Here is a 57671-nt window from a genome sequence, read left to right as displayed (position 1 = left end):
TGCCAACCACAAAATTTTTTTTATGATTTTTTTAACAATTCAAAATGTTTTGACTATGCCGTTGCAGAATTGGTAATTTCGCTAAGATTAAGAATTTTGTCTGCTCTTTGTGCACTAGACTCTCTATGCGTGATGATTATGGAGGTTGCGTTATTGATTTTGGTATCAATATTTTCAAGGATATTCTGTTCGGTTTCTGTATCTAATGCAGATAATGAATCGTCGAAAATAATGATATTTGGATCTTTAATTAATGCCCTTGCAATGCAGATTCTTTGTTTCTGACCTCCCGAAAGCATCACTCCGCGCTCTCCAACCATTGTTTTGTATTGTTCTTTAAACTCAACAATGTTTTTGTGAACATCAGCAATTTTAGAATATTCAACTACTTTTTCATGGGTAGGATTGTCGATTGAAAACCCTATATTATTCTCAATAGAATCTGAAAAAAGATAGCTTTCCTGTGGAATATATCCAATGAAACTTCTGTAATTTTCCAGATTATGATCTTTTAAATTTTTACCGTCAATCAGAATTTCGCCTTCAGTGGGATCAATTAATCTGCATAGAAGTAAAGCAATGGTAGATTTTCCGCTGCCGGTTTTTCCCATAATGGCTAAAGATTTTCCGGCTTCTATTTTAAAACTTAAGTTATCTAAAGCTTTAATTCCTGTATTGGGATAAACGTAAGACACATTTTTAAATTCAATATCACCTTTAATCGGATAATTTTCAAAATTTTTGTTGTAAATCTCAGACTGTTTTTCCAAAAACTCATTAATTCGCTGCATAGAAGCTTCTGCTCTCTGATTGATTGAAGTTACCCAACCTACCATTGAAAACGGCCAGATCAAAATATTAATGTACATAAAGAAATCGGCTATTTTACCTACAGTAAGTTCGCCTGCAATATATTTTTGCCCGCCAATTAGAATCACCGCCACATTCAATAAGCCAATTACAAATAAAATAATGGTAAAGAAATATGCTTCAGTTTTCGCTAAATCTAAAGCTTTATCCTGGTAATCGCTAACTTTAATGCCATAATTTTTTTGGATATATTTTTCCTTTGCAAAGTATTTTACAACCCGTATTCCGGAAAAGCTATCCTGTACAAAAGTGGAAATTGCAGACTGGCTTTTCTGCATCACTTTAGATTTTTTATTGATAATCGAGCTTACTTTAAATATGATATAAGACAAAACCGGAAGCGGCAACAACGTCCAAACCGTCATTGAAACATCCGTTTTAATCATATAAAAACTGGTGATCAATAATAAAACGAGAAGATTTACAACGTACATTACACCGGGTCCCAAATACATTCTTACCGCAACAATGTCTTCACTCAACCTGTTCATCAAGTCCCCGATTGTTGTCTGTTTATAATCTGTAAGTGATAAATCCTGATAATGTCTGTAGATTTTATTTTTCAGCTCATATTCAATCCTTCTTGAAGCAACAATAATGGTTTGTCGCATCATAAAAGTGAAAAATCCGGTAAGAAGTGAGCAGCCAACAATAATGGCAACATAAATTAAAACTTGCTTGTTGAAGCCCAGATTTCCATGTTTTGTAAGCTCGTCAACCGATTTTCCGACAAACTGTACTTTATAGATGTTAAAAAAATTACTGGCGATGATGAAGAGTAACCCCCAAAACAATAATATTTTGTGCTTCCAAAAATAAGGGTTCAGAGTTTTCAGTGCTTTCATAAAGTTTCACAAAATTACAAAAATTGATGCAGACTGAGAATTTCATAAATTTTAAATTTTGTATCTTTGCCGCCATAAAAAGCTCTTTGAATGTTAGGAAGAAGACAAATCCGTGAAAAAGTAGTAGAATCGGTGTATTCGTACTACCAAAATCCGATAAAATTTGATGTGTTAGAAAAAAATATGTTTTCGGGAATAGAGAAAATCTATAATCTCTATATTTTTCAGTTGAATTTTTTGGTAGGTCTTAAAGATCTTGCAGAAAACCAAATGGAAATTGGTAAGAACAAGTATTTTAAAACTGATTCAGATGTCAATCCCAATCAAAAATTTATCAATAATCAGGTTTTAAAAAAGCTTGAAGAAAACCCTGAAAGATTATTTTTTTCTGGTCAGCATAAAGATTTGAAATGGGACTTGCACGATGATATGCTGGTGAAAACTTTTCAGCGTATGACTGCCGGAAAACGTTATCAGGATTTTATGAAGGAAGATGGTTATTCTTTTGAAGACGATCAGAAATTTATCGGAAAATTATTTTTAAGATATGTTGCCGAAAATGATGATTTCCATGATTACATCAGCGACAGAGAGCTTACTTGGGCAGATGATATTCATATTGCCAACTCGATGGTTCAGAAAACGATCGGTTTTATGAAAGAAGATGAAGAGAGCCGTACTTTAATTAAAATGATTAAAGATGAGGAAGACAAAACTTTCGCAAGCAAACTTCTTAGAGATACATTAAATAACTGGGAAGCCAACGAGAAAAAACTTTCTGAGCGCCTTGAAAACTGGGATCTGGAAAGAGTGGCATTGATGGATAAAGTTATTTTAACGACAGCCATTTCAGAACTGGACAATTTTGCCTTTACCCCTTCAAGAGTTATTATTAATGAATATATCGAGATTGCAAAAGTATTTGCTACAGATCGTTCAAATATATTCATCAACGGTATTTTAGATAAATATTGTAAAGATTTAAATAGAATATAAATTAAAATTAATTTAATATGAAAAAGACATTATCAATTATTGCTTTGTCTGTAATCGGATTAGGATTGGTTTCTTGTAAAAAAGAAGAAAATAAAGAAGTGCAAAATGCAGAAGTAATCGGAGTAGATACTACGAATGCGCCTGTTACAGATTCTACAACCACACCTGTAACTCCTACAGTTGCCGGAACTGAAGCTGCAGCTCCTGTAAAATCTAACCAGCCTACCACAACAATCGCATTGTCTGAAAGCAATTTCGATTTTGGAAATATTAAAAAAGGAGCAAAAGTAAATCATGTTTACGAAGTAACCAACACCGGTACAAACCCATTAATCATCTCTGAAGTAAAGCCTGGATGCGGATGTACTGCTCCTGATTTTACAAAAGAACCGATTATGCCTGGTAAAAAAGGGAAAATTACTTTAAGTTTTGATTCTGCAAACTTTGACGGCGCTGTACAAAAATATGCTGATGTTTTTGCTAACGTAGAAAATGCTCCTGTAAAGTTGACATTCAATGCCAATATTCAACCTTAATACTAAGAATATGTTAACATTGTTTTTACAAGCACCTGCACAGGGAAATTCTACCACCATGCTGATGATGATGGGAGTAATGGTTATCGGATTTTATTTTCTGATGATCAGACCTCAGATGAAAAAGCAGAAGCAGGAGAAAAAATTTCAGGAAGAGTTGAAAGTGGGAACCAGAGTAGTACTTACTTCTGGTCTTCACGGGAGAATTGCTCAGATTCAGGAAGACGGAGTAGTGATTGAAACGCTTTCCGGAAAACTGAAATTTGAAAAAGCGGCTATTTCAAGAGAGTTTACTGAAACCCGTTTCGGTGAAAAAGCGACGAAAACTGCTGATAAAAAAGAAGTGATCGATACTGAAAAGAAATAATTTAGTTTTAAATAATATTGCAAATCGGCGCGGTGACCTTTGGTCACCGCGCCGATTTTTTTATAATGATATAACACAGCAAAGCAGAGTGAAGAATCTAACTTAATAATCTTAACCACTTAACTAAAACTTAATGGATAAAGTTTTAAAAGACTTCTCCTTCGTCGAAATGACAAACCATTTAGTCATTGTGTTTATTTGTGAAAATATTAGTGGAATTTGTGTTTAAAATTTAAAATAAAATAACTTTGCCCAATGAATCAAAACAAAACCGTTCTCATTCTCGGAGCAAATTCTGATGTCGCCAAACAGTGTATTTTACAGTATATTGAAAAAGGTTTTGTCATTATTGCTGCTTCAAGAAACACCCATTCTTTAGAAAATTTTGTTCAGCAAAATAATCTCAATTCAAAAGTTTCGGTTTTATCTTTTGATGCTACAGATTTTGATTCGCACCAAAAGTTTTATGATGAGCTTCCAACAAAACCTCATCTTGTAGTTTACGCAGCCGGATTTTTAGTTGATAATGAAAAAGCATTAAGCGATTTCAAAGGAACTCAACGAATGATGACGGTTAATTATATGGGCGCAGTTTCTATTCTAAACATTATTGCAATGGATAAAAGCAATAAAAATTTAGAAAGAATCATCGGATTGTCCTCTCTTTCCGGAGTGAGAGGAAGAAAAAGTAATTTCGTTTACGGAAGCACAAAAGCCGCTTTTACAACTTATTTGGCAGGATTGAGACAGGAATTATTTCAGAGAAATATTACGGTTAATGTTTTGGTAAGCGGATATATCAATACAAAAATCAATGCAGGTTTAGATCTCAATAAAAGTCTTCTCATGGAACCTGATTATGTTGCAAAACATATCGTAAATGCAGGAAATTCTTTTACGATTGTGCCAAACTTTAAATGGAAAATGATTTATTTTATTTTAAAAATTTTGCCTGAGAATTTGGTGGCGAAGCTGCCGTGATTAAAACTGTCTTTCTTTGCTAAGTGAAACGCCTTTGCGAACGAAAAATATTTTCAAACATTTTAAAAAAACTTTGCAGACTTTGCGTTTATAAATATTAAAGATTCTCCAACAATTCCAACGCCTTCATCATATCAATTCCCTTTCCCAAAACAGGTTTAAACAAATCTCCTTTTTCTTTTATTCGTTCCAGAGCATTTTCAATAGTGAAATCTGTTGGTTTCAATCCTTTTCTTAATTCGCCCCATTCTAAAGGCATTGAAACTGATGCGCCTTCTTTCGGTCTCACGCTGTAAACACTTGCCAAAGTTTGTCCCTGTCGGTTTTGAAGATAATCGAGGTAGATTTTTTTGTCGTCTCTTTTTTGTAAACTTCTTTCCAATGTTGTGATTTTTGGAAGCTTTTCATTCACCTGCTTCATCAGAATATGAGCAAAATCTTTCACCTGATCATAATCGTACGCTCCGCCCATCGGAATATAAATGTGAATTCCCGTACTCCCTGAAGTTTTACAATACCCTTTTACTTTAATCGAGTTTAAAACCTTATTCACCTGTAAAGCGGTTTCGATAACATCATCGAAACTGTTTTTCTTGGAAGGATCAAGATCTAAAACCAAATAATCGGGATGATCCAGATCCGGAAGAGAAGAATTCCACGGATTAAAATCAATACATCCTAAATTATTCAGGTATGCCATTGTTGCTTTATCATTACAAATGACATAATCGATGTATTTATCGGTAGATTCGGAATACACTTTTGTTGTTTTAATCCAGTCCGGAAAAGAATCTCCCGCATCTTTCTGGTAAAAGCCGGATTTGTCGATTCCGTTGGGAAAACGATTCAAAGAAAGCGGACGGTTTTTTAAGTGCGGTAAAATGTATTCTGCTACAGATTGATAATATTCTACAATCTCGCCTTTGCTGATTTTATCTTTCGGAAAGTAGATTTTATCCTGATTGGTGAGCTTTATTTTGTGACGGTTCAGGGTAATTTCGGTGTCTTTTTCAAGATCGTTTTCGGTATTTTCGGTGGATTTTTTGGTAGCCATACTTTTAGATTTAGTAGTTTTTTGAGTAATTTTTTTTACTGAATTACTGATCTCATTTGCATCTTTATCTTCCCGGAGCGCCACAAAAACAGGATGGCGGAACATTCCGTCTTTGGTAATTTCAGAATATTTTATTTCGCAGACCAGTTCAGGTTTCGTCCATGTTACCGGCATATTTGTTTTAGGAATGGTTTCGAAGGGCGATGTTTTTATGACTAGTTTTTTCAGCCTTTGATGAAGCAGATTTAATAATTCGTTATTAAAACCGGTTCCCGTATGTCCTGAATATGTCAATTTTCCATTGATATATTTTCCCAAGATCAAAGCGCCAAAACCTTTTCTGGAACCTTTTGGCTCTGTAAAACCGCAAATAATGGCTTCTTCGGTATTCGTAAATTTTATTTTCAGCCAATCGGTAGTTCTGCTGTTTTCGGTATAAATGCTGTCTGATTTTTTGGCGATCATTCCTTCCAATTTCATTTTTTTCATCTGGTTAAAAAAGGAAATTCCTTTTTCGGGAACGTGATCACAGAACTTGATCAGATCGGTTTCAACTAAAGCATCTTTTAAAAGTTCTTTTCTTTGAATTAACGGCAGTTCTTCAGTAGAATGGCCATTCAGCCAAAGCAAATCAAAAACCTGATACGTTAAAGCCAGATTCGGGTTGTCGCCAATTTGCTGCAACAATTGGAAATTGGGTTTCCCGTTTTCGTCATAAGCAACAATTTCGCCGTCAAGAATCATTTTGTGTTTCTGCTGACTAAAATCTTCGGCGATGGTATCAAATTTAGACAAAAAAGAAATCCCGTTTCGGGAATAGAAAAGCGGTTGTTTTTTGCTGAGATCTGCTACAGCACGATAACCGTCCCATTTTATTTCAAAAATCCAGTCTTCGTTATCAAAAGCTTCTTCGGAAGATTTTGCGAGCATCGGTTTAATGAATTTTTCGAGTTTTTTTTCGTCAACTAAAGAGTTGAATCGTTGAAATTTAGGTTTTGTTTCAGAAGTTATGACTTCTTTTTGCTGCTTTTTAGGCTTTTTTTTTTCTCTAAAAATTTGGTAACCTGAGAATTTTTGGCAGTATTTTCTTCGGCATCATATTTTTCTTCCGCAAATTTATCTTTATGTTTAATCAAAAGCCAGGCGTTATTTTCGGCATTTTTCATTTTTACCAAAGCAAATTCACCTTTCAGCTTTTTGCCATGAAGAATAAACTTCAGCGAACCAGCTTTCAATTCTTTCAACAGTTCTTTTTCGTCAGAAAGTTTGCTGGTTTCATCTAAAGGCTCATAAGTTCCGCTGTCCCATACTTCGACTTGTCCGGCTCCGTAATTTCCTTCAGGAATATTTCCTTCAAAATCTTTATAATCATAAGGATGATCTTCCACCATCATCGCCAAACGTTTATCTTCCGGATTTAAAGACGGCCCTTTCGGAACGGCCCAGCTTTTCAGAACGCCTTCCATTTCCAAACGGAAATCATAATGCAGTCTTGATGCAGCATGACGCTGAATCACAAAAATAAGCTTGTCTTCACTTTTTTTTGTTTTTCCTTTCGGTTCGGTGGTTTCATCGAACTTTCTTTTATTATTGTAATCTTTAAGTGGCATAATCAGGAAGCGCTTTTAGATTTTGGAGTTTGTAAACTGGCTTTCAGCTGAGCCATCAGATCAATCACCTTACCTTCTTTTGCTGGTGCAGCTTTTTTGGTTTTTACGCTCTTGCCTTTTGCTTTTTTCTTAATGATTTTCAGCAAAGATTCAGAGTACGTATCTTTATACATTTCGGGGTCGAATTCCTGGGAAAGTTGCTCTATTAAACTTACTGCCATTTTCAGTTCGGCTGGTTTCGGAGCTTTTTTAGCGGGAATTTTGAGGTCTTTATAATCCCTGATTTCTTGGGCAAATCGCAATCTGTTTAGAACTAAAACATCGTCATTATAAGGACGGATTAATCCAATTGCTTCACTGTCGCGAAGTACAAATGTTCCTACACCGACCATTTTAGTTTTAGCTAAAGCGTTTAACAATAACCGATATGCGCTTTCACCATTTTTCTGTGGCTCCAGATAATAAGGATTTTCAAAATATACTGAATCTACATCAACTTCTTTTACAAACTGATCGATTGAAAGTATCTTCGATTTTTCAGGACTTGCGGCTTCGTAATCTTCTTCTTCGAGAATGACGTATTTATCATCCATCAAATAGCCCTTTACAATATTTGCCCATTTTACTTCTTTGCCTGTTTTTTCGTTAACTCTTTTGAATTTGATATTTGAGTAATCAGATTTATCAAGCATATCCAAATCCAGTTTGCTGGTTTCGGTTGCCGAATAAATTTTTACAGGGATATTGACCAAGCCAAAGCCAATGGCGCCGTTCCAAATTGCTTTCATTGTACTTTATTTTATGTTAAATCTACAATGATTGTGCCGAGGAAAAGTTATTTTGAGTTTGTGTATTTGTTTAAGGTATTTAATAATGTGTTGTATAATGGATTTCTATTCATAATTAATTATTATGAATATATTCAAATTTATCAGTTGTAATATCTCCGATGTCGGCATCCAGATAATATTTTTTAGAAATAATAATATATCTGTTCTTTTCATAACAATGTCTAATTACTTCAATTGGAATAATTTCATTATTTTCTAAATTAATATATCCTGGAAAATGATCACATCTGTATCGCCCCTCTGTATCCTGAAAGTTTGTGAAAACATCTTTTAAATCATCTTGGCTAAAAAATATTCCGTTAATTTCTACGGAAATAATTTTGTTGTGTGCTAAAGTATTCTTGAAATCTAATTTTATTATTTGTTTTCCTCCAGAAAAGCAAAGTATGCTAAATGTAATCAAAGCTCCTGCAATATAAAAATTCTTCGAAATTTTTTCTGAAACTTCACGCTGCAAATTGGATGGATAATGAAGCATCTTTTTTGATAAAACTATAAGGAAAAATACAATTCCAATTATTGCACAAATAAATCCAAAAGCAGAAAGTATTGAAATGAATGTTTTCATAATAAAAAAGCGGAGAAAAAATTCCCCGCTCCTAATTTATGCTTTTAAATTTAATTGTAATTCCAGTTCGTCGAGCTGTTCATCAGCAATCGATGAAGGTGCGTCAATCATCACATCACGTCCCGAATTATTTTTAGGGAAAGCGATATAATCTCTGATCACCTCGTTCCCATCAAGAATCGCTACCAAACGGTCAAATCCGAAAGCCAAACCACCGTGAGGCGGCGCTCCGTATTTGAAGGCATTCATCAGGAATCCGAACTGTGCTTCTGCTTCTTCTTTTGAGAATCCTAACAAATCAAACATTTTAGATTGAAGATCTTTGTCGAAAATTCTGATCGAACCTCCACCGATTTCGTTTCCGTTCAATACCATGTCGTATGCGTTGGCTCTTGCTTTTCCGGGATCTGTCTCCAATAAATGGAAATCTTCAGGTTTTGGAGACGTGAAAGGGTGGTGCATCGCGTGGTAACGTCCGCTTTCTTCATCAAATTCCAATAATGGGAAGTCAACAACCCAAAGTGGTGCGAATACATTTCCTTTTCTTAATCCCAAACGGTTTCCAAGCTCCATTCTCAACGCAGAAAGCTGAGTTCTTACTTTGTGCTCGTTTCCGGAAAGAATCAACATTAAATCTCCTTCTTTTGCTCCGAATTTTTCGATGATTTTTGCTAAATCTTCCTCGTTGTAGAATTTATTCACCGAAGAAGTTTTTACACCGTCATTCTGGAATTTAGCCCAGACCATTCCCGAGGCTCCGATTTGTGGTCTTTTTACCCAATCAACCAACTCGTCGATTTGTTTTCTTGTATAATCTGCACATCCTTCAACATTGATTCCGACAACTAATTCCGCTTCATCAAATATTTTAAAATCTTTTCCTTTTACTAAATCATTCAGCTCCACGAATTCCATTCCGAAACGGATGTCCGGTTTATCATTTCCATATTTCTGCATCGCATCTGCGAAAGTCATTCTTGGGAAAGTTCCGAATTCCTGACCTGTAATATCTTTTATTAAAGTTTTAGTCATTCCTTCAAATACATTCATCACGTCTTCCTGTTCTACGAAAGCCATTTCGCAGTCGATTTGTGTAAATTCCGGCTGTCTGTCGGCTCTTAAATCCTCATCACGGAAACATTTTACAATTTGGAAATATTTATCCATTCCGCCAACCATCAACAATTGTTTGAAAGTTTGCGGAGATTGTGGCAATGCATAAAACTGTCCCGGATTCATTCTGCTTGGAACGACGAAGTCTCTTGCTCCTTCCGGCGTAGATTTGATTAAAACAGGAGTTTCAACCTCAATAAATCCTTCGTCTGAAAGATAATTTCTTACTTTCTGTGCCATTTTGTGACGGAAAATCAATTTATCTTTTACAGGATTTCTTCTGATATCAAGGTAACGATATTTCATTCTTAATTCTTCGCCACCATCTGTTATATCTTCAATCTTAAAAGGCGGAAGCTGAGATTCATTAAGAACCGTTAGTTTTTCAACTAAAATTTCAATTTCCCCTGTTGGAATATTTTTATTTTTATCCTTCCTTTCACCTACTTTTCCGGTAACTTGGATAACAAATTCACGATTTAATTTTTTTACTTCTTCAAACAATTCAATGGAAGAAGTTTCTTGGCTAAAATATAGCTGAGTAATTCCGTAACGATCTCGAAGATCTATCCAAATCATAAATCCTTTATCACGAATGGTTTGTACCCATCCTGAAAGTGTAACTTCTTCATTAAGATTTTTTAGAGATAATTCTCCGTTTGTGTGCGATCGAAACATTGTTTTTGATATTAGATATTAGACTTTTAAGTGTCTGATTTTTCGTTTGCAAAGATAAGATTTTTCTGTGTCTTTAAAATAAAAATCTTCCCCATTCTAGGATAAGGGAAGATTTTAAATATTTTTTTAAAATTATTTTTTGATGAATTTAGATTTCAGAATAGTTCCGTCATCATTGTGAGTTTCAAAAATGTAAATTCCGGTTGCAAGTTCTGAAATATCAAAAGAACTGTTGCTGTTTTGGCTTACCTGGATCCTTCTTCCAGCAATATTGTAAACTTTAATTTCTCTGACTGATGCTTTTCCTACAAATATCAAGTTGTTTCCTTTTACTGCAAAAGAAATTTTGTCAGTTTTTTTTGTGTCATTCACAGAAAGATTTCCCGATCCGTAGATAACATTATCAAGCTTTGTAGATGCATGGTTGTTTAATCCTACAAATTTAAACGCAATATATTGCTGAGATGAAGCCGGAACTGTATATGTGAAAGTTTGCGGCGTTGTTGTCTGTAATGTCACTGCTGCTCCAAGTGAGGTGAATGATGCCATATCTGTTGGGCTGGAAACCAAACCTGCTTCAACGGCTCCCATAAATCCTGATTGAGTAAATTTTGATGCTTCAAAACTTAATGTTTTTGTTCCGTCGGGTGCTACAATCTGCGGCGAAATAAGATAATGGGGAACATTTACCTGTGTAAATGCGTAAGCTTGTACAAATTTATTGCTTCCGTCTTCGTTGATCACCATCATGTAATTCTGAAAAGCTGTGGGAACATTCATTGTCCAGTTATTTTGTGGAAAAGACGGAGTGTCTGAAATAAAAGAATCAAAATTTTCATTAATTGAACTTAACTGAGCCGAAGCCAATGATGAAAGCCCAATGAAAGAGGCAAAGAGTAATATTTGTTTCATAAATAAAGATTTTATATTATGATAACAAAATTAATCTTAATTTTTATTTATTCTAAATAAATTGATAAATGTCATAAAATTATTATATAAAAACAAAAAAAACTCCCCGAAGGAAGCTTTTATACTGTATGTTATAAATTTTCTAAAGAAGTGCAGCAGTTTCAGGGTGCTTGTTTTCTAAGGCATAATCTTTAGCAGTTTTGCCGTTACGATCTTTTACATCCTTTTTTGCTCCTTTTTTCAAGAAAAGTTTTACTGTATCTGTATATCCGTATTTTGCAGCATACATTAGCGGAGTAGTGTCGCTGCACGATTTGTTTACATCTACGTTATTGGCAAACAGGTAATTGATTACGTTTACCCTTTCGTATCTTGCGCTTAATGACAAAAGATTGTACTGAACTTCTTTGATGTCGAAACATTTGGTAAGCTCATCTTTCTTGAAAACCTTTTTTACATCTTCTATTTTATCGGTCTGGAAAATTCTCATTTTATCACCAGAAAGCTCTTGTGCAAATAATTGATTACTAAAAACAGCAATTCCAAATAATAAAGTAGTAGTAATTATTTTTTTCATAAATTTTAATTTTATCTAAACAATATACAAAGCTAAATAATTTTTTTGATACATGTTGCTAATTATTAATCCATTTCGTTGCTTTTTCCAAAATTTTGGGCTCGTTATTTTCTTTTCTAAATGTATATTGCTTTATGTAGCTATTTTTATTAATATTTTTTTTCATTAAAATAAAAATACCGAAGCGTAAACTTCGGCATTTTTCAATATTTATAATTAGTAAAAAATTATTTTCCTCCAAAAAGACCACCGAGAATATCTCCTAAACCGCCGCCGTTTTGCTGCTTTTGTTGACTGCCACCTAAAACACTTCCTAAAATGTCGTTCAGAGGATTTCCCGAAGATTGCGATTGATTACCTCCCAAAACACTTCCAAGAATATCATTTAGAGGATTTGACTGTTGCTGTTGAGCCTGAGTTTGCGCACCGCCCAAAATTCCTCCTAAAAGGTCGCCAAGACCTCCCGATCCAACGTTGTTTTGTTGTTTTTCTTTCCCGATATAACCCATAATTAGCGGAGCAAGCATGGCTAAAATGGGACCGATTTTGTCGATAGAAATACCGGTATTTTGAGACAATTGATTTTCTACATTACCTTTTTCACTTCCGAAAATATGAGAAAGTATCGATCCGCCTTCACTTTGTCTCGCTTCAAGCTGTGAAGTATCGTCTAAAATACTTCCGTCGTGATCTTTATCCAATGCATTATTCAGTGCTTCGGCTTCTTTATTGTCCTGAGATTTATTTCGCAGATAAGAAATAACCAATGGAGTTGCCACCGCCAAAAGTGCGATGACTTGGTTCTTACTGATTCCGAATTTGTTTTCAGCCTGTTCTGCAACCTGATTTCCTGTGTTGCCTGTAAGTAAATCAATTAAACTCATAATTTATGTCTTTATATTTAATCAAAGATGATAAAATTATTTGAATTTGAAACGGAATAAATAAGATTATAATTTAATGATCTCTTCTCTATCCTGATAATTTTCTCTGATTTCAATAAATTCTAAAGACTGTTCTCTTAATTTTTCTACATTATCAGTAGTTGTTCTTTTTTCAATGGTAAATTCTAAACATCCCAAATTATTGTGCAGCCAAGGTAGCATATAATAACTTAGCCCTCCTTTGTATGCTTTTTCTTCCTGGAAACTTCTTGTTGCTGGTAATAATGAAGCTATCTTGTAAGATCCTATATAAAATAAAGGAATAAGAATAGTTATAAATTGTAAGCTTTTCAAGTTGTATTTCATACTTAGTGATTTTATTCCAAAGCCAATCATCATGATTATCATGAAATAACTTGGAATAAAAAAAACATAATTATCTGATACCGCATAAAATGTTGCAAAACCAAAAGTGAATGAAAAAGAAATGGCTATAAATGGAAACACATTTCTGTGATTTTTGAAAATTTCGCGTATTCCCAAAGGAATAAAAATCAAAAAGATGTTAAAATTGTAAACTAAAAAAAGAAAAGATTTTAGAAGATCTTTTAGTAATTCTGAAGGTCCTTGCCTGAAAGTGTCTTCTATCCAAGTTCCGGTTCCGGTGATAAAAGTATATTTTACAGGTATCTCAGCCAAATAATTAACGAGGAACATTGCACAAAAAATCAATGTAAATAAAGAAACTGAAATGAAAATGCTTCTTTTAAAATGTTTAAGCTGATAAAGAAGTACACAATAAGCAGGAATCAACATAATATTCTGGATGTGAACCCACATGCTTATTCCTAAAAAAACTCCTGTTAATAGTAAGTTTTTTAATGATGGACTTTTTAAAGATTTTATAGAAAATAGCAGAAAAAAGATTACCCAGATTGCGTTAAATGTATAAACCTCAATAGTAGAGGCACTTCGCCAAAACGTAAAACTCATCCCCAAAACTATACTGCATGTTATTGCGATCCAGTTTTCTATAATAAATTTTTTAATTAAAATGTAGAGTAGAGAAATACTTATAGCGGCAGGAACTACAGACATTAACCGCATAGTCATAACACTATCTATGTTACAAAATTTTGTAAAAAATATGGCAGTATTAAGGTAAAGGAAATGTGATAATGGGGTTACCTGGTTGGTAAATAATTCTTTTTCCACATCCAAAAGAAAGCCTATTCCGTCACCAAAAGAAACTTTTGAGAAGCTCGATAAATAGTAAACACCTAAAAATAAAAAGAAAAGAAGGAAAGGAATAAATTTTTTATTCATCTAATTAATTTTTCAAAATCGGAACATTCGAGCAAGCCTCACCAAACATCAGAGATTTTACAATTGGCTGAATTTTTTCTACCAGCTCTACGTAAGCATTTTCAGGAATTGTCTTATCTGAACAGCCTTTTACCAAAACTCTTTTTCCTTCCATGCCGGAAAAATCATAGCTTGTAATGGCGTCGTGCATTAAAATTATTTCCAGGTTTTCCAGGTTTCCGAAAACGATTTTCTTTGTAACACCGCTCAGTTTGGCCGTAATTAAAAAATAAGCCCAAAGCGGAACGATCGCATCGGCAGAATTGTAGATATAAACGTAGGTATCCTGATATTCTTCAGTATTAATTGCAGTCACTTTTTCACGGAAGTCTTTTTCTTTCAAAATCATTTCCATGAAAAGGAAGTCTTTAAGGTCGATCCCTTTTCTGATCCCTTTTGGAACCAGATCGGTAAGGTCAAAATTAATTAATCCGCTTGCAGCTACTTTATTTTTTATTTCAAATTCTTCTGACATTTTTTTATCATTATCTTTGAAGCAAATTTACTTAATTATAATTTGAAATTTGATGTTTGAAATTTGAGATTAAATGTCGTTTCAATAGACAAAATCATTCATCGCCCATCAATTATCATTTATGAAATATTACATCATCGCAGGTGAAGCTTCCGGAGATTTGCACGGAAGCAATTTAATGAAAGCTTTAAAAGCGAAAGATTCCAACGCAGAATTCAGGTTTTGGGGTGGAGATCTGATGCAGAAACAAGGCGGTACTTTAGTAAAACATTACCGAGATTTAGCTTTCATGGGATTTTTAGAAGTTGCAATGAATCTCAGAACAATTCTGAATAATATTAAAATCTGTAAAGAAGATATCAAAAATAATAAACCTGATGTTTTAATTTTAGTTGATTATCCAGGTTTTAATTTAAGGATTGCAAAATTTGCCAAGGAATTAGGAATTAAGATTGTTTATTATATTTCGCCTCAACTTTGGGCCTGGAAAGAGGGCCGTGTTGAAATCATCAAAAAATATGTTGATGAAATGATGGTGATCTTGCCTTTCGAGGAAGATTTTTATCATAAACATGGCGTAAAATCTCATTTTGTGGGGCATCCTTTGCTGGATGCAATTTCTACACTTCAGGAAATTACTGTTGAAAATTTCAAAGCTGAAAACGGCTTAAACGAAAAAGAAATCATCGCACTTTTACCGGGTTCCAGAAAACAGGAAGTTGAAAAAATGCTTGAAATGATGCTTTCCGTTCGCCCTCATTTTGAAAATTATCAGTTTGTAATTGCGGGTGCGCCAAGTCTGGATAAAGAATTTTACCAAAAATATGTGGATGAAAATGTGCATTTTGTTTCCAATAAAACCTATGATTTGCTGAGATGCTCGAAAGCTGCTTTGGTAACTTCAGGAACTGCGACTTTGGAAACTGCTTTGTTGAATGTTCCGGAAGTGGTTTGCTATCGCGGAAGCAAAATTTCTTATGCAATTGCCAAAAGACTGGTGAAAAATATCAAGTATATTTCTTTGGTAAACCTGATTATGGATCGGGAAGTAGTGAAAGAATTGATTCAAAGTGAGCTGAATACCAAAAATCTTGTGAAAGAACTGAATTTTATTATTGAAGGCGAAAAGAGAATCGAAATGCTCACTGATTTTAAATTACTCAGAGAAAAACTTGGTGGAAAAGGTGCAAGCGAAAATGCAGCGGATGTTATATTAAATCTAAAAAAATAGAAATAATTTAATCTTCGTATTCTGAAATTTTTTAACTTAGTTTGTTCAAACACAGATGATTTTGAACAGGTAGCCTCTTTTGATTCTTGTCACTTCTTTTATCCTTGGAATTTTCTTTCAGGATATATTTTCTTTTGAGCAAAATTTTATTTTCTTCATTATACTGTTTTCTATTCTGATTTCCGGATTGTTTTTCCTGAAAAATCGAATTTTATTCAAAATCAGGAATGTTCTTCTCATCATTTTGTTTTTCGGATTGGGAATTTCTTTTCACTTTTATAATAATTTGAATGAAGAAAAATTTAATTTGAAAACCAATGAGACTATCGTTTTTAAAATTTCAAAAAAATTAAATTCAAACGAAAAGTATAAGAAATATGAGGTTTTAGCTGAGGTTGAAACTCAAAGTTTTGAAACGATTGTTAATATTGAAAAAGACCAGAAAGAATTAGATTTCAATCATTATTATAAAGCGAAAGCTTATGTTGTTCAGTCCAAATCTCCTGAACATGATTTTCAGTTTGATTATTCTAAATATTTAAAGCGGAAAAATATTTTTTATCAATGTTACATCAATGGGGAAATTGTTTCTGCTTCAAGAAATGATTTGAATTTTTCAGAGAAAATCAAGCAAAAACGCCTGGAAACTTTGCAGAAAATTGATGATTCTAAAATGAGTTTCCGCAGCCGTGAATTTTTAAAAGGAATTATTCTTGCCGACCGCACAGAAATAGATTCTGAAACTGTTCAGGATTTCAACCGTTCCGGTCTGGTGCATTTTTTGGCGATTTCGGGAACGCATATTGTCGTGATTTTCGGAATGTTTTATTTCCTGATGATGAGGTTTTCGCCGGTTGGTTTTAAAAAATATGCTGTTATCATCAGTTTATTATTCATATGGATTTTTGCCTTTTTTATCGGATTCGGAAATTCTGTGGTGAGATCGTGCATTATGATTTCGGTGTATTTTATTTATGTTTTGCTCCAAAGAAAACCAGATTTATTGCATTCAATGGCGCTTTCTGCGTTTATTATTTTGATGATCGATACACAGCAGATTTTTGATGTTGGTTTTCAGTTGAGTTTTCTGGCGGTTTTTGGAATTTATTGGCTGAATCAACCTATTTTAAAATATCTTCCGAGACAGAATCATTTTTTCAAGAAACTCATTTACAATACGATTTCTATTTCGATTGCAGCGCAATTGGCAACTTTACCTTTGGTTTTGTATTATTTTCATCAGTTTTCATTGATTTCGATTCTGGCAAATTTTGTAATTGTTCCGTTTTCTGAATTGATTATTATATTTTCTTTTTTGATGACTGTATTGATTGGTTTTAACGTAGATTTTGACAGCATCAGTTTTATTTATGATTTTGTCATTCAGGGTTTATTGAAGATCATTCATTGGTTTGCAGCTTTTGATTCTGTATTTTTCGAAAATATTCCTTTAAATATAGCTGAAGCTTTTGCGCTGCTTACAATTTTTTACCTTCTCAGATTTATGCTTGAGAAATTTAATTTCAGAAATATTTCAAATGTGATTTTGGCAATAGTAATATTTTGTATTGTAAGAATTTCATTTAACCTTTATGAATGTCAAAAAGATGAGTTTTTGGTACATCATTACAAAAAAGAAGTGCTTGTTTCTGTAAAAAAAGGCAACAAGGTAATATTCTGGATGTATTCTTCAGAAAATAAGAATAAAATTAAACAATATATTATCAATCCTTATTTATCGTCTCGAAGAATAAAAGCTGTAGAAATTAAGACTCTTCCGGTTTCGGCTAAACAGGTGAAATTCAAAAACAAAATCTATTATCTTAATTAATAGCAATAATTTAAATTTTTCTTGGTTTCATTATTGGTTTAACTCTTATTTAGAAACATTACAAACTGTCTAATAGTGAGATTTCTCAGTTTCACGTATTGTTAACATTTCATAATTTTGTGGAAATTCAAATTTAAACTTAATATGGCAGGTTTAACAAGTTCTACAATTGGTAGAAAATATGCTATGGCATTGTCAGCAATGTTTTTGCTGATATTTCTGGTGATGCACCTTTCTGTAAATCTTTTGTCGGTTTTCGGGCAGGATGCTTACAATAATGCTTCGCAATTTATGGGGTATAATCCTCTCATTCAGTTTGTAATGCAGCCGGTGTTGATGTTTGCAGTGATTTTCCATTTCGTGATGGGATTTATTTTGGAAATTAAAAATAAAAAAGCACGTCCGATAGGATATGATACCAACAATGGTTCGGCAAATTCTACTTGGATGTCCAGAAATATGTTGATTTCAGGAGCTGTAATTTTAGCATTCATTTTTCTTCACATGTATGATTTCTGGCTTCACGAGATGAATTACAAGTATGTAGACGGATTGCCTGTTGAAGAAACTCGTTTTTGGGGAGACCTGCACGCAAAATTTGCTGATGTTTGGAGAGTGGTGCTTTATGTGATCTCTTTCGGATTACTTGGTCTTCACCTTGCGCACGGTTTCCAGTCTTCGTTTCAGTCTGTTGGAGCAAGACACCCGAAATACACTCCGGTTGTGAGAGCTATTGGAAACTGGTATTCAATCCTTATTCCGCTTGGCTTTATTTTTATTGCAATTTTTCATTATGTAACTCAATAATATCAATATACTAATATGAGTAAATTAGATTCAAAAATTCCTGCTGGTCCGTTAAAGGATAAATGGAAACATCATAAAGACCATATGAACCTTGTTGCACCAAACAACAGAGACAAGATTGATATTATTGTTGTAGGAACAGGTTTGGCAGGAGGTTCTGCTGCAGCTACTTTGGCTGAGCAGGGATACAATGTAAAAGCATTCTGCTATCAGGATTCTCCAAGAAGAGCGCACTCTATTGCTGCGCAAGGTGGTATCAATGCTGCTAAAAATTATCAGGGAGACGGAGATTCTACCTATAGATTGTTCTACGATACCATCAAAGGTGGTGACTACAGAGCAAGAGAAGCAAACGTTTACAGATTAGCAGAAGTTTCTGCAAATATTATTGATCAATGTGTTGCTCAGGGTGTTCCTTTCGGACGTGAGTATGGAGGYCAGTTAGATAACCGTTCTTTCGGTGGGGTTCAGGTAAAAAGGACTTTCTATGCAAAAGGACAGACTGGTCAACAGTTATTATTAGGTGCATATTCTGCAATGAGCCGTCAGATCGGTAAAGGAAGAATTAAAATGTACAACCGTCATGAAATGATGGAGCTTGTAATTGTAGACGGAAAAGCTAGAGGTATCATTGCAAGAAACTTGGTGACAGGTGAAATCGAAAGACATTCTGCTCACGCAGTTGTTATCGCTTCAGGAGGTTACGGAAACGTATATTTCCTTTCTACCAACGCAATGGGTTCAAACGTTTCTGCAGCTTGGAAAATCCACAAAAAAGGAGCGTACTTCGCAAACCCTTGCTATGTACAGATTCACCCGACTTGTATTCCGGTTCACGGAACGCAGCAGTCTAAACTGACTTTGATGTCTGAATCATTAAGAAACTCAGGAAGAATCTGGGTTCCTAAAAAGATTGAAGATTCAGTAGCGATCAGAGAAGGTAAATTAAGACCAGAAAATATCAAAGAAGAAGACAGAGATTATTATTTAGAAAGAAGATATCCTGCATTCGGAAACTTAGTACCTCGTGACGTTGCGTCAAGAGCTGGTAAAGAAAGATGTGATGCCGGTTTCGGAATCGAAAATAATGATACTAAAGAAGGTGTTTACCTGGATTTCTCTACAGAGATCATGAAAAAAGGTAAAGAAGCCGCTATCGAAAAACATATTCACAATCCTACAGATCAGCAGATCTACGATTTAGGAAAAGCTTGGGTTGAGGAAAAATATGGTAACTTATTCGTAATGTACGAAAAAATTACTGCTGACGATCCTTATAAAACTCCAATGAAGATCTATCCTGCAGTACACTACACAATGGGTGGTGTTTGGGTTGATTACAACTTGCAGTCTACAATCCCTGGATGTTTCGTAATTGGTGAGGCAAACTTCTCAGATCACGGAGCTAACCGTTTGGGAGCTTCTGCTTTGATGCAAGGTTTGGCAGACGGATATTTCGTGCTTCCTTACACGATTGCAGATTACCTTTCAGCAGACATCAGAACAGGAGCAATTCCTACAGATTCTAGCGAGTTTAATCAGGCTGAAAAAGAAATTAAAGATAAAGTAGATTTCTTCTTAAATAATAAAGGATCGCATTCTGTAGATTATTTCCACAAAAAATTAGGACACATTATGTGGAATAAAGTAGGAATGGGAAGAACACCTGAAGGTTTGAGAGAGGCTATCACTGAAATTGAACAGGTGAAAAAAGACTTCTGGAGCGATGTGAAAGTTCCCGGAGATGCAGAAGGAATGAATACCGAGCTTGAAAAAGCATTCAGAGTTGCAGATTTTATTGAGTTAGGTCAGTTGATGGCAATCGACGCATTACACAGAAATGAGTCTTGCGGTGGTCACTTCAGAGAAGATCATGCTACTCCTGAAGGTGAGGCAGAAAGAGATGATGTCAATTTCAAATATGTAGCAGCTTGGGAATATCAAGGCGATGATATCAAGAACGAAGTTCTGCATAAAGAAGATTTGATCTACGAAAACATCGAAGTTAAAGCGAGAAGTTACAAATAATCTCCAACCTAAAAATAAATAATTATGAGTGCAAAAAAAGGCCTTCATCTTACGCTGAAAATTTGGAGACAAAAAAATAATAAAACTAAAGGTCAGTTTGAGACCTACAAAATATCAGATGTATCTACAGATTCTTCATTCTTGGAGATGTTGGATATTCTTAACGAAAACCTTATCAACGAGGGTAAAGAACCGATCGCTTTCGACCACGACTGTCGTGAAGGAATCTGTGGGATGTGTTCTCTTTACATCAACGGTAGAGCACACGGTCCTGATACAGGAATTACAACCTGTCAGCTTCACATGAGAATGTTTAAAGACGGTGAAACAATCGTTATCGAACCTTGGAGAAGTGCTGCTTTCCCGGTTATTAAAGATTTGATCGTAGACAGAAGCGCATTCGACAGAGTAATGGCTGCAGGTGGTTTTATCTCGGTAAACACTTCTGGAAATACACTTGATGCAAACGCAATTCCGGTTCCTAAAGAAGATGCAGACAAAGCAATGGATGCTGCAGCATGTATCGCTTGTGGTGCTTGTGTAGCATCATGTAAAAACGGTTCTGCGATGTTATTCGTTGGTGCTAAAGTTTCTCAGTATGCTCTTTTACCTCAAGGTAGAGTAGAAGCGAAACGTAGAGTTCTGAACATGGTAAAAGCGATGGATGAAGAAGGATTCGGAAACTGTTCAAATACAGGAGCTTGTGAAGTAGAATGTCCTAAAGGGATTTCTCTTGAAAACATCGCAAGAATGAATAGAGAATATATTACTGCTTACGTAGACAGAGGATAAAATTTTATAAATTTTGTATATAAAATACCGTTTTCATAAACGGTATTTTTTGTTTTTTTAATAGAAAATAGTTTTCAAACAGATGATTTTCTGTTTTAGAGTATTTTGTTTCGTTTTTTTTGTTACTTTTATGGTTTAAAACAAAATACAAATGATCAAGATTCTCATAAGCCAAAACAGAATTAGTATTCTCGTCGGCATACTTCTTACCATAGTAATTATATTTATTTTTAATAGCCAGAACAATAATTTCAGTAATCGTTTTCAACTCATTACAGGAGTTACGCTTGCAATGTTATTTGGTTTTTCAATGCTTCCGAAAATGAAAGGTATTCTTATTCCTATCATTGCTTTAATCATCCTGACTTTTAATAGTCTTTTCTTTTAATAATAATTTTAATGAATTTGTGATAAAAATTAGACTGTAAATGATTTGTAATGAATGTGATACATTTAATAATCAATTGTATTGTTAAAACTATCACAAAAAAATAATTTTGCCTTTAAATAACGAACAGAAAAACTTATTTTTGCTACATTATTTAAAATCAAAAATGAAATCAAAGATTCAATCATTCCCAAAAAATAATTATACAAAAATGTTTAAAAAATATCTTTTGTTGTTTGTCATTGCCATATTTGCAATGTCTTGTTCAAAAAAAGTTGAAGTAAAAGGTAAAATTGCGGGCAGTTCTCCATTAGAAAGAATCGAGTTTGTAGAAGCTTCAGGTGTTGCTACTTTGCCATTGGCAAACTTTGGCATCGATAAAGACGGAAACTTTACAGGAACTTTTGAAGCTCCAAAAAACGGAATGTATGTAATCAACTATGCAGGAAAGCAAAATCTTATTTTCCTTAAAGGCGGTCAGAAACTGAACATCTCCGGTAATTCTGCTACATTCCCGAACGAATATGTAGTTACAGGAGATGCCAAAAATGATAACGATTTCTTCCAAGCTTGCCAGAAGTTTTTGACAAATTACGGGCAAACGTTGAATATTCAACAGCTAGCTTCTGGTGATGAGAATACTTATGTAAAAGCAATGCAAAAAATTGAAGCAGACGTCAATAAAAATATCGACGAAAATGTAAAGAAATTCAATCCCGGAAATGAAGTGGTTGAATGGAAAAAAACAGATGCTAAAGTTGCAATTCTTAATTTACTTGTAAATTATGAAATGACTAAAAAGCAGATGTCAGGAAACAATCCTTCTTTTAAGCTTGCAAAAGTATTTACTGATTACGAAACTAAGCTTCAGGAGAATAAAGAAAAGATGATCAAAACAAGCCCTTTCTATAGACAGTATTTATTAATGAAAATGAGTCCTGATTTCCAGACATTTGCTCAGTCAAAAACACAAGGGAAAGCTAACGCAAATATAACGACATCAGAATTATTTAACGAATTTCTGAAAGGTAAAAAAGAAGTTTCTCAGACAGAGAAAGATTATTTATTGGCTTTTGTAATGGCTCAGTCTGATGTGCATCCTCAAACTCCGCCTGCTACAACAGATAAAATCAAAAAAATTATCGAAGAAGATATTAAAGATGCAACCATTAAAGCTGATTTGAAAAAGATGCTTTTCGTAATCAACGGTTTTAAAATTGGTGACGATGCTCCGGAAGCTTCTTTGGTAAAACAAGATGGTTCAGCTTATAAATTAAGTGAGAACAAAGGAAAACCTTATATGATAGTATTCTACGCATCTTGGAATCCTTACATTGCAGAAGGTACTGTACCTGTTTTAAAAGAAGTGGTAAATTTTTATAAGTCTAAAATGAATTTCGTTTTCGTAAATTTAGACGATACAAAAGATCAGTTTATAAAAACGAGCAATGCTTTATTAAAAGGTATTCCGGGAACTAATGTTTACGGTGAAGGAGGTTTAAACTCTGATATTGCCAAAAAATACGGAGTGTACGGTTTCAAATTACCAAGCTTCGTTGTAGTTGATAAAAACGGTAAAGTTGCGAGCAGATCTTTTGTAAATCTTGGTGATCAGGATCTGGTTACGATTTTAGATAAGCAAACAGGTCTTAAAGCGCCTCAAGTAAATCCTCAAGCGCAATTACAACTTGATCCTTCAGCTTTAGAGCAACAAGCGGCTCCGCAGGTTGAGAAAGTTCCGGTAGAAGCAAAATAATTAGCTTAAACAAAATATAAAAAAACCTTGTCTTCGGATAAGGTTTTTTTTATTGTATTTTTGCAGACAAATTTGGAGCTTAAATGTTTCAAAACAATTTATTAGAAAAAATAGAAAATAGGCGGAATTCAGAATAGAAAGCTGTTTCCGTCACATAGAATTGTTATGAGAAAGAAGAAAGATGTAATTCTTGAGAATATAAAACTTTTTGCAGCAGGAGCAAAAGGTGTTGCAATAGGAAAGACAGAAGAAGGGAAAACGGTTTTAGTTTCCGGAGCGATTCCCGGAGATGTTGTGAATGCAAGAGTTAAAAAATCAAAATCTAAATATTTTGAAGCTGAAGTAAAAGAAATTGTAGAAAAATCTCCATTCAGAGTTGAACCGAAGTGCATCCATTTCGGAACTTGCGGTGGCTGCAAATGGCAGAATATGAGCTACGAAAAGCAGCTTGATTTTAAACAGGAAGAAGTTTACAACAATATCAAAAGGATCGGTGGAATTGATGATTTTGAAACCGTTCCTATTTTAGGTGCTGAAGAACAGTATTTCTACAGAAATAAAATGGAATTTTCTTTCTCGAATGCAAGATGGTTGACTCAATATGAAATCAGTTCTGAAGAAAATTTCGGAAGCAGAGATGCTTTAGGCTTTCACATTCCGGGAATGTGGAGCAAAATTTTAGATTTAAAAGAATGTTTCCTTCAGGAAGATCCTTCCAACGCAATTCGTTTGGCAGTAAAAAAATATGCTGAAAATAAAGGCTTGGATTTCTTTGATGTGAAAAGCCAGGAAGGTTTCCTTAGAACTTTGATGATGAGACAAAACTCTAAAGGAGAATGGATGGTTTTATTTCAGCTTTACAGAGAAGAAAAAGAAAACCGCACTCAGCTTTTCGATTATTTGCTGGAGCAGTTCCCGCAGATAAAAACATTGGTTTATGCCATTAATCCTAAACATAACGATTCAATTTACGATCAGGATATCAAAGTATATTTCGGTGACGGATTTTTAATGGAAGAAATGGATGGTCTGAAATTTAAAATCGGTCCGAAATCATTTTTCCAGACCAATTATAAGCAGGCTTTAGAATTATACAGAAAAACACTTGAGTTTGCCGATTTAAAAGGTGACGAAGTAGTTTACGATTTATATACAGGAACCGGAACGATCGCACAATACGTTGCCAGAAATGCAAAACATGTGATCGGAATTGAATCTGTACAGGAAGCTATTGATGCCGCAATCGAACATGCCGAACTGAACGGTTTAACCAACACTACTTTCTATTGCGGTGATATGAAAAATGTTTTCAACGATGAGTTTTTAGAAAACCATCCAAAAGCAGATGTGTTGATAACCGATCCGCCAAGAGACGGAATGCACCAGAAAGTGGTTGAGCAGATTTTGAAATTGGCTCCCGAAAAAGTGGTCTATGTAAGCTGTAATTCTGCAACGCAGGCAAGAGATCTTGCTTTGATGAAAGATCATTACACTTTGGTAAAGATTTTACCTGTCGATATGTTCCCGCAAACCCACCATGTGGAGAATATCGCGCTGCTTATCAAGAAATAATTACTTACATTTGAATATCAAAAAATCAAAAAAAATTAAATGAATATGATAAAGAACGGTAAAGCTATTTTCTTGGTGGGTGCATTATTTTTTGCCCAGCAAAATTTATTGTCTCAGGAAAAAGATTCTACTGCAACAGATAAAAAAGACACTGCTGTTGTAAAAAAAGATGATAAAAAGAAAAGCCCGATCAAGCCATTTAAAGAAATCATTACCGATAAAGCGGTTTCTGATCAGGGTGTTTTTACAGTTCATAAAGTAGACGACAAATATTATTTTGAAATTCCGGATGCGATGCTAAAAAAGGAATTTCTTTTGGTAACAAGGTTAACAAAAGCGGCCGCAGGAATGCGTTCCGGGACTYCAGGTTATGCTGGAGACCAAATCGGGCAGCAGGTAATTGCTTTTGAAAAAGGTCCGAAAGATAAAATCTTGTTGCGCTCGATTTCTCACGTAGATTATGCGAAAGATTCTACGTCACAGATGTACAATTCGGTAACGAGAAATAATGTGCAGTCTATCATTAAATCTTTTGATGTAAAAGCTTACGGAGTAAAAAATAACTCATCTGTAATTGAAGTGACAGATGTTTTGAATTCTGATAACGAACTGACTTCTTTTTCGGTCTGGTCCAAAGATTCTTACAGAGTCGGAGCTTTCCAGAAAGATATGTCATTTGTAAATTTTGTAAAGTCTTTCCCTGCAAATATTGAAATCAATACCACTAAAACCTTTGCAAGAACTTTAGGGAAATTATCTCCCGAAATGGCAAAAAATGCACCGAAAATCAGTGGAAATTATACCGTAGAAATCAATTCTTCTTTCGTGCTTCTTCCTGAAAATAAAATGCAGGCAAGATATTTTGACCCGAGAGTAGGGTATTTCACTGTAGGCTATACCGATTTCGATCTTGATCCTCAAGGTGTAAAAAGAGTTTCTCTGGTTAAAAGATGGCGTCTTGAGCCAAAACCGCAAGATTTAGCAAAATATAATAAAGGTGAATTGGTAGAACCTGCAAAACCGATTGTATTCTACATTGATCCTGCAACTCCGAAAAAATGGGTTCCGTATTTAGTTCAGGGAGTTAATGACTGGCAAAAAGCTTTTGAAAAAGCAGGATTTAAAAATGCCATTGTTGCAAAAATTCCTGATCCGAAAACCGATCCTGAATGGGGCTTAGAAGATGCAAGATTTTCTGCAATCGTTTATAAACCTTCAGATGTTCCCAATGCTTCCGGACCTTCAATCGCCGATCCAAGAACCGGAGAGATTTTAGAAAGTCACATCAACTGGTATCACAACGTCATGTTGTTGCTGAGAAACTGGTATTTTGTACAGGCTTCTCCGAATGATGAAAGGGCAAGAAAAATGGAGTTTGACGAAAAACTGATGGGTGAGCTGATTCGTTTTGTATCTTCTCACGAGGTTGGTCATACTTTAGGTTTAAGACATAATTACGGATCGAGTTCTACAGTTCCGGTTGAAAAATTAAGAGATAAAAAATGGCTTGAGAAAAACGGGCATACTCCATCAATTATGGATTATGCAAGATTTAATTATGTTGCACAGCCGGAAGACAAAATTGGTGATGCCGGAATTTTCCCGAGAATTGGTGATTATGATGATTGGGCAATCGAGTGGGGTTATAAAAGATTTAACCAGTTTAAAACGCCTGATGCGGAAAAAGAATACCTTAATAAATGGGTCATCAAAAACCTTAAAAACGAAAGACTTTGGTTTGGTACAGAAACCAATCCTTTAGACCCGAGATCTCAAAGCGAGCAGGTAGGCGACAATGCCATGATTGCAAGTACTTACGGAATCAAAAATCTGAAAAGAATTGTAGATAATCTGGATGACTGGACGAAAACTCCAAACGAAGATTATAAAAACCTTGATATGATGTATGATCAGGTAACCACACAATTCAGAAGGTATTTAGGTCACGTTTCAAAATATATCGGCGGACAAATGGAAACTCCGAAAACGACAGAACAGTCTGGTGCAGTTTATGAAGTGGTTGCCAAGAAAGATCAGAAAGAAGCAATGCAGTTTTTAAATGAAAATATTTTCACCACTCCGGAATGGCTGCTTAAAAAAGATATTTTTGAAAAAACAGGTAAAACTCCTGTTAAAACGGTTGAAGAAATTCAAAATGGTGTTTTGGGAAGAGTTTTAAGTCCGATGGTTCTTCAGAGTTTGTATCAGTCGGAAGCGGTTGACTCGAATTCTTATTCTCTGATCGAATATTTTTCAGATTTAAATAATTCAATTATTAAAAAAGACAACGCTGATATTTACGGAAGAAATCTTCAGAGAAACTATGTGGACGCTTTAATTAAATTAATCGACACCAAAAACTCTGATAAATCTGATGTTTCTGCCATCGTAAGAGGAAATTTAAATACCATTAAAAAAGATCTTTTAGCGAAAAATACGTCTAATGATCTGGTAAACAAATATCACAATGAGGATCTGGTTTTCCGTATTGAGAAAGCTTTAGATCCAAAATAAAGATTCGGTTATGAAATATTTTAAATTCATCCTATTTATTTTTGCACTGTCGTCAATAATTTCCTGCGGTAGTGATGATGATATCTGTGAAAGCGGGGAAGGAACGCCACGAATGAAAATTACATTCAAAAAAGATGGCAAAATTTCCGATGTAGCCAAAATAAAAATTGATGCAGATTATGGTTCTGGTGTCATTGCCGTTGGTACATACACAAATGTAGATTCTGTTTTCGTTCCTTTGCGCGTTGATGAATCTCAATTTACAGATATTTATGTAAAAACAATAGATACCGAAGATTCTACCAGAGTGAGGGTAAATTATACAACAAAATCTATTTATGTTTCACCGGGATGTGGTGTGAAGCGGAATTACGAAAACGTAAACTCGGTATTATCTACTCCGAACTCTCTTAAAAGTGTAGAACAAGGGCAAAATTTTATTGAAAATGAAGACAAGACTAATTTATTCTTTAATTTTTAGTGCTTTCGGTTTGCTGAATCTTTCTGCGCAGGAGAAAGAGGAAGCCGAAAAACCAAAATGGAAATACGAACCCAATTTTATAGTGGGAGTTGATGTCTTGAATGCGGGCGTTTCATTTTTCTCAGACCGACAAATGTTTCAGGGATTTATTTCATCTAAAGTAAAAGATAATCTCCACGGAATTATAGAGGCTGGTTTTGATAAAAATATTTACCAGAATAATGGTTACGATGCTAAAGCAAGCGGTCCTTTTATGAAAATCGGAGCCTTTTATATGTTGGCAAGAGACCGCGAAAATGATTTTAACGGTTTTTATGGAGGCGGAAAAATAGGCGGATCATTTTATACCCAGGAATACATGGCAATTCCTGTACGAGGTTTTGCGGGAAACAGCTCATCGGTTTCAATGCCTTCTTCTTCGCAATCGTCTTTCTGGCTGGAAGGAAATATAGGCGGAAGAGTGCAGCTTTTTGAATCTGATTTTTACATTGATGTCAGTATGCAGCCTCGTTATCTGATGGTAACTTCTAAGCAGGATGATGTTGTTCCGATGATTGTTCCCGGCTTTGGAAGAAGCTCGAGTAAATTCAACATGGGCTTTGCGTGGAATATTGCGTATAAGTTTTAAACATAAATAGTTGAAGAAATGCTCGTCTGAAATTTTAATTTATTTAAATAACTAAAAACTCCGGATATTTCTGGAGTTTTTTTCATTATTAATAATTCTAACGGTTGTGATTGCGATTTTAACAAAATAAATATAAATATGATGAATATTTATAAGATGAAAACCCTTATATTTGGCACTTAAAAATAATTCAATTATATGAAAAAGTTCATTACTGTTTTGTTTTGTAGTTTACTTGGTGGCTCTGCATTTGCGCAGTGGACGCCAACTACTCTCAAAAGAAACTCCAAATTTGAGCCTTCGCTCGTGCGAAGTTATTATAAACTAGACCTACCTCAGATTAGAGAAAAGTTGAAAAACGCTCAGGAGACTGGTAAAAATGCGAAAGCAATTGAAATTTCTTTACCAACACTTAGTGGTAAAATTGAGAGATTTGCAGTTTACAGCTTTCCTGTTGTTGTTAAAGAATTAGCAGATCAATATCAATTAGGTTCTTATGTTGGAGTAGGAATTGATGATCCTAATAAATATCTTAGATTCTCAGTTTCTCCAACTGATTTTCAATCGATGGTTATTAATAATAATGGGCAATATGAATTTATAGAGCCTCAAAATGCAGATAAAACGGTATACGGAATACATCCTAAAACTTCTAATACAGGGGGTAAAAGCTTTATTTGCAGTACTTCAGAAAGCCCAGCTGCTAAACAGCAAATTGATGAAATGCTAAAAGCGGGTTCTTCATTTACAAATCAGCCTACCGATTTCTCAAAAATGTCTGATAAGAAATACAGAACGATGAGATTGGTAATGTCTGTGACAGGAGAATACACTGCTTTTCATGGTGGTACTGTAGCGGGTGCTTTATCTGCAATTAATGCTACGATGACAAGAGTGAATGGTGTTTTTGAAAAAGATTTTGCTTTACACCTTAACTTACAAAACTATCCTAATGTAATTTATACAAATGCTGCTACAGATCCATATTCAGGTGGTTCGGCAGGTGCTAATGGAGCATGGACTTTGGAATTACAGCAAACCCTTACCAATAATGTTGGAAATAATAATTATGACATAGGTCATTTATTTGGTGCTTCAGGCGGAGGTGGAAATGCAGGCTGTATAGGATGTGTTTGTCTAAATCCAGCAAATGCTAACTCTCCGGGTAAAGGATCAGGTTATACATCGCCGGCTGATGCAATACCTCAGGGAGATAATTTCGATATCGATTATGTAGCTCATGAAATGGGGCATCAATTAGGGGCAAACCATACCTTCTCTCACGATTTAGAATCAGCTCAGGTTAATATGGAACCTGGATCAGGATCTACTATTATGGGGTATGCAGGGATTACTGGAGGTCCTGCTACTGATGTTCAGCAACATTCAAATGCTTATTTTCACAAAGCAAGTATCACTCAGGTTCAAACAAACCTTAACAGTAAAACTTGTGATGTAGAAACTTCGGTAAATAACAATCCTCCTATTATCACGGCATTACCAACGTACAATATACCGAAAGGAACTGCTTTTGTTTTAACGGCTTCTGCAACTGATCCTGAAAATGATCCTTTGACATATACTTGGGAACAGGTAGATAATGCAACTGTTACTACTAATAGTACCAATATAGGATCTACTGCTACAGGCCCTTCTTTCAGATCTTTTACACCTACAAGTAATCCTACAAGATATTTTCCAAAATTATCTTCTGTATTAGACGGAGTTTTAGATAATTCAAATAATGGATGGGAATCTGTATCAAAAGTAGCAAGAAATACTAAGTTTGCAGTAACCGTTAGAGATAATAATCCTGATCCTACACAGCAACAAACCCAGTTTGCAGAGCAGACAATTGTTGTAGGAAATGATGGACCTTTTAAAGTTACTACACAGTTTATTGCAAGTAGCGGAGCCACTACAGTAACATGGGATGTTGCGAACACAGTAGCTGCTCCTTATAATGTTGCTAATGTAAAGATTGATTATACAATTGATAATGGTACAACTTGGGTAGTGCTATCAAACTCTACACCTAATGATGGTAACGAAAGTTTTACTTTTTCGTCACTTACAAATGGTCAAACAGTTAAAATCAGAGTATCTTCTATAGGTAATGTGTTTTATGCTATTAGAGCTGCTACAGTAACTACATTTGCTCCATGTAATGGTGCTGCACCGACGCCAATTACAACATCAAATATTACGGTATCATCTGTTGATGTAAGTTGGGCTGCAATTAGTGGTGCTACTTATGTAATCCGATATAAGAAAATAGCAGATGCTACTTGGCAACAAACTACAAGTTCTGCTACAAATATTACTTTGTCTAATTTGGTTGACGGTACAGCGTATGAAGTACAAGTAGCAACTGTTTGTTCTGGTACTACAGGTACATTTTCGGTCTCTTCTAATTTTACAACGATTGGACTAACTTATTGTTCTGTTGCTTCTTCAAATGCGACTGATGATCATATTGCTGGAGTTAGTTTAAATAATATGACCAATACTTCAGGGCCGAGTACTTATACAAGCTATGTAGCTAATTCTGCCTTACAAGTAAATCTTGTTAAAAATAATACATATACAATAGCAGTTACTAAAGGTTGGTCAGGTACTACTGCGTACCCGGAAATGATTAGTGCTTGGATTGATTTTAACAGAAACGGTACTTTTGAAGATAATGAAAGAATTATGCAAACTTCAAATTCAACATCTTCTACCTCAGTTAACCCGATGACGGCAAGCTTTACTGTACCTTCGTCTACAGTTTTAAATCTGGGATTGAGAATGAGAGTAGGTTTATTGTATTATAACAGCCCTGGGTATATACATAATGCGTCATGTGGTACTATAACCGCTTATGGAGAATATGAAGATTATAATGTTGTTGTAACTGAAAATAACTTATCTACAGTTGATAATAACATTAAGAACAGCGGTATTCAGATTTATCCTAATCCTGCGACTGACTTCTTAAACGTTACTAAAGTTTCTGATAAAGCCACTTATAAAATTTACAGCGCAGCTGGTCAATTAGTAGGTAATGGAAGTATTATTAATGGAAAAATTAATGTTTCTTCATTAATAAAAGGAGCTTATGTAATATCTATTGAAGATAAAGGAAAAGAAAGCTTCAATTCTAAATTTATTAAGAAATAAAAAATTCTTTCTAATACTAATAAATCCTCAGGAAAACCCTGGGGATTTTTTTATTTTGAAATCATAAACATTATTTTGATGAAGTAATTGTAAAAAAAACAGTTTAATCTTTATTTTAATTATAGAAAATGATTAGATTTGTATTAAAATAAAATAATTCTGCCTATGATTAAATTCTTTACATTTTTTTCAAACCTACAGCTTTCTGTTAATATTGGTTTTGTAAAAGAACTGTTTTTCAAAGTGTTAAAAAGACGATCATTTCATTTGGTTTTAAACAAATACATTGAGAACTACACAGAAAAACTTATTAATAGATATAAATTACATTGGTATTCAATTTCATTTTAATATTTAATTTATGAAGAAACTTCTACTCATGTGCCAATTACTTTTTGGTGCATTTCTCATGGCTCAGGTGAACTATACGCAAGATTGGACAGCCACGGGACTTAATAACTGGACAACCAGTGATTTTATTTTCTCAAGGACTGCTACTGCTAACCAAATTTGTGGTACTACTGGAGGAACGATACGAGGGAATAGATTTGGCGGGAACGAAGGAAGTTTTACATCTCCCAATATTCCAGGCAATAATCAAGGTGTTATAACACTTTCATTCGATTATAAAGTTACCGACTGGTCTGCTGGTACAGTTGCCACTTCTGCGGCAAATCTTGGAACTATTGCAGTACAATATTCTAATAATACAGGAGGACCTTGGGTTACTGCTTACACAATTAATTCTACGAATCACGTAGTAGCAAACACTTGTGCAACGAAAACGGTAACCTTCAGCCCTACTGCGGGTAATCTATATGTGAGATTTTATGTAATATCGGCAACTTCAGGAGACAGTTATTATTATTTTGATAATGTTACAATGTCTCAAGGTGCTGCTCCTACTTGTTTGGCTCCTTCAGCTATTACTTTAGTAAATACAACAGCAACAAGCGCAAATATTTCTTGGACGGCTCCAACTACACAACCTGCAAATGGTTATGATGTATATTATAACACAACAGGTGTAGCTCCCACAGGTACGACTCCGCTAAATGCAACCAATTCTGTACAAAGTGCAACTACAAATGCAACGATTCAACCATTAACACCTATTACAACATATTATGTTTGGGTAAGATCTATCTGTAGTGCAACCGATAAAAGTACATGGACTCCGATGCAGTCTTTTATGACTTTGTGTGTACCGGTAGCTACTCTTCCTTGGACAGAAAATTTTGATGCTATGACAACTCTGGGTGCAGGGATCGTTCCAGTTTGTTGGAAGCAAGTTACAGGAACAAATCCATGGACATCTTCAAGTGCTGTTGCATCTACTACCTCTCCGGGACCAAGATCAGCACCAAATTATGTCAGAATTCAGTGGGGTAATACAAATGCAAGTCAGCTCTGGACTCCAGGATTTGCATTAACAGCTGGAACGACTTATGAATTTTCATTCTACTACCACAGCACCGATGATACAGGATTTACAGGTAATGTATTGGTAAATTCTTCACAATCTTCTACAGGAGCTACAAATTTAGGTACATTCATCACTGCAACACAAAGTACTCCCAATTATACTCAATATAAAGTATATTATACCCCAGCAACAACAGGGACATATAATTTTGCAGTAAATGTATCTGTTACTTCTGCACCTTGGTATTTAGGAGTTGATGATTTTAAATTAAGAGTTGCTCCTACCTGTATAGAACCGCTTGGAGTTGTCGCTCTTAGTGCTACGGCAAATACAGCAAATATATCTTGGACTCCACCAACAATTCAGCCTGCAAACGGATATCAAATTTTTTACAGCACTACAACCACACCTCCTGCAACACCTCAGGTTGTTGGTATTCCGGGTACAGCGGTAAGCTATACAATTCCTGGATTAAACCCAAGTACTACTTATTATATCTGGGTTAAGGCTGTATGTAGCCCAACAGATCTGAGTGATTTATCGGAACCGGTATCTATAATGACAACGCAGATTCCTGCACAGCTTCCTTATATTCAAAACTTTACCGGAGGAAACGATTTAGCATTACTAAACGGTACTCAGACAAATAAATGGGTACGCGGTACTGCAACAGGAAATACTGGTCCATCATTATATATATCTAATAATGGTGTGGTAAACGAATATTCTCACACGACAAGTACAGTACAGGCATTTAGAGACATTGCGATTCCGGCAGGAACTACAATCGCTTCTTTCTCTTTTGACTGGAAGTCTCAAGGTGAGAATAACTGGGATTATCTTAGAGTTTGGTTGTTACCATCAAATGTATTACCGGTAGCCGGAACTCAAATTGTAGCAGGTACAAACAGAGTACAAGTGGGACAATACCAGCTTCAGGGTACAGCTTGGCAAAGTTATTCTACTACAACCTTAAATTTAAGTGCATATGCAGGTACTGTAATGCGTTTAGTTTTTGAATGGAGAAACGATGGCGGCGGTGGAACTCAACCTCCTGCGGCAATTGATAATATTGTATTAAGAGTTTGTAGTACAGCGACTCCAGTTGTTACTGTTACACCGGCTTCTATTACACATAATGCGGCAACGCTTACGTGGCCTCAAGATGTGGGTGGAGCTTCTTACCAAATAAGATACAGACCTGTTGGTACAGGTACTTGGTTGCCTGCAGCTGGACCTATTGCTGTTGCAGCTGTACCTGGAGCTACCAATACTTATACTTTCCCTCAGAACTTATCTTCATATACACAATATGAGGTAGAAGTTGCAGCGGTTTGTAATACAACCAATGTTGGGGTTTATTCACATAACGAATTTATGACGAAATGTGATCCTACACCTCCAAATGTAACAGTGACAAACATCACACCTACATCTGCTTTAGTAACCTGGAGTCCGCTTGCTGCGGGTGCAGAGTACGAATTGCGTTGGAAACTGGTAAGTGATCCTGCTACTTCTTGGCAATCACCACCTCTTCCAGGAGGAACTCCTCAACCGCCTGCAAATACTTATCTTATAACAGGTTTAAGCTCTTATAAAACGTATGAAGTACAGGTAAGAAATAAATGTATTGGATCTGCAACTTTCAATCCTTGGTCTACATCTCAGGTGTTTACTACGGTTAGAGTTTGTGAAATTCCGCCTCCGGGATTAACCATTACTCAATTAAACCCTACATCTGCAGAAATAGTTTGGGATGCTTATACAGGTCCTGGTGCGACAAATAATTATATCTTAAGATACAGAAAGGTAGGATTACCAGGCTGGACAACCATTAACGTAAGTAATACTACCTATACAATCACAGGTCTATTAGAACTAACGAAATATGAAATGCAGGTTGCAAATGTTTGTACAGGTACACCGGGTAACTTTACACCTGAATACTACTTTACAACTCCAACAGTAGTTTACTGCCCAATGCATTCAACCAACTTTGCTTCAGAATTTATTTCAAAAGTAACGGCTAAACCTGCAGGAAAACCAGAGATGATTAACATCACATCAGGTTCAGCATATTCAGACTTTACAGCAGTTCCTTTGAAATATATTGACATGGTTCAGGGTTCTACAGGTAACCAGATTATCATTGATAAAACACTTAGTTCGGGAGCTAAAGCGGGAGTTGCAGTTTGGATCGACTTCAATAGAAACGGAACTTTCGATCTTGATGAAAAAATCTTATCAGACGGTCCGAATACGAATCTTACAGCAAGTGCTACATTCAATGTGCCATCAGATGCTTTCGTAGGATCTACTGATAAATATGTTGTAATGAGAGTTGCAATGGCTAAAGATGCTATTCCTGTAAATTGTATCAGCTTTACAGATGGTGAAGTAGAAGATTACACGGTAAGAATTTCTAAATTGCCGGTTGCTAATACACTTAACCAAACAGATATCCTGATTTATCCAAACCCGGTTAAAACAGTCCTGAATGTTAAGAACATTAGCAAAAAAGCTAAATACAAAATTTACAGCGCGGCTGGTCAGGTAATCTCAAGCGGAATCATCTTAAACAATAAGATCGATGTAAGCAGATTGATCAACGGTTTATACGTGATAGATATTGATGATGTTCAGGGCACAGCTCAGAGAAAATTCATTAAAGAATAATCAAATTAATTAAATAGAATAAGCTCTCAGAAATGAGAGCTTATTTTTTTATATCAAAAAAATTAATTTAAAACAAATCCCGCTGAAATTCTTCGGCGGGATTTTATTTATTCAATCTCAAAAATAATTTTTTCGGTTTGATCTTTCAGGTCTTCAAGATTGGTATTGTTGTAAATGATACAGTCTGCCAGTTTAATTTTATCTTTTTCCGGCATCTGCTTTTCCATTACAGATTGTACTTCGCGGTAGGTTTTTCCGTCGCGATCCATTACCCTTTTTATTCTGATGTTGTCTTCTGCAGTCACTAAAACAGATTTGTAACACTGTTTGTTGAGTTTTAATTCAAACAACAAAGCTGTTTCTTTAAAAACCAAATACTTCGTCTGTTTTTTTACCCAATTTTCAAAATCAATCCTTACAGCTGGGTGGATTATCTCATTTAAACTTTGCAGTAAATCTTTATTGTTAAAAACTTTTTCCGCTACAAATTTTCTGTTATAAAGACCGTTTTCATCATAAGATTCATTACCTAAAAGCGCTTTGATTTTTACCTTTAAATCATCATTGTCATTCACAATATCTTTCGCTCTGTCATCCGAATAATAAACGGGAAATCCGAAGTCTTCAATACATTTTGCAACGGTAGTTTTACCAGATCCTATTCCGCCTGTTAATCCAATGATTTTGGGTGTCGATAATGGTTCCGGTTCCGGCTGTTGGCTTTCTGATTGTAATTTTTCCATATCAAAATTAATATCCAAAAACGTCATTAAAAGTGAAAGTCTCATCAAGACGCACTCCTTTTTCTGTCATTTTTAAGCTTGCCAGTTCGTGATGAGCGTCATGTTCAAAAAACAACAGATAATCATTGTCTACACATTGCTTCAAAAATTTTGCTTTTTCTTCAATTGTCAATAAAGGTCTTGTATCGTAACCCATCACGTAAACCTGAGGAATATGTCCTGTTGTAGGTATTAAATCGGCTGCAAAAACAATTGTCTTTTCCTGATACTGAATCACTGGAAGCATTTGTTTTTCTGTATGACCATCAACGAAAATGACATCCATTTTTAAATCCGGTGCAAATCCGTAATTTCCGGTTGTGGGAAGCGGTAAAAAGTTTAATTGTCCGCTTTCCTGGATGGGAATGATGTTTTCTTTTAAAAAGCTTGCCTTTTCTCTCGCATTGGGTTCAGTTGCCCATTGCCAGTGATTTTCGTTGGTCCAGAACTGTGCGTTTTTAAAAGCGGGTCTGTAGCCGGATTTATCATCATTCCACTCGATAGCTCCTCCGCAATGGTCAAAATGAAGGTGTGTCAGGAAAACATCGGTAATATCTTCTCTTACAAAACCGTATTTCTGAAGGTTTTTATCTAAATTATCATCACCCCAAAGCGAGTAATGCCCGAAAAACTTATCATCCTGCTTGTTTCCAAGACCGCAATCAATTAAAATTAATTTTTTACCGTCTTCCACAAGAAGGGAGCGGGTTCCCAGTTCGATTAAATTTCTTTCGTCTGCAGGATTTGTTTTTTCCCACAGACTCTTTGGGACGACTCCAAACATCGCTCCGCCGTCGAGCTTAAATTTTCCGCATTGTATAGGATATAGTTTCATATAATATTAGATTTTTATAATGTTGTTTATTTTTTCAGTTGTTTCATTTTTTCGGCAATCCGTTTTCCGTTTTCATCACCATTTTCAAGATTTGTGATGATATTCTGGAAATCGTTTTCTTTTCTGTTTTGAGACAGTTTTTGTTTAATGAAAATCTCGGTAGGAATTATTTTGATTCCAAAAGCACCTTTCATTTCCTTTTCTACAAACTCTTTTCCCATATCTTTCACCATCATCGGACATTGCTGAAAGCTTTCATATTTATAAGTCAGTTTTTCCAAATGATTATACAGTTCTTCCTGATTCATCAGCTCAACTTTCCCATAAATCTGCACCGCTTCATAATTCCATGTCGAAACATTGATGTGGTCGTACCAACTGCTCGAAATATAAGTATGTGCTCCCAAAAAATCGCAAAGAACTTCATCTCCATTCGTCAGGGTTTTCGCCTGCGGATTTGCCCTTGAAATATGAGTTTCAATATAAATATTTTCCGGATCATCTTCATTCAGCATCATCATAGCATGAGTCGCAAGAATTTTATCCTCCGAGGAAATTAATAAAGCAAAAGAATTTTCTCTGATGATTTCTTTCATCAGATCGTAATCTTCACTTTTATATAATTTAGGAATAAACATTTTATAATTAAAAATTAAGAATGAATAATTAAGGATTTTGTTTGGAAGTTTTTAAAATTGTAGTTAATAGTTTTATGATTTCCTCAATATTTATTTTTAGAGAATTAAATTCTGTATCATTAATGAACTCTGTTTTATGTAAAAGCTTAATCCAAAAAAAGATTCATAAGCTTCTTTATATGATATTTGAAGTTTATAGATGAATTCTTTCTTACTAAACGAGGCAATACCTTCTTCTATATTTGCTCCAATTGAAGTTCCGCTTCTAAGCAATTGCTTTGAAAGAGTTTTTTCATTTCTTTCATGGTAAAGAACTTTATACAAGTTGATAATTCTAATTGAAAAATCAAAAGATTTATTTCGAATATATTATCCTTTTCCTGAAAACTACTTTCCATTTTCCGATATTAATTATTCATTTTTAATTATTCATTAAAAAAGCTCTCCCGGATTTTTTGGCCTCGCAATATTCAAATGTTTATAAGCCTTCTCAGTAACTTCTCTTCCTCTCGGAGTTCTGATGATAAATCCTTCCTGAATTAAAAACGGCTCATAAACTTCCTCCAAAGTTTCAGATCCATCTCATCCAACCCGAATTCATCTACATTTAGAGAATTTAAAGCATATTTGGTGATTTCTATTTCAATTTCACCATCTCCTTTTATTTCTGCAAAATCACGGACTCTTCTCAAGAGTGCATTGGCAATTCTCGGAGTTCCACGGCTTCTTCTAGCAATTTCAATGGCTGCATCTTCATAAATTTTTACCCCTAAAACTCTTGCGCTTCTGATAATAATCATAGACAAAAGCTCGATTGTGTAATATTCAAGCCTGCTTTGAATACCAAATCTTGCCAACATTGGTTTTGTCAGCATCCCGCTTCTCGTTGTTGCACCTACCAATGTAAAAGGATTCAATCCAATCTGAACACTTCTTGCATTCGGACCGGTTTCCAGCATAATATCGATTTTATAATCTTCCATTGCAGAATACAGATACTCTTCCACGACAGGCGAAAGACGATGGATTTCGTCAATAAAAAGCACATCGTTTTCTTCAAGATTGGTCAGCAAACCTGCGAGACTTCCTGGTTTATCCAAAACAGGACCCGATGTAATTTTACAGTTTACATCAAGTTCATTCGCAATAATATTGGCAAGAGTTGTTTTTCCCAATCCGGGAGGACCGTGAAGCAAAACGTGATCGAGCGCTCCGCCACGTCTTTTGGCAGCGGTAACGAAAACTTCGAGATTTTCTAAGGTCTTTCGCTGTCCTGCGAAATCCTTAAAGCTCTGCGGACGAATCTGCTCATCCTGCATGAGTTCATCACGAGAATAATTGTCTTTGTCTGGATGTAAAAAATCGGGCATTAATTCAGTTTCATTTACCGTAAAGATAGGAAATTTAGGTTAAGATTTAGATTAATTTCAGGCTGAGGTTAAGGTTTAGATTAAGATTGTACGCTCGACCTTTTATCATTTTACAAGATTGATATATTTTAAGTAATTTTGAGAGAGAAAATTTATAAGTTGAGTTTTTAACCTCAACCTCAATCTTAACCTAAAATTAATGAAATTAATTGGTCCTTTCAAGCAGGTTGTTACACTTGCAAACCTTCCCTTAAGAGGAAAAATTTCTGATGAGCAAATAGAAATTATTGTTGATGGTGGAATTTTAATTAACAATAATAAAATCCAGCAAATAGGAAATTTTGAAACTTTAAAATCTGAAAATCAAAATATAGAAATCGAAACAATTGAAGACAAGCAAATCGTACTTCCTGCGTTTGTAGATTCTCATACCCATATTTGTTTTGGAGGAAACCGCGCCAATGATTTTGCGATGCGAAATGCAGGAAAAACTTATCTTGAAATTGCCGAAAGCGGCGGTGGAATATGGAGTTCGGTACAGCATACAAGAAACGCTTCAGAAGAAGAATTGCTGAAGACTTTACTGGAAAGAATCGATTTTTTAATTTCTCTCGGAATTACAACCATTGAAGTAAAAAGCGGATATGGTTTAGATGTTGAAAACGAACTGAAAATGCTTCACATCATTAAAAAAGCTCAGGAAAAAACTCAGGCAACTTTAGTTCCGACCTGTCTTTCTGCGCATTTAAAACCAAGGGATTTTGAAGGAAGTAACGAAGAATATTTACAATATATTTTAAACGAAATTTTACCAAAAGTAAAAGAAGAAAATTTGGCAAAGCGTGTTGATATTTTTATTGAAAAATCAGCATTTCAACCGGAAGAAAGTAAAGATTTCTTGCTTAAAAGTAGAGATTTAGGTTTTGAAATTACGGTTCATGCCGATCAGTTTACACCGGGAAGTTCCAGAATTGCCGTTGAAGTTGGCGCAAAATCTGCAGATCATCTCGAAGCGACCATCGATAAAGATATTGAGTTTTTGGCAAAATCAGATACGGTAGCAACAGCTTTACCGGGAGCTAGTTTAGGATTAGGTGAAAAGTTTACACCTGCAAGAAAATTGTTGGATGCAGGAGCCATTGTCGCGATTGCAAGCGATTGGAATCCGGGTTCTGCACCGATGGGAAATTTAATTACACAGGCTTCTATTTTGGCAACATTTGAAAAGTTAACAACCGCAGAAGTTTTGGCGGGAATGACGTTTCGCTCGGCTTTTGCTTTAGGTTTGGAAGACAGAGGAAGTTTAAAGAAAGGTTTAAAGGCAGATTTTGTAACCTATAAAACCAATAATTTTCAGAATGTTCTTTATAATCAGGGCAGCTTAAATGCAGAGCATGTTTATATCGATGGATTTAAAGTAAAATAATATGGGGATTTTCAATAAGCTTTTTGGTAAAAACGAAGAAGAGCAAGAGATCGAAATTAAAGGGTATAAAGATTTTTGGGATTGGTTTATTACGAAAGAAAAAGAGTTTTTTGAGGTTGTAAAAAACCAGAATAATATTGAAAATGACTTTTTTGATCTTATCGCTCCAAAACTAAAACAGCTAAATGCAGGATACTATTTTCTTGCAGGAATGAGCGATGATTCCACAGCAGAACTGATTATCACTGTAGAAGGTGATATTAAAAATATAATTTTTGCAGAAGAGATTATTGCCGTTGCTCCAAAGATTGACCGTTGGAAATTTACTGCTTTGAAGCCGGAAATGAATCTCACCAGCGGAATTGAAATGGATGGCAGGAAATTCTCTAGCGAAAATATTTTCTTTTATGAGAACGAAATTGAAGGTTATCCTGACGAAATAGACATCACTTTTGTTTATGAAGATTTAAATGATGAAAACAAAAACTCGATCGTAACAGGAGTCTGCGTTTTTTTAGATAATTTTTTAGGAGAATTAAATTTTGCCACTCAGATCGATACTTTTAACGTAATAGGGAAAGAGAATGCGCAGAAAGAACTGGTTCCTATTACGAAGCTGAAAGACTTCTTATCTTGGCGTGAAAGAGAATTTACGGAGAAATATAAAAATGTAAAAAACTTCAGCGAAGAAGATCAGTTCTCTGTTTTTGAAGCGACATTGCAAAATGGTTCGCCTCTTATTGCAGCGATCAATACTTCTTTGTTAAACTACGATTCAAAAGCTTCTTACCCGTGGATTTCTATTTTAAAAGTTCAGTACAACGGGGAAAACAATAACGGACTTCCCGAAAAAGAAGATTACGAAATTTTAAGCAATATTGAAGAGCAGATTATTGAAGAATTAAAAATAGAAGACGGTCATTTATACATCGGGAGAGAAAGTGCAGATAACCTGAAGGAAAGTTATTTTGCAAGTAAAGATTTCAGGAAGCCTTCAAAAGTTTTGAAAAAAATAATGGAAGATCATCCCGAATATAAAATGGCCCTCGAAATTTTTAAAGACAAATACTGGCAGAGTTTTGAACGCTATAATGTAAATAAAAATTAAATTAAAAGCATGATTTGGCAAGGAAGACTTGATGGTGAAGAATTACTTTATCACAGAATATTTCAGAGAGTAAAAACAGAAAATAATTACGATAAAATCTCAGCGAATGATTTCGTTTTACACGGATTTGCCGTTGACGAAGGCGTTCGCAGAAATAAAGGAAGGCAGGGTGCAAAAGACGCACCGGATGTCATCAGAAAAAATATGGCCAACTTTCCGGTGATTAGCCCTGATTTTTCGCTTCTGGATTTTGGCAACATTACCTGTGAAGACGGAAATCTTGAAAATTCACAGAACGAACTGGCAAAAAATGTTTCTAAAGTTTTATTGAAAGGAGGGAAGTCTTTGGTTCTTGGTGGTGGTCATGAAGTTACCTTTGGTCATTATCGTGGGGTGAAAACGGCTTTTCAGGAACAGAAGATTGGGATCATCAATTTCGATGCACATTTTGATAACAGACAACCTGAAAATGGAGTGGGACCAAGCTCCGGAACAGGTTTTTGGCAAATTGCCCAGGAAGGTGAAATCAATTCTCTGCATATCGGAATTCAGAGAAATTCGAATACTCTGAAACTTTTTGATACCGCTCATCAGTTTGGAATGAAATATATTTTGGCAGATGAACTGTTTTTCGAAAACCTTCCGTCAGTTTACGAAAGGGTTAACGAATTGGCAGAATCGGTAGATTTTCTTTACATGACGATTTGTATGGATGTTTTCAACGCTTCAATTGCACCCGGAGTTTCTGCTTCGGCTTACAATGGTATTTTTGCAGATGCGGCATTTATGCATCTTTACAGACATATTTTAAGAAATGAAAAACTGATTGCTTTGGATATTGCAGAAGTCAATCCGGCTTATGATATTCAGGATCGTACCGCAAGACTGGCTGCAAGTCTTGCAAATGAATGGTTGATGATTTAATTAATTTCTCGCAGATCAAGCTAATTACGCTGATTTATTACTTAAAAAATCTGCTCAATCTCCTTAATCTGCGAGAGATATATTTTATTAAATAATTCTTAGCTATAATAAATACATTTCATAGAATTTATCAGTAATTATATACGTTATAAGGAACAGTATTTGTTGCCTTAAAAATGCTTTGTCCAAAAGCAAAAGATTCATTGCTGGATCTTTAAAAATGGAAAATTTAACATGGAAAATTTAATAGAAAACAAGCTGTTAAAAGCTGACCAGGCTTTTCAGGAATGGAAGAAAGTTCCGTTTGAAGAAAAGCAGAAACTCATTGCAAAAGCTGCAGAAATTTTAAAATCTCAATCTGAAACCTTTGGCGAAATCATTACTAATGAAATGAATAAACCTATTTCTCAGGCTATTTCTGAAGTTGAGAAGTGCGCTTTAATGATGAATTATTATGCCGAAGCTGAAAATATTTTAAGGCCGGAAAAAATAGAATCGGAATATAAAATCTCAGAAATACATTATGTACCAAAAGGTGTAATTCTTGGAGTAATGCCGTGGAATTTCCCGTTTTGGCAGGTTTTGAGATTTGCAACGCCTGCAATTCTGGCAGGAAACACAGTGGTTTTAAAACACGCATCCATCTGTTTCGGAAGTGGTAATGCGATTGAAAAAGTTTTTATTGAAGCCGGTTTTCCGGAAGGTGTTTTCCAGAATCTTGAGGTGGGACATGGCGAAGTAAAAGAAATTTTAGAACATAAAACCATCAAAGGGGTAAGCCTCACCGGAAGCGAAAAAGCAGGAGCTGAAGTAGCAGCAACCGCCGGAAAAAATATCAAAAAATCTTTGCTTGAATTGGGCGGAAGCGATGCTTTCATTGTCTTAGACGATGCCGATCTTGATGAAGCCGCAAAAGTAGGTGCTTTGGCGAGACTTCAGAATTGCGGACAAACCTGTGTTGCAGCCAAAAGATTTATTATCCAGAGAGATATTGAGTTTGATTTTCTTCCGAAATTTATTGAAGAATATAAAAAATATATTCCTGCTGATCCTAAATTGAAAACGACCAAATTATCAGGAATGGCAAGACCGGATCTTGCAGATGATCTTGAAAAACAATATAAGAAAGCTTTGGATCATGGTGCAGAAGCGATCATTCCTCTTGAAAGAATTTCTGAAAATGAGTTTAATCCCGGATTGATCAGGGTAGAAGAGGGAAATCCTATTCTGCAGGAAGAATTATTTGGTCCTTTAGGAATGATTATGATTGCAAAAGATGATGATGATGCTTTGGAAATTGCCAATCATATTCCTTTTGGCCTGTCTAATGCAGTCTGGACGAAAAATGAAGAACGCCAACAGTTTTTTATTGATAATCTTGAATCGGGAACGGTAAACATCAACCGAATGACAAGTTCTGATCCGCGTTTTCCTTTTGGCGGAACCAAGTCTTCCGGTTACGGAACAGAGCTTTCTTTACTGGCTTTAAAAGAGTTTGTGACGGCGAAAACAGTTTTAGGAAAATAACATAAAAAACCTCCCGAAATTCGGGAGGTTTTTGTTTATCCTTTCTTTTGAAATGTTGCAAGCTTCAGTGCATCTTTGATCATCTTTCCCGGTCTGAAAATGGTCTTTACACTTTTGATGCTTGAGGCAGTTACTTCTTCGGCGGTTTCTTTTCCTTCGCTGGAACCACCTGCCTGTAAGGTAAAATACTCACCTACGTATACAATTTTTCCGTCGGCTACATCATCTGCAATTTTAGAAAATGTGCTTTCAAGTACGGCAAGAATGTCGGCTTTTGATACGGTGGAAACTGTAGAAGCATATTTGGCGAGATCTGAAAGAGTTGTTGTGCCGTCGCCTATAATGTCGGCATAGTATTTTTGCGGATCATCAGGGCTTTGAGGATTTCTTTTCTGTACAACTTTAAATTTGATAGCCATTTTTTTTCATTTTTTTTGTGTTAAACATATATTCATCTGTGATACTAATGTACATAAAAAAACGAACGAAATAACGCCTGTAGATAAACATCTACAAATTAAGAATAGTATCTCTGAAAATGAGATGTCTAACTTAAAAAAATTAGACGTCTCATTTGATGAAGTTAGACGTGTAAATTGATAAAGTTACACGTCTAATTTTAAAAGGTGATTATTGTATTGTAAAAAAGGAATAAATATTATTTCTTTAAAAGACTTTCTATAAGCTTGTTTTGTGATTCTATCAGTTGGGTAATCTGTTGCTGTTGAAATGTAATTTGCTCCTGATTCTTTACAAGACTTTCCAGCAACTCTGGAGGAGCCATATTGTTGATCGTAGGATAGTACTGTTGTTGAACTGAACTATTATCGTTGAAGACAGGATTATGATTAACAATATTCTGATCTTTTGTATCTAATAAATTATAAAGATCTATATTATAAATCTCAGAAATTTTCAGCAGGTTATCTGTAGTTGGTTTTGCCTGATCTGTTTCCCAAAGATGATAGGCAGGTTGGGAAACCCTCAACCTGTCGGCGATTTCCGCCTGTGAGAGATTCTTACTGTGTCTAAGATTTCTAAGTTTTACCCCTAAGCTCATTGCAATTTTTTTTCAAAAATACTAATCTTTTTACGATTATAAGATCACTTATCGATTTTATAAGTAAACTTATTAAAAGTATGTATTATTACAATTACTTTTGAAAAACAGCAATGCTATTGTTGCTAAAAAGAATTTTTTATATATTTAGATTCTAAAAACCACAAAAAAAGACAATGGAAAAAAAATTACTTCTCAGGCTCTGCCTGATTCTTATGGTCGCAATCAGTATCTCCTCCTGCAGAACAGACCATCTTCCCGAGCAGGAAACCACTTACAGCAACAGCTCGAAATTTCAGCTTACCTCGAGAAGAATATCTTTAAACGAAGCGAAGCACAAAGAAAAGCTTGTTACCGAGCTTGATAAGGCTGAAGCGAAGATTAAGACATTTTCTAAAACTAATGCTCACGGTAAGATTGTTAATTACGGAAACGGCGTTTCTATCGATACCGATAATGTGATCTATATAGAAAACGGCCCCGATTTTTATACCTATACCTTTCGTATCAACAGGGAAAATGAACCTGAAAATGCTCCTGTAGAGAACCTTGTCTTAAGCCCTTTATCAGACGGAAGCTGGAAAGAAGAGCTGGTTACTTATAGCCTCACCGCTCAGGAGAAGCAGACGATGCTTGCAGACGGTGCGGTAGATCTAAAAGGAAAAATAACCAAAGAGTTGCTACAAAGCGGAACTTATGCACCACAAGTAATGGAAAGAGTGGTCTGCTATGATTATGTAGATGCCTATTACACCATGTGCAGCGGTAACGAACATAATCATGGGGAACTGGCAGATGAAGAAGGAGGTCCGTGTTTAGCAGATACTCAGTCGGTACTGGTAATTACGGTAACAAGGAGATGTAATGACATAGCAGTGGGAGGTAACGATGAGGGTGGAACTCCATCAATACCGTCTGAAGGCGGCGGAAATCAAGGAGGTGGTGGAACAGCGCCTTCTACCCAGCCTTGTGAAGGAAATGGAGTTCCTTCCCAGCCACAAGACCCGAACTCTACTATTGGAGGAAACGAAGGCTGTAATCCAGGAACACCTACTTTACCGAATCTGGAGCCTATAGAATTTGAAGAGCCTAAAACTGATTGTGAACGATTAAAAGAAAAAACAGATGATGCCGCATTCAAACATAAAATGGATAGTTTGAAACAAAGAGTAACACAATTAAACCCTGATTCGCATGAAACCAGTGTAATTGTAACAAAATATAAAGGTAAAATAACCTATTCGATTAAGCAGAGCCCATCAACTTTTCAAATAGATGGTACAAAACGGACAATTAATATACAAACTCAGAATGATATAGCAGGAATACATAACCATTGTCCCGGCGGAATTCCTATGTTTTCCTATCCTGATCTGGTGACCTTTTACGATCATTATAAGTTTTTAGCTGCCTATAGAAAAAATGAATTTTCTATGTTTTTAGTAACTTTTAAAGGAACATCATATGCACTAAGAATGCAGGATATTACAGTATTGGACACTTTATTTAATGGAATAAATTTAGATACAAAAGAAGGTAGGACATTGGCAGAGAATAAGGTCTTAAAAATTTAYGAAAATGATGGAGGACTAAACAGAAATCAAACTTATACCGTTGATATGGCAGAAAAGATGCTGATGAGGGTACTTAATACATCATATTTTGGTAATGGAAATTCTGTATTTCTATATCAATATGAAGATAGTCAATGGAAGAAATTAATACAGAATCCGGATGGAAGTATTCAAAAAATACCATGTCCTCAACCATAACATCTAAATGAATAATTATGAAAAATATATTTTTGTTATCAATTCTTATATTCTTTTCTGTGCAATGTAAAGCGCAGAATAACATCATTGCACTAACAAACTGTAATAAAAAATACGATCATAGTACCGGAGATTATTATCTTAAAGATACTACGAATGAGATGAATAAATATGAAGGCGTATGGAAGTGGTCAAGTGGAAATAGAGAATTTATTCTGACTTTAATAAAACAGGTTAAACATCATTATCGTGAAACCGGAAATGATAATTATTATGAAGATCGTTTAGTTGGCTATTATACTTACAAAGAAAATGGAACTATAATAGCCGATACCTCTTCAGATACAAATTTATCAACTGACTATGGAATGAAAGTAATGTTCATTTTAAACTGTCACTTTCAAATAGCATCTATAGCATTCAATGATTATAAAAAGTATAAAGAATTTGAGGTTCTTTTGGAAAATATATCCCCTACTCAAATAAAAATGAATATGTTTGAAAGAGAGCATGTCATCACTATTAGAAATGGCATACAGATTCCTGCTGAAATGCCACAAGGAGGCAGTACTTTCCCGATGGAAATGATCCTTACAAAGCAGTAATATAAAGCCTCCAATTTTGGAGGTTTTCTAATATCGGTAAGCTTTAACCCAAATTCTGGCAACAACCACTCCCATAGATCCTCCGGGAAGTAGCGGAGCAACAAATCCTGAAAATCCATGTGAAGGAACTATTCCTTCCCAGCCACAAGACCCGAACTCTACTATTGGAGGAAACGAAGGCTGTAATCCAGGAACACCTACTTTACCGAATCTACCACATTTGAATATAACTGATCCTTGCAAAAAAACACAAGCTTCTATCACCGCTGCTAATAATGTTTTGAAAAACCCTGAAGTGCAAACCAAAATGGATGCGGTGTTGAAAGGGAAAATAAATGCACCAAAAGAATGGTCTGTAGCAATTGGACAAAAACCTGATGGCTACGAAGTAACACCCGCTATAGAGCAAGACTCCACAAAAGGAACTGTCCCTTCTTCTCAGCTAATGAATACATATATTGCAGATGGACATTCTCATGCAGGAAACCCGGGAGTACCATCAGGAGGTGACTTGTATAAAATGATAAAAGCTTTGGAAGACAGCCCTGCTCTAAGGTACCGTTATGTGTATGGGAATTACGGTGGATTACCGGAAGTATATGCTTTTGTAATTGACAATCCTGCATTAGCAAAGGATTTTGTAAACCAATTTCCGGAAAGTGAAAATTATGATCCTAAAACACATGGTATTAAAGAAGAAAGCCCTTTAGGTAAAGAATTTTACAGAGCAGAAAATCACGCTTCCGAAGGTAGATTTACAAATTCATCTGGAGAAAATTATGAAAGTCGTGCTGTGGGATTTGCTTATATTTTAGAAAAATATAATGCAGGCATAAGTATTGCCAAAACTGATGCAAACGGCAATCTCAAAAAAATTAATGCTAACGTACAGCAAATAACTGTTCCTAATAGTGGTGGAAAGGTAAAAGAAGGAGTGAAAATTTCAAAATGTCCTTAAATTTAATTTTAAATATATCAATTATGAAAAATATAATTTTTAAAATATTCCTGTCAATCAGTTTATTATTGATCTATAACTGCAAAGCACAAAATTCAAGTGATTATATCACATTCTACAATGGCGTAGTTCCTAAACTCAATACGATTGCTGTAAATAAAACACAGTTCTACGGTCAGAACTTTTCGAACTTCTATAATGAACTTTTAAATAAAAATATTACAGTTGTTAAATTAGGCTATGGATATAAAGAAGATCCGGCATCAAAATATTATGTTTTAAGGTTATTTTTCGAAGATGACGATATGTGGGGGGCTGCATCAGATCTTAACTATCAATATCCTTGGATATCAATTACCTTTGAAAATGAAATTCCCAGCCAGATAAAAAGTATGGTAATGCAAAATTATGGAGTGTGGAACAATACTTTTGTTCAGTTTTTCTCTAATATGAAGATTGAGAAGATTAAGTTTGTTGGTGTAAATGGTTATGATAGTAGTGATTGGTCAGGGAAATAATATAAAAAAATTATTTTTCTTTATAATACTACTTAGTTTATTTACTAATTGTAGTATTAGAAAAAAAAGACTCGTGCATTTTCTTTCAACGTTAGAAAACCTAAAGGTATTACCTCCTACAAAAGAAGAAGCGATAATAATTGAAAAATTACAAGAAGATGCAAGAAAGTTTTCAGAGAAATGTGAAAGAGAAGGTCGCAATTGTTTTATATGTGAGTCATCTTCTAGCGCTAACTTTAAAACAGGTGTAACAGAATTCAGAAAAATAATTTTCGATCAATTTAAAGTAAATGCTGGGTCAAAAGAAGGAGAAAATAAAATACTTGTTACAATTGGTAAGCAAAATAATATTGAGAGTACAGAATTTCTAAAATATACAGACGAAGACAGTAAAAGACAAATTGAAGAAATGTTTAAATCTAAARAATTAAATCAATGGCGTTCTGCAATAAATTCTGGTTTTCCTGTAAAAACACAATTCGAGATAAGTATTTTTATTGAAAAAAGATATAAATGAAAACCTCCCGAATTTCGGGAGGTTTTCATTTATATCAAAAACAATAATTAAATTGTCGTTAATCTCAAAGTATTTGTTTTTCCACCTTCGTAAGACGGCGTTGCATTAATGTTGATTACAAAATCTCCGGTTTCTATATAACCGTGATTGTGCGTCAACATATTTACCTGAATAATGGTTTCATCAGTTGGTTTATTCATGTCATAATAATAAGCACGAACTCCCCAAAGAAGATTCAGCATCGTGATAACTCTTTTATTTCCACTGAAAACAATGATGTGAGAGTTTGGTCTGTGTGCCGATAACTGGAACGCTGTGTAACCTGAACTTGTAAGTGTAACGATTGCGGTAACGTTGGTACTTTTCGCAATTCTTACGGCAGCAAGACAAACCCTGTTTGTAATGAAACGCTCGTCGATACAGTTGTAATCTTTTTCGATAGGTTCGTTTTTGTGCTGATAGAAATTGGTCATTTCGATGTTCTTCACAATTTTTGCCATATTTTCTACCACCTGAACAGGATATCTTCCTACAGAAGTTTCACCCGAAAGCATTACTGCATCGGCCCCGTCTAATACTGAGTTGGCAACGTCATTTACTTCTGCTCTGGTTGGTGTTAAGCTGTTGATCATCGTTTCCATCATCTGGGTTGCGATAATTACAGGTTTTGAATAGAATCTTGCTCTTTCAACCAAATTTTTCTGGATCGCAGGAACTTCTTCCATCGGAACTTCTATAATATCCTGTGCATGACGTACGAATGAAAGAGCGATCCAGTCTACTTCCATATCCATCATAAAGTTGGCATCCTGAATATCTTTTTCTGTCAAAGCAGGAAGCGAAACATTCGTATTCGGAAGATTTACTCCTTTTTTAGAACTCAATGGTCCACCCTGAATGGTTTTAGCTTTTACGGTATCTACATTATTGGTTTCAAGAACTTCAAGAACAAGTTTACCGTCATCAATTAAGATTCTTTCTCCAACTTTTACATCCTGAGGAAACTGCTGATAAGTCATATAAACTTTGGTGGAATCTCCTTCAATTTTTTCGTTGGTAAAGGTAAGAATGTCTCCCGGGTTAAGGTAAGACCCTTCTTTTACAACACCAACTCTCAATTTCGGGCCCTGTAAATCTCCTAAAATACTTACTGAATAACCATATTCCTTATTAAGGTCTCTGATGATTTGTATATTTGAACGAACTAAATCGTAATCGGCGTGAGAGAAGTTTATTCTAAAAACGTCAACACCCGCTCTCATCAATCCTAACATTACCTCCTTCGAAGATGAAGCAGGCCCAAGTGTTGCAATAATTTTTGTCTTCTTTAAATACTTATTCATAATACTGTATTATTTGATAAAGCTCTTCTTCAGAACTCAGATTGTAATCTTGAATCGGAAATGCAAGATTTTCAGCCAGCAAAATTACGGAAAAATCAGGAAACTGTTCCGAACTGTGCAGAATATATTCTACTTCTGGATGATTATTTAATAAAAATTTAATGTTTTCTTCTTCTGCGAAGAGTTCAGTTTGTAATTTTTTTTGATTACTTTCTGAAGATTTGTTGGAAATAAAAGTAAAACAGGTTTTGGTATGCTTGTGATAAGCTTCAAACCTGGGAAAATAAAAATCATAATAAGACCCGTTAAAGACAAGGTCTTCTATTCTTGAAAATTTTAAATCGTTGATTTGATTAATTTTGAAAAAAAACTCATGATCCGGTATATGTTTTACTAATCTTACCAAGGCGATGGTAATATCTTCAAATTCTATATCGTCGAGATCATAAAGTTTTTGAATTTCCAAGTATATTTTCTTTTTTATTTAAAATATAAAATGCTCTTTGTGCAGCTTTTTCTTCTGCTTTTTTCTTTGAAGTTTCGGTGGCGTTCGAAATCTTTTCATTTCCCAGCCAGACATGGCATCGGAAGACGACAGATTTATTGACCTGAATTTCTTCGCAGGTTTCGTACTTTATATTGAGTTTCTTTTTCTGGCTCCATTCCAGCAAAAGACCTTTGTAGCTTACGATCTTATTTTCAAGCTTATTGATTTCTGTTGGCGTAAGGAGTCTATCCAAAACGATTTTTTTGCAAATATCGTATTGAAAATCCAGATAAACAGCACCAATCAGCGCCTCAAAGAGATTTCCTGAGATGTTTTCTCCTAAAGCAACCGTATGATTGTTTTTTTGTAAAAGATCGGTAAGCTTTAAATCTTCTCCTAATTTGTTGAGATTCTTTCTGTTTACAATCTTAGATTTCATCTGCGTCATATATCCTTCATTCGCTTTAGGATAAGTTTGAAACAGATGGCACGAAACGATTGTACCCAAAACGGAATCTCCTAAAAATTCAAGCCTTTCGTAATTGCTTTCCTGATTTTTAGAAGAAGTTTTAATTGAAAAAGCCTCACGGTAAAAGCTGACATTTTGAACCTCGATCCCTAAAATTTTATTTAGTTCTGTGCTCAGGAAATAGTCTCTTTCCGTAAGTTGTCTTTTTCTTTTTTTGATAAGGAATTTAGAAAAGTATTTCTGTAACTCCATTCAGTAATAATTAGATTTTCTTAAACAGAACACAAGCATTGTGTCCACCAAATCCGAAAGTATTACTCATGGCAACTTTTACATCTTTTTTTACAGCTTCGTTGAATGTGAAATTAAGTCTGCTGTCGATGTTCTCATCATCAGTAAAATGGTTGATTGTAGGAGGAACAATACCATGAATAATAGTTCCTAAAGCAGCAATTGCTTCAATAACTCCGGCTGCACCCAAAAGGTGACCCGTCATTGATTTTGTAGAATTAATCTGAATGTCGTAAGCATGCTCACCCAATAATCTTGAAATTGCGTTTGATTCTGCAATGTCTCCTAATGGAGTAGATGTACCATGCATATTGATATGATCTACTTCATCAGCAGTTAAACCTGCGTCTTCCAAGCAATTTTTCATTACTAAATAAGCTCCTAAACCTTCAGGATGCGGTGCCGTCATGTGATGTGCGTCTGCACTCATACCGCCACCCAATAATTCTGCATAAATTGTTGCACCACGCTTCACAGCGTGTTCGTATTCTTCAAGAATGATACATCCTGCTCCTTCACCCAAAACAAAACCATCTCGGTCTTTGTCAAAAGGTCTTGAAGCTGTTGTAGGATCGTCATTTCTTGTAGACAGTGCCATCATTGCATTAAATCCTCCAACACCACTTGCCGTAACGGCAGCTTCAGAGCCTCCGCAAACGATAACGTCTGCTTTGCCGAGCTGAATAAGCATTTTAGAATCAATTAATGCGTTTGCAGATGATGCACAGGCAGAAACTGTAGTGTAATTGGGACCGTGGAAACCATATTCTATAGAGATATGCCCCGGTGTAATGTCCGCAATCATTTTAGGAATAAAGAAAGGGTTGAATCTTGGGATGTCTGTATTTGCCCAGCCCAAAACTTCGGTTTCGAAAGTTTCTAAACCACCAATTCCTGATCCCCAAATCACTCCGACTCTGTTTTTATCAACATTGTCTTTCATGATTCTTGAATGGCTCACTGCTTCTCTTGCAGCAACCAGCCCAAGCTGGGTGTTTCTATCCATTTTTTTAGCCTCTTTCTTATCGAAATAGTCTAATGGATTGAAGTTTTTCACCTCGCAGGCGAACTTGGTCTTGAAATTTGTGGCATCAAAAAGAGTAATAGGAGCGGCTCCGCTCTTGCCTTTTACAAGACTTTCCCAGTATTCATTCGCATTATTACCGACGGGTGTTATTGCGCCAAAACCAGTTACAACTACTCTTTTTAATTCCATAAATTTTGTAAATTTTCTTTGTTGAAGAATATTATTTATTTACTACTTCTTCTATATAAGCGATAGCGTGCCCTACAGTAGTAATTTTTTCAGCTTGGTCATCAGGGATTTGGATGTTAAATTCTTTTTCAAATTCCATGATTAACTCAACTGTATCTAGTGAGTCTGCTCCTAAATCATTTGTGAAGCTAGCCTCAGGAGTTACTTCTGTTTCTTCAACGTCAAGCTTATCAGCGATGATAGCTTTTACTCTTGATGCAATGTCTGACATAGTAAATTTATTTTTTATTGTTAGATGGTGCAAATATATAAAATTCTTTACGATAAAACATTTTTTTAACCTTTTTTGTCGGGTGAGTGGTAATTATTTATTATATTTTGAGGTAGTCTTTTCGTAATCAGTGTTTTATATTCGTTGTGTTTTTTGATTGAATTTTAAAATATTGCTGACTTTGCTTCGAGATATTTATGGCAAGTAATTTACTTATTAAGATGTAAGGTTATTTTGATTGATTTTAAAATAGATTCATAGCTGAAAAACAGTAGTTCTATGCTTTATATTTGCGTTTTAAAAATAAATAGTAATGTCGACTGCTGCTCATATGTTGGTTCCGATGACGGATTTTGTAATTGAATATTATTCTCATGAAGGATATGCAGATCTTCATACACTTAAGGTGATGAATAATTATGCTAAATTTCTTAAGACACCTTTGTCGCTTGAAATGTTTGTACCAACAGATCACCTGGGTAATATTTTGAAGGAGCCTAAAAATTACTCAGACTGGAAATCTTTATCTCACAATAAAATGTTGGATGGAAACGATTCACCTTCAATGCTTGATGAATATAAATATTACAGCAGAGCGGAGAATAAGTGTCTGTTTGATGGTTTTCGGGTTGTATATAATGGTTTTTCGGTTATCAGAATTGTAGCCGCTTATAATGAAGTTATTGAATTGTCTTTCAATAAGGTTGACGGTAAGTTTCAGCATTATACTACGATAGAGTCTCTTCTGGGTTTTGATGCTGTTTTTCTTTCGACAACAGCGTTGAAAAAAATTGGATTAAAAGTTTAGCTGATAATTAATAAAAAAAACAGGAACATTTCAAGTGTTCCTGTTTTTTTGTGGAGTTGGAGGGACTATAATACTTTATTCTATCTGTATTTAATTTATTTACGTGTTTTATGTGTGATTTTCAAATGATTGATAATTAGGTATTTGAGGTTTTTTATTTTTTGTATTAAGTAAGATGTTATAAGATGAGGTAAAAATAATTCTTAAAAATGTTTACTAAATGTTTACTAACTATTAACTTTGCTAAAAATATTTTAGTAGTGCTATGGCAACAGTAACATATCTTCTTCAATCCGATTCCAACAACGCCACTATCCACTGTTATTTTTCAGTTGGGCGAGGGAGCTTATTTAAACGTAAAACTCGCGAAYCAATCAATTCAAAGCATTGGAATATAAAAAAGAAATTTCCTATTGATTTAAAATCTGGAACGGAGAGAGTTTTAAAGGAGCATCAAGACTTAAAAATTAGGCTGAATGAACTATCTAATTTTATTCTTTCAGAATATCGTAAGAGAAATGACTCGGAAGTTATTAATGGTAAGTGGCTTGAAGAAATTATTGAAGCATATTATACTGGAGGTAGGAAAATTAAACAAATGGATTATTTGGATAATTATCTAAAGCACTACAAGGAGGAGGTTCTTCCTTTTAGAAAGCATCGTGGTCGATTGATTTCTGCTTCTACAGTTAAAAAGCAAAAAACGATAATTAAGAAAATTCTTGAATTTGTGGATTCGCTTAATTTGCGCCCAAAAGTGTCGGATTATGATATTAAGATGTCAAATAAGTTTGAGTTATTTTTAGAGAATCAGGGTATTGCTAAAGGTACAATTGGGAGGTATGTAAAGTATCCAAAAACAATTATAGGGCATGCTACTTCGTTAGGCTTACAGACTAGTAGTACTCTTTCAGATATTAAAGGTTATACAACGGACACTCCAACGATTTTTATCACAGAAGGCGAGCTGAATTCTATCGCAAGCATTACTTTTTTAGATCCTAAATTGGAGGCTGCAAAACATTGGCTAATAATAGGGTTTTACACCGGACAACGGGCTTCTGATCTGTTAAAAATGAACAAGAAAAAGTTAATTCTGAAAGAAGGGAGGTTGTGTTTGAACCTTAGTCAACAAAAGACAAAGCATCCTGTTTTAATACCACTAAGGAAACAGGTCTTAGATATTCTCAATCTCCGAAATGGTGAGTTTCCGGTGTCATTTTCTGACAACATTGAAAGTGCTAAAACGATTTTCAACGAAAGTCTTAAACTAATTGCTAAGCAAGCCGATTTGAATCGTTTAGACTGGGGTAAGAAATGGAATTACAACACAAAGAGATATGATTATGGACAATACCCTTTACATGATATCATAAGCTCGCATGTTTGCAGGAGGTCGTTTGCTACACATAATTATGCAAAAATGCCTACTCCTGTTATTATGGCTGTAACTGGRCATAAGACTGAAAAAGAGTTTTTAAATTATATTGGTAAAGATTTCAATGACCTATCAATGCAGATGTTTACATATTGGGAGGAAGAAGAACAAAAAAGTGTTGAAGTAAAAGAAAATTTAAAAAGTAGTAATGGGTAGTACTTTAGCATCGATCGACGAAAGTATTAGGATTGTGCACAGCATCGCCGTAGATGCTAATTATTTTAATGAAATAATTTATAGAATACATGAAGATGTAAGATTTATAATTACGCCGTTTTACTCTCATTTTCATCCAAAATACGAAGTTGAGGTTACGAATTATAATTTAAATCTTTATAAATTTCTATTAAAAAATGAGAAATTGTTAGTGGAAATTCTTTATAATGAAGAGTACATGAATAGATTCATTGACGGAAAGAATAAATTTAAAGACAAATGGTCACATTTAAATCCGCATAATTTCAAAACATGGAATACTCTTCTTCATTTATTCAAAACTAGAAAGCTTACAGAAATTTTAAGTAAACAAGAAGTGTTTACAAAAGATGAAATCTTAAAATCATTTGAACATTCTGGATTTCTTCATGAATATTTAGAATTTGAAGAATCTTATTCTTTATCTGTCCTAAGTTATCTGTCACTGCGAAATAGTCAACTTAATAATTTTTCGGAGTTTAAAATCCCTATCTCCTCTTATTACTCCTATAATTTACCTCCTGCCGAATCAGAGGAAGTTACAATAGATGTTAAGGTTGAGTTTATTATCTTAAATGAAACAAGGCAGCTTGATCAATACAAAGGGACATCGACAAATTCCGAATTAGCGGATATTGTTTCTCGTATCATTAATAATAAATACAAAAAATTCAAAGTTAAAAATCCATGTACTAAAAACAATATTAAGAATATTCTTACGGCTGACAATTATTTTCCTGATTATACTCTTTCTCAATCAGCTTATAAAAAAAGTAATGTAAAAAAGGCAATAAAATTACTTACGGAAATGAATTTTCCCTTAACGCGTTGCAAGTATCTACCTCAACTAAGATTAAAGGAACCTTCATGGTTTGATTAAGAAATAACAGTTTTCTTCACTTTTTAAAAACTGTTACACCTTATTTTGCTTCATAAAAAATAAAGTAAATGGAAAAAATAAAAGTTGAGATGGAAATTTCTGAAGAAAATCTTCAAATTGTGGTTGATAAGATTTCGCAAAGTGTTTGTGGTGATGTAAGAGCTGTGTTGAATAATATTCCAAGATCTCACGAATATCTTTCTGCAAACGATATTTGTAATCGTTTTGGGATTACAAAGCCGACTGTACATGAGTGGAG

General features: G+C 34.8%; 53 protein-coding genes and 1 pseudogene. 30 read left to right on the top strand and 24 right to left on the bottom strand.

The window, feature by feature from the left end; all coding sequences use genetic code 11:
- Positions 1-53 precede the first annotated feature (53 nt).
- Entirely contained in the window at positions 54-1715 is a 1662-nt protein-coding gene (locus AB4Y90_RS00635; RefSeq protein WP_441555239.1) for an ABC transporter ATP-binding protein, read from the bottom strand.
- A gap of 90 nt (positions 1716-1805) precedes the next feature.
- On the opposite strand from AB4Y90_RS00635, the gene AB4Y90_RS00630 reads away from it, so the two are divergent.
- From AB4Y90_RS00630 to AB4Y90_RS00615, 4 genes are all read left to right on the top strand, one after another.
- Positions 1806-2711 (top strand): transcription antitermination protein NusB, encoded by a 906-nt coding sequence (locus AB4Y90_RS00630; RefSeq protein ID WP_441555238.1) that lies wholly within the window; start codon positions 1806-1808, stop codon positions 2709-2711.
- Between the two features lie 17 nt (positions 2712-2728).
- Positions 2729-3247, top strand: coding sequence for a DUF1573 domain-containing protein (locus AB4Y90_RS00625; RefSeq protein WP_441555237.1), 519 nt, complete (start codon positions 2729-2731; stop codon positions 3245-3247).
- A 10-nt stretch (positions 3248-3257) separates the two neighbouring features.
- On the top strand, positions 3258-3614 hold the full coding sequence (gene yajC / locus AB4Y90_RS00620; RefSeq protein ID WP_441555236.1) for a preprotein translocase subunit YajC: 357 nt from the start codon (positions 3258-3260) through the stop codon (positions 3612-3614).
- A gap of 255 nt (positions 3615-3869) precedes the next feature.
- Entirely contained in the window at positions 3870-4595 is a 726-nt protein-coding gene (locus AB4Y90_RS00615) for an SDR family NAD(P)-dependent oxidoreductase (RefSeq protein WP_441555235.1), read from the top strand.
- A 97-nt stretch (positions 4596-4692) separates the two neighbouring features.
- Here the strand turns inward: AB4Y90_RS00615 and ligD are convergent, their stop codons facing one another.
- The 10 genes from ligD to AB4Y90_RS00565 form a co-directional block, all read right to left on the bottom strand.
- The gene (gene ligD, locus AB4Y90_RS00610; protein ID WP_441555234.1) at positions 4693-6579 is read right to left on the bottom strand and encodes a DNA ligase D; all 1887 of its coding nucleotides are present in this window, start codon (positions 6577-6579) and stop codon (positions 4693-4695) included.
- A 77-nt stretch (positions 6580-6656) separates the two neighbouring features.
- Positions 6657-7259, bottom strand: coding sequence for a DNA polymerase ligase N-terminal domain-containing protein (locus AB4Y90_RS00605; protein WP_441555233.1), 603 nt, complete (start codon positions 7257-7259; stop codon positions 6657-6659).
- A gap of 2 nt (positions 7260-7261) precedes the next feature.
- Positions 7262-8047 (bottom strand): non-homologous end joining protein Ku, encoded by a 786-nt coding sequence (ku, locus tag AB4Y90_RS00600; protein WP_441555232.1) that lies wholly within the window; start codon positions 8045-8047, stop codon positions 7262-7264.
- Between the two features lie 115 nt (positions 8048-8162).
- A complete protein-coding gene (locus tag AB4Y90_RS00595; protein ID WP_441555231.1) occupies positions 8163-8588 on the bottom strand; it encodes a hypothetical protein in 426 nt (141 codons plus the stop codon).
- 126 nt (positions 8589-8714) lie between these two features.
- Complete coding sequence (gene aspS / locus AB4Y90_RS00590; protein WP_441555230.1) at positions 8715-10469, bottom strand: aspartate--tRNA ligase; 1755 nt, start codon at positions 10467-10469, stop codon at positions 8715-8717.
- Between the two features lie 132 nt (positions 10470-10601).
- The gene (locus AB4Y90_RS00585) at positions 10602-11381 is read right to left on the bottom strand and encodes a T9SS type A sorting domain-containing protein (protein WP_441555229.1); all 780 of its coding nucleotides are present in this window, start codon (positions 11379-11381) and stop codon (positions 10602-10604) included.
- Between the two features lie 142 nt (positions 11382-11523).
- The gene (locus AB4Y90_RS00580) at positions 11524-11958 is read right to left on the bottom strand and encodes an ankyrin repeat domain-containing protein (protein WP_441555228.1); all 435 of its coding nucleotides are present in this window, start codon (positions 11956-11958) and stop codon (positions 11524-11526) included.
- A gap of 227 nt (positions 11959-12185) precedes the next feature.
- Positions 12186-12842, bottom strand: a complete 657-nt coding sequence (locus tag AB4Y90_RS00575; RefSeq protein WP_441555227.1) for a DUF937 domain-containing protein — start codon at positions 12840-12842, stop codon at positions 12186-12188.
- A gap of 66 nt (positions 12843-12908) precedes the next feature.
- Positions 12909-14168, bottom strand: a complete 1260-nt coding sequence (locus AB4Y90_RS00570; RefSeq protein ID WP_441555226.1) for a protein O-mannosyl-transferase family — start codon at positions 14166-14168, stop codon at positions 12909-12911.
- 4 nt (positions 14169-14172) lie between these two features.
- Positions 14173-14682, bottom strand: a complete 510-nt coding sequence (locus AB4Y90_RS00565; protein ID WP_441555225.1) for a DUF2480 family protein — start codon at positions 14680-14682, stop codon at positions 14173-14175.
- 121 nt (positions 14683-14803) lie between these two features.
- Here AB4Y90_RS00565 and lpxB point away from each other — a divergent pair, with 121 nt between their 5' ends.
- From lpxB to AB4Y90_RS00500, 13 genes are all read left to right on the top strand, one after another.
- Positions 14804-15913 (top strand): lipid-A-disaccharide synthase, encoded by a 1110-nt coding sequence (gene lpxB / locus AB4Y90_RS00560; RefSeq protein ID WP_441555224.1) that lies wholly within the window; start codon positions 14804-14806, stop codon positions 15911-15913.
- Between the two features lie 79 nt (positions 15914-15992).
- Positions 15993-17744: a ComEC/Rec2 family competence protein gene (locus tag AB4Y90_RS00555; RefSeq protein ID WP_441555223.1), complete on the top strand. Its 1752-nt coding sequence runs from the start codon at positions 15993-15995 to the stop codon at positions 17742-17744.
- Positions 17745-17888: 144 nt separating this feature from the next.
- Entirely contained in the window at positions 17889-18551 is a 663-nt protein-coding gene (locus AB4Y90_RS00550) for a succinate dehydrogenase cytochrome b subunit (protein WP_441555222.1), read from the top strand.
- Positions 18552-18566: 15 nt separating this feature from the next.
- Entirely contained in the window at positions 18567-20579 is a 2013-nt protein-coding gene (locus AB4Y90_RS00545; RefSeq protein WP_441555221.1) for a fumarate reductase/succinate dehydrogenase flavoprotein subunit, read from the top strand.
- 24 nt (positions 20580-20603) lie between these two features.
- Entirely contained in the window at positions 20604-21371 is a 768-nt protein-coding gene (locus AB4Y90_RS00540) for a succinate dehydrogenase/fumarate reductase iron-sulfur subunit (RefSeq protein WP_441555220.1), read from the top strand.
- Between the two features lie 151 nt (positions 21372-21522).
- The gene (locus AB4Y90_RS00535) at positions 21523-21759 is read left to right on the top strand and encodes a hypothetical protein (RefSeq protein WP_441555219.1); all 237 of its coding nucleotides are present in this window, start codon (positions 21523-21525) and stop codon (positions 21757-21759) included.
- A gap of 166 nt (positions 21760-21925) precedes the next feature.
- Positions 21926-23515 carry a TlpA family protein disulfide reductase gene (locus AB4Y90_RS00530; RefSeq protein ID WP_441555218.1) on the top strand — a complete coding sequence of 530 codons (1590 nt, stop codon included), beginning with the start codon at positions 21926-21928 and terminating at the stop codon, positions 23513-23515.
- A 165-nt stretch (positions 23516-23680) separates the two neighbouring features.
- The gene (gene rlmD / locus AB4Y90_RS00525; protein WP_441555217.1) at positions 23681-25087 is read left to right on the top strand and encodes a 23S rRNA (uracil(1939)-C(5))-methyltransferase RlmD; all 1407 of its coding nucleotides are present in this window, start codon (positions 23681-23683) and stop codon (positions 25085-25087) included.
- Positions 25088-25132: 45 nt separating this feature from the next.
- On the top strand, positions 25133-27601 hold the full coding sequence (locus AB4Y90_RS00520; RefSeq protein ID WP_441555216.1) for a zinc-dependent metalloprotease: 2469 nt from the start codon (positions 25133-25135) through the stop codon (positions 27599-27601).
- A gap of 10 nt (positions 27602-27611) precedes the next feature.
- On the top strand, positions 27612-28082 hold the full coding sequence (locus tag AB4Y90_RS00515) for a DUF6452 family protein (protein ID WP_441555215.1): 471 nt from the start codon (positions 27612-27614) through the stop codon (positions 28080-28082).
- The gene (locus AB4Y90_RS00510) at positions 28048-28710 is read left to right on the top strand and encodes a DUF6048 family protein (RefSeq protein WP_441555214.1); all 663 of its coding nucleotides are present in this window, start codon (positions 28048-28050) and stop codon (positions 28708-28710) included. Before AB4Y90_RS00515 ends, AB4Y90_RS00510 begins: the two co-directional genes overlap by 35 nt.
- Before the next feature lie 198 nt (positions 28711-28908).
- A complete protein-coding gene (locus AB4Y90_RS00505) occupies positions 28909-31872 on the top strand; it encodes a reprolysin-like metallopeptidase (protein WP_441555213.1) in 2964 nt (987 codons plus the stop codon).
- 361 nt (positions 31873-32233) lie between these two features.
- The gene (locus tag AB4Y90_RS00500) at positions 32234-35974 is read left to right on the top strand and encodes a fibronectin type III domain-containing protein (protein ID WP_441555212.1); all 3741 of its coding nucleotides are present in this window, start codon (positions 32234-32236) and stop codon (positions 35972-35974) included.
- 107 nt (positions 35975-36081) lie between these two features.
- Here AB4Y90_RS00500 and coaE read toward each other — a convergent pair whose 3' ends face one another.
- The 5 genes and pseudogenes from coaE to ruvB all read right to left on the bottom strand — a co-directional run bounded on the left by coaE (position 36082) and on the right by ruvB (position 39599).
- Entirely contained in the window at positions 36082-36717 is a 636-nt protein-coding gene (gene coaE / locus AB4Y90_RS00495; RefSeq protein ID WP_441555247.1) for a dephospho-CoA kinase, read from the bottom strand.
- A 7-nt stretch (positions 36718-36724) separates the two neighbouring features.
- Positions 36725-37591 carry an MBL fold metallo-hydrolase gene (locus AB4Y90_RS00490; RefSeq protein ID WP_441555211.1) on the bottom strand — a complete coding sequence of 289 codons (867 nt, stop codon included), beginning with the start codon at positions 37589-37591 and terminating at the stop codon, positions 36725-36727.
- Positions 37592-37617: 26 nt separating this feature from the next.
- Positions 37618-38229 carry an FMN-binding negative transcriptional regulator gene (locus AB4Y90_RS00485; RefSeq protein ID WP_441555210.1) on the bottom strand — a complete coding sequence of 204 codons (612 nt, stop codon included), beginning with the start codon at positions 38227-38229 and terminating at the stop codon, positions 37618-37620.
- Positions 38230-38325: 96 nt separating this feature from the next.
- Positions 38326-38553, bottom strand: a complete 228-nt coding sequence (locus tag AB4Y90_RS00480) for a four helix bundle protein (RefSeq protein ID WP_441555209.1) — start codon at positions 38551-38553, stop codon at positions 38326-38328.
- A gap of 108 nt (positions 38554-38661) precedes the next feature.
- Positions 38662-39599, bottom strand: a pseudogene (gene ruvB, locus AB4Y90_RS00475) (Holliday junction branch migration DNA helicase RuvB).
- A 199-nt stretch (positions 39600-39798) separates the two neighbouring features.
- Between ruvB and hutI the strand changes: the two are divergent.
- The 4 genes from hutI to AB4Y90_RS00455 all read left to right on the top strand — a co-directional run bounded on the left by hutI (position 39799) and on the right by AB4Y90_RS00455 (position 44584).
- Entirely contained in the window at positions 39799-41025 is a 1227-nt protein-coding gene (gene hutI, locus AB4Y90_RS00470) for an imidazolonepropionase (RefSeq protein ID WP_441555208.1), read from the top strand.
- A 1-nt stretch (position 41026) separates the two neighbouring features.
- Positions 41027-42133, top strand: coding sequence for a DUF695 domain-containing protein (locus tag AB4Y90_RS00465; RefSeq protein ID WP_441555207.1), 1107 nt, complete (start codon positions 41027-41029; stop codon positions 42131-42133).
- A gap of 9 nt (positions 42134-42142) precedes the next feature.
- A complete protein-coding gene (hutG, locus tag AB4Y90_RS00460; protein ID WP_441555206.1) occupies positions 42143-43057 on the top strand; it encodes a formimidoylglutamase in 915 nt (304 codons plus the stop codon).
- 234 nt (positions 43058-43291) lie between these two features.
- Complete coding sequence (locus AB4Y90_RS00455) at positions 43292-44584, top strand: aldehyde dehydrogenase family protein (protein ID WP_441555205.1); 1293 nt, start codon at positions 43292-43294, stop codon at positions 44582-44584.
- 35 nt (positions 44585-44619) lie between these two features.
- Here AB4Y90_RS00455 and AB4Y90_RS00450 read toward each other — a convergent pair whose 3' ends face one another.
- Together AB4Y90_RS00450 and AB4Y90_RS00445 are read right to left on the bottom strand one after the other, a co-directional pair.
- Positions 44620-45003 (bottom strand): DNA-binding protein, encoded by a 384-nt coding sequence (locus tag AB4Y90_RS00450; RefSeq protein WP_441555204.1) that lies wholly within the window; start codon positions 45001-45003, stop codon positions 44620-44622.
- 239 nt (positions 45004-45242) lie between these two features.
- Entirely contained in the window at positions 45243-45644 is a 402-nt protein-coding gene (locus AB4Y90_RS00445) for a helix-turn-helix domain-containing protein (RefSeq protein ID WP_441555203.1), read from the bottom strand.
- A gap of 176 nt (positions 45645-45820) precedes the next feature.
- Between AB4Y90_RS00445 and AB4Y90_RS00440 the strand changes: the two genes are divergently transcribed.
- Positions 45821-47416, top strand: coding sequence for a hypothetical protein (locus tag AB4Y90_RS00440; protein WP_441555202.1), 1596 nt, complete (start codon positions 45821-45823; stop codon positions 47414-47416).
- A 17-nt stretch (positions 47417-47433) separates the two neighbouring features.
- Positions 47434-48021 (top strand): DUF6705 family protein, encoded by a 588-nt coding sequence (locus AB4Y90_RS00435; RefSeq protein WP_441555201.1) that lies wholly within the window; start codon positions 47434-47436, stop codon positions 48019-48021.
- 27 nt (positions 48022-48048) lie between these two features.
- On the opposite strand, the gene AB4Y90_RS00430 is transcribed toward AB4Y90_RS00435, so the two are convergent.
- Positions 48049-48264: a hypothetical protein gene (locus AB4Y90_RS00430; RefSeq protein WP_441555200.1), complete on the bottom strand. Its 216-nt coding sequence runs from the start codon at positions 48262-48264 to the stop codon at positions 48049-48051.
- On the opposite strand from AB4Y90_RS00430, the gene AB4Y90_RS00425 reads away from it, so the two are divergent.
- Genes AB4Y90_RS00425 through AB4Y90_RS00415 form a run of 3 tightly spaced genes read left to right on the top strand, consistent with a single transcriptional unit; the run spans position 48242 to position 50014 of the window.
- Complete coding sequence (locus tag AB4Y90_RS00425) at positions 48242-48979, top strand: hypothetical protein (protein ID WP_441555199.1); 738 nt, start codon at positions 48242-48244, stop codon at positions 48977-48979. The two genes, AB4Y90_RS00430 and AB4Y90_RS00425, sit on opposite strands and share 23 nt — an antisense overlap.
- A 23-nt stretch (positions 48980-49002) precedes the next feature.
- Positions 49003-49497 carry a hypothetical protein gene (locus AB4Y90_RS00420; RefSeq protein WP_441555198.1) on the top strand — a complete coding sequence of 165 codons (495 nt, stop codon included), beginning with the start codon at positions 49003-49005 and terminating at the stop codon, positions 49495-49497.
- A complete protein-coding gene (locus AB4Y90_RS00415) occupies positions 49469-50014 on the top strand; it encodes a hypothetical protein (RefSeq protein ID WP_441555197.1) in 546 nt (181 codons plus the stop codon). The genes AB4Y90_RS00420 and AB4Y90_RS00415 overlap by 29 nt, the downstream gene beginning before the upstream one ends.
- A gap of 47 nt (positions 50015-50061) precedes the next feature.
- Here AB4Y90_RS00415 and AB4Y90_RS00410 read toward each other — a convergent pair whose 3' ends face one another.
- From AB4Y90_RS00410 to AB4Y90_RS00390, 5 genes are read right to left on the bottom strand one after another with little or no spacing between them, the layout of a single operon-like run.
- Positions 50062-51357 carry a pyruvate kinase gene (locus tag AB4Y90_RS00410; protein WP_441555196.1) on the bottom strand — a complete coding sequence of 432 codons (1296 nt, stop codon included), beginning with the start codon at positions 51355-51357 and terminating at the stop codon, positions 50062-50064.
- Positions 51350-51823 carry an IPExxxVDY family protein gene (locus tag AB4Y90_RS00405; RefSeq protein WP_441555195.1) on the bottom strand — a complete coding sequence of 158 codons (474 nt, stop codon included), beginning with the start codon at positions 51821-51823 and terminating at the stop codon, positions 51350-51352. The genes AB4Y90_RS00410 and AB4Y90_RS00405 overlap by 8 nt, the downstream gene beginning before the upstream one ends.
- Positions 51801-52565, bottom strand: a complete 765-nt coding sequence (gene rnc, locus AB4Y90_RS00400; RefSeq protein WP_441555194.1) for a ribonuclease III — start codon at positions 52563-52565, stop codon at positions 51801-51803. The genes AB4Y90_RS00405 and rnc overlap by 23 nt, the downstream gene beginning before the upstream one ends.
- Before the next feature lie 10 nt (positions 52566-52575).
- Complete coding sequence (fabF, locus tag AB4Y90_RS00395; RefSeq protein WP_441555193.1) at positions 52576-53820, bottom strand: beta-ketoacyl-ACP synthase II; 1245 nt, start codon at positions 53818-53820, stop codon at positions 52576-52578.
- Between the two features lie 31 nt (positions 53821-53851).
- A complete protein-coding gene (locus tag AB4Y90_RS00390) occupies positions 53852-54091 on the bottom strand; it encodes an acyl carrier protein (RefSeq protein ID WP_002976354.1) in 240 nt (79 codons plus the stop codon).
- Between the two features lie 313 nt (positions 54092-54404).
- On the opposite strand from AB4Y90_RS00390, the gene AB4Y90_RS00385 reads away from it, so the two are divergent.
- The 4 genes from AB4Y90_RS00385 to AB4Y90_RS00370 all read left to right on the top strand — a co-directional run.
- Entirely contained in the window at positions 54405-54899 is a 495-nt protein-coding gene (locus AB4Y90_RS00385) for a hypothetical protein (protein WP_441555192.1), read from the top strand.
- 265 nt (positions 54900-55164) lie between these two features.
- Positions 55165-56493 (top strand): tyrosine-type recombinase/integrase, encoded by a 1329-nt coding sequence (locus AB4Y90_RS00380; protein ID WP_441555191.1) that lies wholly within the window; start codon positions 55165-55167, stop codon positions 56491-56493.
- Positions 56486-57412 (top strand): hypothetical protein, encoded by a 927-nt coding sequence (locus AB4Y90_RS00375; protein ID WP_441555190.1) that lies wholly within the window; start codon positions 56486-56488, stop codon positions 57410-57412. Before AB4Y90_RS00380 ends, AB4Y90_RS00375 begins: the two co-directional genes overlap by 8 nt.
- Positions 57413-57480: 68 nt before the next feature.
- A partial coding sequence (locus tag AB4Y90_RS00370; RefSeq protein WP_441555189.1) for a hypothetical protein occupies positions 57481-57671 on the top strand: 191 nt, incomplete at its 3' end.

This window comes from Chryseobacterium sp. 2TAF14 (genome assembly GCF_052115105.1).
Classification (GTDB): Bacteria; Bacteroidota; Bacteroidia; order Flavobacteriales; family Weeksellaceae; genus Chryseobacterium.
The sequence above is the reverse complement of the archived record's forward strand: the minus strand, read 5'-3'. Positions and strand labels throughout refer to the sequence as shown.

Coding starts and splice junctions, on each gene's coding strand:
- fabF (WP_441555193.1), bottom strand. CDS start 53,820: ATGGAATTAAAAAGAGTAGTTGTAACTGGTTTTGGCGCAATAACACCC.
- AB4Y90_RS00420 (WP_441555198.1), top strand. CDS start 49,003: ATGAAAAATATAATTTTTAAAATATTCCTGTCAATCAGTTTATTATTG.
- AB4Y90_RS00500 (WP_441555212.1), top strand. CDS start 32,234: ATGAAGAAACTTCTACTCATGTGCCAATTACTTTTTGGTGCATTTCTC.
- AB4Y90_RS00375 (WP_441555190.1), top strand. CDS start 56,486: ATGGGTAGTACTTTAGCATCGATCGACGAAAGTATTAGGATTGTGCAC.
- AB4Y90_RS00570 (WP_441555226.1), bottom strand. CDS start 14,168: ATGAATAAAAAATTTATTCCTTTCCTTCTTTTCTTTTTATTTTTAGGT.
- AB4Y90_RS00385 (WP_441555192.1), top strand. CDS start 54,405: ATGTCGACTGCTGCTCATATGTTGGTTCCGATGACGGATTTTGTAATT.
- rnc (WP_441555194.1), bottom strand. CDS start 52,565: ATGGAGTTACAGAAATACTTTTCTAAATTCCTTATCAAAAAAAGAAAA.
- AB4Y90_RS00515 (WP_441555215.1), top strand. CDS start 27,612: ATGAAATATTTTAAATTCATCCTATTTATTTTTGCACTGTCGTCAATA.
- AB4Y90_RS00510 (WP_441555214.1), top strand. CDS start 28,048: ATGAAGACAAGACTAATTTATTCTTTAATTTTTAGTGCTTTCGGTTTG.
- ku (WP_441555232.1), bottom strand. CDS start 8,047: ATGAAAGCAATTTGGAACGGCGCCATTGGCTTTGGCTTGGTCAATATC.
- AB4Y90_RS00435 (WP_441555201.1), top strand. CDS start 47,434: ATGAAAAATATATTTTTGTTATCAATTCTTATATTCTTTTCTGTGCAA.
- AB4Y90_RS00490 (WP_441555211.1), bottom strand. CDS start 37,591: ATGAAACTATATCCTATACAATGCGGAAAATTTAAGCTCGACGGCGGA.
- AB4Y90_RS00540 (WP_441555220.1), top strand. CDS start 20,604: ATGAGTGCAAAAAAAGGCCTTCATCTTACGCTGAAAATTTGGAGACAA.
- AB4Y90_RS00615 (WP_441555235.1), top strand. CDS start 3,870: ATGAATCAAAACAAAACCGTTCTCATTCTCGGAGCAAATTCTGATGTC.
- AB4Y90_RS00625 (WP_441555237.1), top strand. CDS start 2,729: ATGAAAAAGACATTATCAATTATTGCTTTGTCTGTAATCGGATTAGGA.
- AB4Y90_RS00445 (WP_441555203.1), bottom strand. CDS start 45,644: ATGAGCTTAGGGGTAAAACTTAGAAATCTTAGACACAGTAAGAATCTC.
- AB4Y90_RS00585 (WP_441555229.1), bottom strand. CDS start 11,381: ATGAAACAAATATTACTCTTTGCCTCTTTCATTGGGCTTTCATCATTG.
- AB4Y90_RS00580 (WP_441555228.1), bottom strand. CDS start 11,958: ATGAAAAAAATAATTACTACTACTTTATTATTTGGAATTGCTGTTTTT.
- AB4Y90_RS00410 (WP_441555196.1), bottom strand. CDS start 51,357: ATGAATAAGTATTTAAAGAAGACAAAAATTATTGCAACACTTGGGCCT.
- AB4Y90_RS00535 (WP_441555219.1), top strand. CDS start 21,523: ATGATCAAGATTCTCATAAGCCAAAACAGAATTAGTATTCTCGTCGGC.
- yajC (WP_441555236.1), top strand. CDS start 3,258: ATGTTAACATTGTTTTTACAAGCACCTGCACAGGGAAATTCTACCACC.
- coaE (WP_441555247.1), bottom strand. CDS start 36,717: ATGGAAAAATTACAATCAGAAAGCCAACAGCCGGAACCGGAACCATTA.
- AB4Y90_RS00505 (WP_441555213.1), top strand. CDS start 28,909: ATGAAAAAGTTCATTACTGTTTTGTTTTGTAGTTTACTTGGTGGCTCT.
- AB4Y90_RS00390 (WP_002976354.1), bottom strand. CDS start 54,091: ATGTCAGACATTGCATCAAGAGTAAAAGCTATCATCGCTGATAAGCTT.
- AB4Y90_RS00575 (WP_441555227.1), bottom strand. CDS start 12,842: ATGAGTTTAATTGATTTACTTACAGGCAACACAGGAAATCAGGTTGCA.
- AB4Y90_RS00635 (WP_441555239.1), bottom strand. CDS start 1,715: ATGAAAGCACTGAAAACTCTGAACCCTTATTTTTGGAAGCACAAAATA.
- AB4Y90_RS00630 (WP_441555238.1), top strand. CDS start 1,806: ATGTTAGGAAGAAGACAAATCCGTGAAAAAGTAGTAGAATCGGTGTAT.
- aspS (WP_441555230.1), bottom strand. CDS start 10,469: ATGTTTCGATCGCACACAAACGGAGAATTATCTCTAAAAAATCTTAAT.
- hutI (WP_441555208.1), top strand. CDS start 39,799: ATGAAATTAATTGGTCCTTTCAAGCAGGTTGTTACACTTGCAAACCTT.
- AB4Y90_RS00455 (WP_441555205.1), top strand. CDS start 43,292: ATGGAAAATTTAATAGAAAACAAGCTGTTAAAAGCTGACCAGGCTTTT.
- hutG (WP_441555206.1), top strand. CDS start 42,143: ATGATTTGGCAAGGAAGACTTGATGGTGAAGAATTACTTTATCACAGA.
- AB4Y90_RS00530 (WP_441555218.1), top strand. CDS start 21,926: ATGAAATCAAAGATTCAATCATTCCCAAAAAATAATTATACAAAAATG.
- ligD (WP_441555234.1), bottom strand. CDS start 6,579: ATGCTCGCAAAATCTTCCGAAGAAGCTTTTGATAACGAAGACTGGATT.
- AB4Y90_RS00550 (WP_441555222.1), top strand. CDS start 17,889: ATGGCAGGTTTAACAAGTTCTACAATTGGTAGAAAATATGCTATGGCA.
- AB4Y90_RS00595 (WP_441555231.1), bottom strand. CDS start 8,588: ATGCTTCATTATCCATCCAATTTGCAGCGTGAAGTTTCAGAAAAAATT.
- AB4Y90_RS00485 (WP_441555210.1), bottom strand. CDS start 38,229: ATGTTTATTCCTAAATTATATAAAAGTGAAGATTACGATCTGATGAAA.
- AB4Y90_RS00605 (WP_441555233.1), bottom strand. CDS start 7,259: ATGCCACTTAAAGATTACAATAATAAAAGAAAGTTCGATGAAACCACC.
- AB4Y90_RS00465 (WP_441555207.1), top strand. CDS start 41,027: ATGGGGATTTTCAATAAGCTTTTTGGTAAAAACGAAGAAGAGCAAGAG.
- rlmD (WP_441555217.1), top strand. CDS start 23,681: ATGAGAAAGAAGAAAGATGTAATTCTTGAGAATATAAAACTTTTTGCA.
- AB4Y90_RS00565 (WP_441555225.1), bottom strand. CDS start 14,682: ATGTCAGAAGAATTTGAAATAAAAAATAAAGTAGCTGCAAGCGGATTA.
- lpxB (WP_441555224.1), top strand. CDS start 14,804: ATGAAATATTACATCATCGCAGGTGAAGCTTCCGGAGATTTGCACGGA.
- AB4Y90_RS00450 (WP_441555204.1), bottom strand. CDS start 45,003: ATGGCTATCAAATTTAAAGTTGTACAGAAAAGAAATCCTCAAAGCCCT.